The following is a 55682-nucleotide window of genomic DNA, read 5'->3' on the forward strand; positions in this document are numbered from 1 at the left end:
GTGCCGATCGACTGCGTGGGCTTCCAGTCGCACCTGGGCACCTCGCTGGCCGGTGACTACCAGGCCAACCTGCAGCGGTTCGCCGATCTCGGTGTGGATGTGCAGATCACCGAGCTGGACGTGATGACCGGCGGCAACCAGGCCAACATCTTCGGCGCCGTCACCCGCGCCTGCATGAACGTCTCGCGCTGCACCGGTATCACGGTGTGGGGAGTGCGGGACTGCGACTCGTGGCGTGGCTCGGACAACGCCCTGCTGTTCGACTGCAACGGCAACAAGAAGGCCGCGTACACGAACGTCCTGAACGCCCTCAACGCCGGCCCGGCCATCCCGACGGACCCGCCGACCGATCCGCCGACCGACCCTCCGACCGACCCGCCGACCGATCCGCCGACGGACCCACCGGCGGTTGGTTGTTCGGCGTCGGTGTCACTGAACTCGTGGACCGGTGGATTCGTGGCCTCCGTGAAGGTGACCGCCGGCTCCGCCGGCACGAGCGGGTGGAACGTCGGCTTCACGCTCCCGAGTGGTGCCAGCGTCACCAACACCTGGAGCGCGACGGCCAGTGGCTCCACCGGCACCGTGCGGTTCGCCAACGTGAACTACAACGGCCGGCTCGGCGCGGGCCAGGTCACCGAGTTCGGCTTCCAGGGCACCGGCAGCGCCTCCGGCGTCACGCCGACCTGCACCGCCTCGTGATCACCCGATGACCGACTGAACGACCGACGTCGGCCGGTGCGAAGGACCTCTCGTGGCCCTCCGCACCGGCCGACGTCATGTCGCGTCGTGCCTGTCGATCAGGAGTACGGGAGCCGCAGCACCGACTGGTTGCCGATGCCCACTGTGGTCGGGTTGTTGCCGATCGCCGACCAGACCTCCACCCGGACCCTGCCGTTGCTCAGCGCTCCCAGCGTGCCGGTGGCCGAGGACAATCCGGCGCTCTGGGTGTAGTGCTCGTAGCCGGTGACCGGGTCGGTGGCGAAGTAGCGCCCCGTCTCCACCCGGTCCCAACTGCCGTTGCCGGTGAGGTCGTAGGAGATCCGCACCTGCACGCCGTTGCCGACCGCCGTCCCGGCGTCCACGAACAGGTCGAACGCCGTCTGCCCGCCCGCGTAGGCGAGGTTGAGGCCGGTCGCCGTGAAGACCTGGGCGTTGGTGGGCGTGCCGTCGTGGTTGCCGTTCGCCGCAGCGACAGTCGTCGTGGCCGCGCTACCGGCGGCGCCCAACCCACCCCCGGGCAGCAGGTACCGCGTCGGGGTGCCCGGGGTCGTCGGCGGGTCGGTCGTCGGCGGGGGGTCCGTCGGCGTCGTCGGGGGGACTCCGCCGGCCGCGTTGCCACCACTCCAGGTGTACGCCCCGGTGGTGGCCGTCTTGCCGGCGCCCACGGCGAGCGTGGTGCCGTTGGAGAACGTCACAGTGATCGGCGTCGCCGTCGGGTTCGACGCCACGTAGGTGCGGGCCCCGTTGCGGGAGAAGACCGCGGACAGCGGATGGTTGCCGGTCACCGTCGTGTCGACGTTGCCGAGGGCGGCGAGGTTGCGGATCCAGTGGAACGTGTGCGCCCGACTCTCGCCCTCCTCCGGGGTGTAGCCCGGGTTCGCGCGAAGGTTCGCCAGCGCCGCGTCGGGGTCGCCGAGGGCCTGGAACTGCCAGAGGATGTCCTGCCACACCGTCGGTTGTCCGCCGTTGTTACGGACCAGTTCGGCGTAGTTGGTCCGCACGTACGCCGGGTTGTTGCCCAGGTAGAGGTGACCGCCGGTGACCGGCAGCAGGTTGATGCCCTGGATCATCTCCGGCTCGCCACTGAACCAGGTGGCGTACGCGCCGCCGTCGCCCCAGACCATGCCGACCGTGGAGTGCCCGAAGGCGGCGGGGAAGTTCTGGTCGCTGACGTCGAACCAGTACTCCTGGATGGCGGCGGCCTGGGTGGTGTAGAGGAAGACGCCCGCGTCACGGATGGCGGTGTTACCCGTCGTCTGCCCCCACTGGATGAGAGCGCTTGCGAAGTTCATCCCCTCCGACGAGGACTCCTGGTTGTTGCCAGAGCCGAACGAGCCGTGCCCGGACGCCCAGTCGTGCCCGGCGTAGATGTCGAAGTCCCGCAGATACGGGAACTGGGTGTCGCCGCGGCGGTAGTTGTTGGCGTCGCGGATCAGCAGGTCGACCATGCCGCCGTAGCGGCTGGTGGCCGCCCAGGCCGGGTCGAACTTCGCCAGCGTCGCCGCGGCGGCGATGTAGTAGCCGTAGTGGAAGTGGTGGTCGTTGAGCTCCTGGTCCGACCCGTACGACGCCGGGTAGCCGATGAGCGTGCCCCAGTTGTTGTCGTAGTAGAAGACCCGACTGGTCTTGCCGCTGGACGCGGTGAACCAGTCGGTGAGCGTGCTACGGATCGCGTTCAGCGCGCTGTCGCGCGTCGTGGTGTCGTTGACCTGGTCGGCGATCTCGGCGATCCGCGCGGCCCGGCCGAGCCCCTTGCCGGTCCAGTAGGTGTCGTTGCCGCGTTGGTCCATCGGGTTGGCGCGGGTGGCGGCCAGGTGCCCGGTGAGCGTCGACAGGTCACCACCGGTGCCGTCGCCGACTGCCGGCAGTTCCGGCAGGATGCCCTGGAACTTCATGGCGGTGCGGAACTGGTTGACTCCCGTGAGCACCCTCATCCGGCCACGCGCCGACGGGTAGGTCGGCGTGATCGCGGTGGACCCGCTCAGCGACTTCCACTGGTGCGGGTAGAGGCTGACCACCGTCTGCGTGGCGGTGCCCTCCCGGGCGGTAGTGGTGAACGCGTACGTGGTGGTCAGGCCGCTGGTCGCCGGGTTGTACGCGTACGAGAGCTGGGTGCCGGTCACGTGGGCGTGCGCGTACTGACCGTAGGTCGCTGCCAGCGCGGCGCGCTCGGTCGCGCTGGACGTCGGCGGCAGCAGGGCGACGGAGAAGTAGCCGCGACCAGCCAGGGTGGAGGAGATCCGGCCGGAGGCCACTGTCCAACTGGCGCCGCTGGGCGCGAACCCGACGTAGTCGTGGCCGTTCACCCGGAAGCCGATGGTGGCGCCGCTGTTGGACCAGACGTCGGGGGTGCCCGCGGTGCTGATCTGCGCGTTCCCGCCGGTGGTCTGGAAGTACGCGAAGGGCAGACCGTGGCCGATGGTCGCGCGCATGGTGCGCGTGCCGTCGCTCCAGTGCGGGCTGACCGTCCAGTCCGTCCAGCCGTCGACCTTCACCAGTGGTGCGGCGAGCCCGGCCACACCGACCCGGATGTCCTGCACGTACGGGTAGTGGAACTCGCCGACACCGGTGGCGGTGCCGCTGATGGCGGGCGTGGAGTTGGCGGAGAAGCCCAGCCCGTCGCCGAAGGTGTCGTACGAGATCGGGTGGGCGTGCAGCGGCTCACTGAACGAGCAGTCGGTGCGCTTCCACAGCAGTGAGGACCACCAGTCGTTGGTGGGGATCGGCCCGGCGGGCGCGTTGGCGGTGGCGAACTGCCGGGGGTTGCTGGACATCGCCCCGCAGCCGCTGGGGAGCGCGCCGACCGGGGTGGTGGTGTAGCTGCCGGCGCCGACGGGCGCGGCCTCGGCCGCGCGGGTGACCGGGATCGTGAGTCCGCCGACGACCAGGGCCAGCGCTGTGGCGGCGGCCAGGGCCCATCGGCGGTGGGGGACGGGAGGTTTCATCGTGCCTCCATCGCGCGCGCCGGGTGCGGCCCTTGCCGGGTCCAGCGCTATGCGTCTGAATTGGGGGGAAGGTCAGGTGAGAGAGCGCTCTCTCGGCCACGGTAGTGGAGTACCGAGATCCCCGTCAATGTGTCCAACCCGTTGCGTGCTGATGTCGCTATTTGCCGGCACCCGCACGGTCGCCCAGCGGTTCGCCTTCACTGTCGTTCGACAGCGCGTCCGGCACGCGCATCCGCCACGCGTCGGTCACCAGCTCGGTCAACCGGTCCAGGTCGACCGCCGCCAGACGCAGCAACACCAGAGGCAGGCCGTCGTAACCGGGCGCGGTGAAGAAGACCTCGGGTTCCCCGAGCAGGAGAGCCTGCTTCTCGGCCTCGTCGCCGACGAACAGCACCGCGATGTCGAGCCGGATCACACGAGGCTTGCCCGGTGTCCGCTCGGGATAGGACCAGACGAAGCCCTTGTCGGCCACCCGGAAGTCGAAGCCGTCACTGGCGATCTCCACAGTGTGCGGCAGGGCCAGCGCCACTCGGCGTACGTCGTCCGCGTCAGCCACCGAACCGCCTCGCACCCCGCACCATCCGCATGGGCTGAGATTACGCGGTGGACAGCTCGATGGCCGTGGCGCCGACGATCGCCCGTTCGCCGTTCTCCTGGACATAGCCGACCACGCTGGCGCTCCGCGGATCGAGACCAGGCGGTGTCGCCAGCTCCACCTGCCCGCGCTCGGCGTCCAGGCTCACCGACCTGAAGGCGCGTACGACGTTGTCCTGCCGCAGCGTCCGCCCGGCGTTCTCCCCCCGGGCGATGTCGCTGGTCAGCTCCCGTTCCACGACCGCCACGTGCAACACCGCGCGCTCCGGCGGCTGTTCGGTCCGGTAGTCCACCATCACCCGGTCATTGCCCAGGTTGGCGATGGAGAGCGCCAGTGGTGTGGCGGCGGTCGAGGCCACGGCGGACATGATCGCGGCGGCCGCGCGGCGGCGATCGGAACCGACGAACTCGACGGTGCCGTTGACGACCATCTGCGGCGTGTACAGACCACGGGTGCCGAGCGCGCGGGCGTAGGCCTCCTGCCGCGCGGTGTACGCCGCGTCCGCGAACTGGTCGGGCCAGCCCAGGTCGTCCCAGTAGTCGACGTGGAACCCGAGGGCGAAGACGTTCTGGCCCCGGTCCCGGGCGTCGCGCTCGATCTCGCTCAGCAACTCCTCAGCGGGAGGGCAACTGTTGCAGCCCTGGGACGTGAACATCTCGACGACGGCGAAGCCGCCGTCCGTCGATGGATTCGTCATGGTGGCGTGTCTCCTCCCACGGTCTGCCCGGCGGTGTCGCGTTCCCGGTGCCCGGCCGCGTTGCGTTTCCCGTTTCGGCCGAGACAATGCGCGTGGGGTCGCGAGCCCTGCCGGTCCGCAGCGAGCGCCGCCGGGTCGGGTGGTTGGATGGTCGGGTGCAGTTCACAGTGACAGACGCGCCGGCGCGGGAGCGTTTCGAGGCGCGCGACGAGGCGGGCGCGGTCGTCGGGTTCGTCACCTATCAGCTCACCGGCTCGATCATCGCCTACACCCACACCGAGGTCGATCCGGCGTACGAGGGCAAGGGCGTCGGGTCGACGCTGGCGCGGGCCGTGCTGGACGACGCCCGGGGCAAGGGCCGGACCGTCGTGCCGATCTGCCCGTTCATCGCCGACTGGCTGGTCAAGCACCCGGAGTACGAGAGCATCGTGGTCCGGTCCACCCGCAAGATCAAATAGCCGCGCTCCCGGCCGGCTGGTGTCAGGCGTCCGGTAGGAGCTTGGCGGCGAGGGTGCGGGCCGTGGCGGTCAGGGTGTCGATGTCCAGCCCCGTCCGCCCCATGAACACCAGGCCCTGCTGTGCGGCGAGCAGCGCGCGCGCCGTCTCGACCGGGTCGACGTCGCGCGGCAGGTCGCCCTCGTCCTGGGCCCGCCCGACGCTCTCGGTGACCAGGGCGGTCGTCGCCTCGTAGGTGCGCCGCGCCTCGGCGAGGACGTCGGGGTCGCTGGTGGCGAGTTCGTACGTGCTGTTGGCCATCAGGCAGCCGCGCCGGGCGGCAGCACCGCCCGGGTCGTTCACCGGCGCCATGACGAACGCGCGCAGCGCGTCCAGGGCGCGGGGAGCGGCGCTGAGCATCTCGCGCAGGTAGCCGCCGCTGGTGTCGGTGTATTCCCGCAGCGCCCGCAGGAACAGTCGGTGTTTGTCGCCGAAGGCGCCGTAGAGGCTGCCCTTGCCCAGCCCGCTGACGCGCACCAGGTCCTCCAGTGAGGTGGCCGCGTAGCCGGCGTCCCAGAACTGGTCTCGGACGGCGCGGATCACCTGCTCCTCGTCGAACTGCCGTGGCCTGGCCATCCGACCAGCGTAGCAATTATTGACCATGTGGTCCACCATGCGGGCGGTGGACCGATCCGCGTGCATCACCGGCGCCGTGCTTGACTCCAACGGCGGACACACCGCCCGAGCCCCGCCCTCCGCAGCCCTGTCGGGAGACCACAACGATGACAGCCTCCACCTTCCGTGCTCTGCACCACGACCGCGCCGCCGGCGACCCGCTCGTCCTGCCCGGCCCCTGGGACGCGGCCAGCGCCCGGGTGCTGGCCGACGCCGGTTACCCGGCGCTCGCGACCCCGAGCGCGGGTGTCGCCGCCTCGCTCGGCTACGAGGACGGCGCGACCCCGCCGGACGAGATGTTCGCGGCGATCGCGCGTATCGTCCGCGCCGTGTCCGTTCCGGTGTCGGCCGACGTCGAGGGCGGTTACGGCCTCGCCCCCCGCGAGCTGGTCGGACGGCTGTTGGAGGCCGGTGCCGTCGGCTGCAACCTGGAGGACTCGGAGCGGAACGCCACCCTCAAGGACCCCCGGCGGCACGCCGACTGGCTGGCCGAGGTGCGCGCGGAGGCGGGCGACGCGCTCGTCATCAACGCGCGCGTCGACACCTTCCTTGTCGGAACGGGTGACCCGGCCGACGCGGTGGAACGCGCCCGCCTCTACGTGGCCGCCGGCGCCGACTGCGTCTACCCGATCCTGGCGCCGCCGCAGGTGCTCCCGCAGCTGCGGGCGGGCATCTCCGGACCGATCAACATGGCCGCCGGACCGGACCGGGAGTCAGTGGCCGAGCTGGGCCGGCAGGGTGCCACACGCATCACCTTCGGTCCAGGAATGCAGCGGTACGCGATGGCGTCGATCGGCGACCTGGCGGCCGAGCTGCGCGCCTGAGGGCGGGGCCGCTCACCGGTGATCGACCCGGCTTCCTGAAAGTCGGGGTGTTCCAGTCGGGCGGTTGGCGCGGTTTCCTGAAAGCCGAGTGGATCTTCGTGGCGGACGTGGTCGCTCTGTGGCTGACCGAACGTGGCGCTAGACGACGGGAAGTTCGCCGCCGTCGACCGTCAGGCTTACTCCGGTGACCCACTGAGCCCGGTCCGACACGAGGTAGGCGACGGCTTCGGCGATGTCGCGCGGGTCCCCGGGACGACCCAGAGGGATGCCCGCTGTGGTGGCGGCGAGCGCGACGTTCATCGCGTCGGCGAAGTTCTGCGGATCGCGTCGGCACCCGGGGTGAGGACGTTGCCGGGAATGATCGTGGCGACCCGGATTCCGGCGGGCGCGAGCTCGGAAGCGAGCGCTTTGCCGTAGGTGTTGAGGGCGGCCTTGGCGGCCCTGTAATGAGCCAGTGGCGGCGCCGGCGTGAGGGCCGCTCCCGATGAGATGTTGACGATCGCGCCGCCCGCTCCGGCCTCGCGCAGCGCCGGCAGCAGCGCGTTGTTGACCCGCACGGCGGACAGATAGTTGAGGTCGAGGGCGTCGATCCATTCCTCATCGGGGATGGACGCCACACCCCCGAGGTGAGCGCGTGCCGCCGCCGCGTTGTTGACCACGATGTCGACGCCGCCGAGTTCGTCGAGCGCTGCCGCGGCGAATGCCTGCACACCTGCGAGCGTGCCGATGTCGCCCCGAATGAAGGTGGCGGCCTTCGGCGTCTCGTCGGAGGGGTTACGCGCCGTGGTGACCGAGGTGTTCGGCGGGCTGATCGTCACCATGCAGCGCGGACTCGAGTCGACCACCCGGGCGGTGGGCGTCGGAAATTTCGGCAGCTACGGCCGAGCCCCCGGCGAACCGTCGCGATGGACGGCTGCCGGGGGCTCGAATGCAGGCGGTCAGACCTGGTTGCCGCTCGGCAGCACCGCGGCCATCTCGTCGCCGGCGCCGGCGAGCACGCGTGCCTGCTGCGGCCAACTGGCCAGCCCAGGTGCGGCGCGCAGGCCGGCGGCCCGGATCAGGTCGCGCAGCGCCGGCTCGTCCAACTCGCCGAGCTGGCCGTACGTGCGCACGCCCGCGTCCTGCAACGCGGCCGCCATCTTCGGCCCGATCCCCTGGATCCGGCGGAAGTCGTCGGCCGGGCCCGTCGGGTCGGCGTCGACGCCGTTGATCGTCGTGTCGGCGGCCGAACGAACCGGAGGGGTCGCGGCGGCGGTCGGGCGGACCGGAGGCCCGGCCACCGCCGACCGCTCGTCGACCGCAGCGGCCACCGCAGGCTCGGAGTTCACCGAGTCGGCCTGCACCGGCTCGACGTTCACGGAATCGGCCTGCACCGGCGCGGCATCGGACGGTCCTGCGGTCGCCAACGCCTCTGCCGGCGTGGCGTCGACCGCCGTGGCCTTTGTCTCCACGTCGTCGGCCGAGCCGACGGAGGCCGGCACATCGTCGGCCGGCGTCGAGTCGATCGGCGTGGTGTCGACGGGCGCGGTCTCGACCGGCGCGTCGTCGGCAGGCGTGGTGTCGGCCGGGGTGGCCGCTACCGGCGCAGCGTCGATCGCCGCATCGTCGGTCGGCGTCGTGTCGAGCGGCGCCGCGTCGGTCGGCGGAAGGTCGTCCGCGGGCTGGCGGGGAGCGACCACGGCCGCCGGGGCGGGCTGGTCGTCGACAGTGATCGGCTCGGGGGCCGAGTCCACGCCCGACTCCTGCCGCAGCTCAGCGGCGTCGGAGTGCTCGGTGACCGGTACGGACGGCGGGTCCTCGGTCAGCGCCATGTCCGCCGGGTCGACGGTGCTCGGGGCGTCCGCCGGCACGGGCACCGGGGTGGGACCGTCCGGTTCGGTCAGCGCGGCTGGCGCGCTGACCGTGTCGACAGGTACCGGCTCGTCGGCGACCGCTGTGGGTGCCGGGTCGACGGCGGCCGCAGGCCGGGCCTCGTCGGCGGTGGCAGCCGGCGTGGGCGTGGTGATCACGGCCAGGCCGGCGACGGGGTCACCATCCACAATCGAATTGCCCTGTACGCCCCGTCGGCCGCGCAGCAGCCACCCGGCGGCCAGGCCCAGCAACAGTGCCAGTACCACTATCAGCGAGTGTCCGAAAGACCACGCCACGGCGAACCTCCCTCTCAGGTCGTTGGAAAAGTCACGAGAAAAACTCGCCGCAGCTTCGCACACGCGTATTGCCGACGACAGGCAGGATCGGCCGTCAGCGTTGCCGGCGGGACAGCCACCTCAGCCGGTGTTTGCCGGGTGACACAGCGTCGCCCGATCACACCAAAACCCGACCCGATGAGACCGGGTCGGGCATGGAGCGGGTCAGGCATGGATCGGTCGGGCAAAGCGTTCTGGACACGATGAGACCCGGGCCCGGCGTGGGTCGCCGAGCCCGGGTCGGGCGATGCGGGGTTCAGTCCCGGTCGCCCTCGTAGGTGTGGAAGTCGTCGACGAACCGGCGACGGAGCCGTGGTACCCGACTGGTCACTCCGAAGTAGCCGCGCGCGCCGAGCAACGCGAGCCGACCCACCACCGGTCGGTACATCCGGTCGTCGCCGCTGGTGCCGCTGCGATTCAGCGATTCGGCGACCCGGGCGAAGCCGTACGGCGCCATCACGGCCTCGTAGTCGGCGACCGCCTGGAGCAGCGTCTTCTCGCCGGCTGTGGCACGGCTGAGCTGTGCGCAGAGCAGGCGGGCGTCGCGCAGCGCGGTGTTCGCGCCCACGCCCCGACCCGGGGTCATGGTGTGGATGGCGTCGCCGAGCATGGTGACGGTGCTGCTCTTCCAGGGCGGCACCGGCTCGGACGTGGACACTTTGATCGGTAGGGCGCTGGCCGGGTCCGCGTGGGTGAGCAGTTCCCGAAGGTGCGGGTGCCAGTTCCTCGTGAGGTCCATCGCGACCTGCACCAGGGCCTCACCGCGGCGTTCCATGATGTCGGCGGGGAACCGGTTGGCAGCACTCCAGATGATCAGGTTGATGTTGTCGGTGGTGGTGTCGTGGGCCAGGCCGGGCCAGTTCCGGAGCAGGGTGGCGTCGGGCTCGCTGACGCCAGGCTTGATAGCGCGTTCGGCGTCCCACTTGAACTCCATGACGTGCAGCACCCCCATCATCCCGCCGACGCCGAAGATCAGCGAGATGCCCTGCTGGACCCGCTCCGGAATGAGACCGCTGGTGTGCGGGGTCAGCGGGATCCGGGTGGCGATGTTGATCGTCCCGGCGTCGCGGGTGACGGCGTGCGGAAGGTACTGGCGGCGTACGGCGGAATGGGTGCCGTCGGCCGCCACCAGCAGGTCGCCGGTGGCGCTGGTGCCGTCGGCGAAGTGCGCGGTGACAGTGCCGTCGTCGCGCTGCTCGTACCGGGTGAAGGTCTTGTCGAAGTGCACCACGTCCTCCAGGCCGGTCAGCAGCACCTGGCGCAGCACCATCCGGGCCACCGAGTGTTCGGTGCGTACCGGGTCGGCGCTCGGCCGCAGCGCGAACGACGCGGTCTGGCGGAGCCCCTGGGTGACGACGTTGAAGTAGTGCGGCGGCCGGGCGCAGGTGGCCAGGAAGGTGGCGAACAGCTCCGGAGGTAGACACTCCCGCAGTGCCCGGCTACCGGTGGGGCCGATGCCGACCCGGTAGCCGAGCAGCCCCTCGGCGCGGTCGCGGTGCCGTTCGTAGACGGCGACGCTGATCCCGGCGCGGCGCAGGCCGTGCGCCAGGCACAGCCCGCCCGTGCCCGCGCCGATGATCAGGACGTGCGGCGGCGCGGCGGACATGTCAGCCGGCCGGGTGCGCGGCGGGCGCCTCGGTAACTGCCGGGCGAGGAGCGGGCGCCTCGGTGCTGGCCGGCCGCGGGGCGGGCGCGTCGGTGCTGGTCGGGCGCGCTGCGGGCGCCTCGGCGGCGTCCCACCGGTAGAAGCAGCCAGCGATCGCGTCCCGGGGGGAACGCCAGGTCGGCAGGTACGGCGACGTGTGCGCGGAGAGCCGCTCGTTGACCTGTCGGAAGAGCGGGTGGTTGCGGGCCGCCGCGAGCGCGTCCGGGTCGAGGTCGTCCGAGGTCTCCAGCAGGTGTACGCACAGGTCGTGCAGGCAGTACAGGGATCGGTGCGTGACACCGGTCAGGCCGGGCAGGTCGGTGGCGTCGGACTCGGCGAAGATCTGCGCGACCCGCCCCTCCGCTCCCGGGATGATCCGGCTGACGATCAGTAGACGACTCATGGGACCCCTTCCGCCGGTGGCCTGCCCGACCCCTCGGGGATCGGTGCCACGTGCTCTGTGCCCCCACCGTGCCGCAGCGCCTGTCACATCACCGTCACGTGCGCCGACCGGGCGGTGACGGGCGCCGCCGTCACGTACGCCGAACGGCGGGTGACGGGCGGTCGGTGATGGCCTCGCGGCTGGCCTGGCGGATCGGGGCGAGGGTGTCGTCGAGCAGGGCGCTCATGGCGGGGCTCGGCTCCAGCCGCAGCTCCCGGCGCAACAGGTCCCGGTAGACGTAGAAGGCGTGCACGGCTTCGAAGGCGTTGCCCTCGGCCAGGTGGATGCGGACCACCAGTCGGTGTGGTGTCTCCCGTAACGGCTCGGCGGCCATCGCCTCCAACGCGGCTTCGAGGGCCTCGCCGTGCCGCCCCGCGGCCAGGTGGTGCCCGGCCACCTGTTCCAGCATGTGCAGGCGGAGTTGGCGCAGGCGTTCCCGGTCCAGCAGCACCCAGTCGTCGTACCAGCCGGGCAGGAGGTCGTGCCGCCCGGCGGCGAGGGCCCCGGCCGCGGTGCGCGGGTCGTCGCCGTCCCGGACCCGGGCCGCGGTGCCGACCAGCTCGTCCACGTCGAGCCGGACCGCCGGGCCGAGGCGTACGGTGTCGCTGGCCACTGTCATCGGGCAGCACGGGTCCTGTCGCAGCCGCCACAGCGCGGTACGCAGTGAGGACAGCGCCCGTTCCTCCGACGCGTCGGGCCAGAGCAGCCCGGCGAGCTGGCTGCGGGTGGCGCCGGGGCGCAGCCCGATCAGCGCGATCACCCGTTGCAGCCCGCGCGGCACCACGACCGGCACCGCCTCGCGGAGGAGTCGAAAACCTCCGAGCAGGTGCAGTGAGACACCCTTTTCGGGCGGGTCTCCGGCGGTCGGCACGGACGGATCAGCGGCCACGGCGGCACCCCCTGCGGAACGCTCGTCCCGACTGTCTGCTGTGTCCCGGATCGGTTGCCCTCGACGCCACTGTCGACCCCGCCGATCGCGGCGTGGCCGGGCGCGGCCCCGCCCGCCGAGGCCGCCGGGCTGACCACGCTGAAGATTATCAATAATGGTCACGTTGCGTCAACGCCAGCGTGGACCTTCTATTAGCGACAGTCAACCCGAGATCGGTTCTGAACTGCATAAACATTAGTGCGTGGAACGCGCCGGGCACATAGCTGATGCACAGGTTGCGTCAACGCAGCGTCACCACCGCCCGTCGCTGGCCGACCCGGCACGGTGACGCCGCCGTGACGAGGATCGGCGCATCGTGTCGGCAGTCGTCCAGCGCGTCCGGGGGCCACCCGTCGCCGGCCGGACGCTGTGGGGGGAGGCCCAGTATGGACCGATCACTGATCGTCGCGAAGGTCGATCCGACCGCCGAGGAGCGGGTCGCCGAGATCTTCGCCGAGTCGGACGCGACGGAGCTGCCGCGCCTGGTCGGTGTCCGGCATCGCTCGCTGTATCGACTGCACGACCTCTACGTGCACCTGCTCGAGACCGCGCAGCCGGCGGAGGGCGCGGTGGAGGCCGCTCGTGACCACCCCGAGTTCATCCGGGTCAGTGACCGCCTGCGGCCGTACGTGTCGCCGTACCTGTCGACCTGGCGCTCGCCGCGCGACGCCATGGCGCGCTGCTTCTACCGGTTCGACGCCCCGGACGTCGGGCGGCGGTCGTGACGGCCACCGCGCCGCGCGAAGAGCAGCTCTGGTCCCGCTGCGCGGGCTGCGCGAGCCTGCTCTACCGCAAACGGCTGCGCCGCAACCTCGACGTCTGCCCGGAGTGCGGCGAGCATGCCCGACTCGGCGCGCCGGAGCGCCTGCGCCAACTGGTCGACCCGGGTTCGCTGTGCCTGCTGCCCGACCGGTTGCCGGAGGCGGACCCGCTCGACTTCGTCGACATGCTGCCGTACCCGCACCGGCTCACCGGTGCGCGGGCCAGCACGGGTCTGGCCGAGGGGGTCGTCTGCGCCACGGCCACCATCGGTGGGCACCCGGTAGCCCTGGCGGTGATGGACTTCCGCTTCCTCGGTGGCAGCCTGGGCTGCGCGGTGGGCGAGCTGATCACCCGGGCGGCCGAACGGGCGCTGGACGACCGCACCCCGCTGGTCCTGATCACCGCCTCCGGCGGGGCGCGGATGCAGGAGGGCGCGCTGTCGTTGATGCAGATGGCGACCGTCAGTCAGGCCATCGCCGCGTTGCGCGAGGCGGGGCTGCTCACCGTGAGCGTCCTCACCGACCCGACCTACGGCGGGGTGGCCGCCTCGTTCGCCACCAACACCGATCTGGTACTCGCCGAGAGTGGCGCGCGGATGGGCTTCGCCGGCCCTCGGGTGATCCGCCAGATCACCGGGCGGGCCCTGCCGGAGGGCTTCCAGACCGCCGACTTCCTGCTCCGACACGGGCAGGTCGACATGGTGGTGCAGCGCCGGTCGCTGCGCGGACGGCTGATGGCGCTGCTCGCCGCGACCCGCGCCGGCCGTCCGGCGCGTCCGCCCGTACCCCGGCAGGAGCCGGCGTCGCACCGCGAGCGCCTCGCCGACGACGGCGCGGCCCTGGCGGGGCCGGCGGCCGAGGGAGACACCGGCACCCCGGCGGTACGCGACGCGTGGGACACCGTCCGGATGGCGCGGCACCCGGGGCGGCCCACCACACTGGACTATCTGGACTCGGTCTTCGACGGGTTCGTGGAGCTGCACGGCGATCGGCTCGGCGCGGACTGCCCGGCCATCGTGGGTGGGGTCGCCCGGTTGGCCGGCCGGCACGTGATGGTCATCGGTCACCAGAAGGGGCACACCACCGCCGAGTTGGTCGCCCGCAACTTCGGCATGGCCAGCCCGGCCGGGCACCGTAAGGCGCTGCGGCTCATGCGCCTCGCGGCCCGCCTCGGCCTGCCAGTGGTCACCCTGGTGGACACCCCCGGCGCCGACCCCGGGGTGAGCGCCGAGGAGCAGGGTCAGGCGGCGGCCATCGCCGAGAACATCCTCACCCTCACCGTGCTGCCCACCCCAGTGCTCGCGGTGATCACCGGCGAGGGCGGCAGCGGCGGCGCGTTGGCGCTGGCGGTGGCCGACCGGGTGCTGATGCTGGAGAACGCCGTCTACTCGGTGATCAGCCCCGAGGGGTGTGCGGCGATCCTCTGGCCAGACCGGTCCGCGGCCCCGCAGGCGGCTCGCGCGTTGCGACTGACAGCGCCCGACCTGCGCCGGCTCGGGGTGGTCGACGAGGTCGTGTCGGAGCCGTCGAGTGCCGCGCACGACGACCCGGCGGACACCGCCCACCGCCTACGTGCGGCCCTGCTGGCCAACCTCCTGCCGCTGCTGGACGTGCCACCGGCCATGCTGGTCCGCCTGCGCCGGCAACGCTTCCGACGGTTCGGCGCGAACCGCGTCGGCGCTCGGGCGGGCCTGCGATGACCGCCGGCGACGGGGCGCTGTCGACAGTCGACGCGTCCGACGACGTGGGGGTGGACGGCGAGGCGGCGCTGGCCGGACTGCGCCGCCAGGCGCAACACCTGATCGCCGAGCTGGCCGGGCCGGTGCGCCGGATCCGGCTGCGCAGCGGGGCGGCGGTGCTGGAGGTCGAGTGGCACCCCGAGGACGCGACCCGACCGGACGTACCAAAGCCCCGGGCCGAGGCGGCACCGGCGGCCGAGCCGGCGTCCGGCACACCACCTGCGGTCCGGCCGCCGGTGCCCGGGCGGGCCGCGGTGCGGGCACCGATCGTCGGCACCTTCTACCGGGCGCCGGAGCCCGGCGCGCGGCCGTTCGTCGCGGTGGGCGACCTGGTCCGCCCCGGCCAGCCGGTGGCCATCGTCGAGGCGATGAAGCTGATGAACGAGGTGACCGCCGACCGGGCCGGCCGGGTGGCCGCGATCCTCGTCGAGGACGGCCAGCCAGTCGAATACGACCAGCCGCTCGTCGAACTGGACCCGGCATGACGGCGCGGGGTGGTTGACCATGTTCGAGACCGTGCTGATCGCCAACCGGGGCGAGATCGCGCTGCGGGTGCTGCGTGCCTGCAAGGAGCTCGGCGTGCGAACGGCGGTGGTCTACTCCGCCGCCGACGCCGACTCGGCGGCGGTCCGCCTCGCCGACCAGGCCGTCCGGATCGGACCGGCGTCGAGTCGGCGCAGCTACCTCAACGCCGCCGCCATCGTGGAGGCGGCCCGGCAGGTGGGGGCGCAGGCCGTGCACCCCGGCTACGGCTTCCTCTCCGAGGACGCCGACTTCGCCGAGATCTGCGCCGACAACGGGCTGACGTTCATCGGCCCGCCACCGGCGGTGATGGCCGCACTGGCCGACAAGTCCTCGGCCCGGGCACTGATGAGCCGCGCCGGCCTGCCGCTGTCGCCGGGCAGTGTCGCGCCGGTGCCGACCGCCGCAGCGGCGGCCGAGGTGGCCGACACCGTCGGCTACCCGGTGATCGTGAAGGCCGCCGCCGGGGGCGGGGGCCGGGGGATGACAGTGGTGCACACACCGGGCGAGCTGCGCCGTGCGTACACCCGGACCCGGGCCGCCGCGCAGGCCGCCTTCGGCGACGACCGGGTGTACGTCGAGCGCTACCTCACCGAGGCGCGGCACGTCGAGGTGCAGGTGCTCTGCGACGCCCACGGCAACGGGGTGCACCTGGGCACCCGGGACTGCTCGGTGCAGCGCCGGCACCAGAAACTCGTCGAGGAAGCGCCCGCCCCGGCGCTGGCCGCCGCCGTTCTCGACACCATCGCCGAGACCGCCCTGCGGGGTGCGCTCCAGGTCGGCTTCGTCGGTGCCGGCACGCTGGAGTTCCTGGTCGACGCCGAGGAGAAGTTCCACTTCCTGGAGATCAACTGCCGGATCCAGGTCGAGCATCCGGTCACCGAGATGGTCACCGGCATCGACCTGGTGCACGAGCAACTCCACATCGCCGCCGGGGTACCGCTGCGGTGGCGGCAGGAGGAGATCCGCCTGCACGGCGTCGCTGTGGAGTGTCGGGTCAACACCGAGGACCCCGAGCGCGACTTCGCCCCCACCCCCGGCCGGTTGGTGCGATTCACCCCACCCGGCGGCCCGTTCACCAGGGTGGACACCCACGCCAGCGCCGGTTACCTGGTCGGCCCCTGGTACGACTCGCTGCTCGCCAAGGTGATCGTGTGGGCGCCCGACCGGGAGTTGGCCCTCAACCGGCTGGAACGTGCCCTGGACGAGTTCGACGTCGCCGGTCCTGGCGTGCACACCACCATCCCGTTCGTCCGGCGGGTCCTCGACGACGCCGCATTCCGCAAGGGCCGCTACACCACCGGCCTGGTCGACCGCCTGCTCGCCGCGCCCGCGCCGGGGCCGACGGTCACTCCCGCACCTCGCACCGCGCCCGCCGCAGATCCCGACGCAACCCACAGGAGGACCCGATGACCGTCACCCATGGTCGCCCGATGACCGCCGAGATCACCGACATCCTGGTGGCGCACTGCGGGCTGGACGCCGACGCCGCGGCCCGGGCGCCCGCCGCGTCGCTCGAGGAGCTGGGCATGGACTCGCTCGCCCTGCTGGAACTCTCGGCGGTCGTCGCCGACCGCTGGCAGGTGGCCATCCCCGAGCAGGCCGGACAGTTGAGCATCCCGGCGGTGGCCGACCTTGTCGCCCGCCGCGCCGACCCGCCCGGGCACACCGAGAACGGCGTGGTCATCGACGCGCCGCTGGGACTTGTCTGGGAGGTCACCAACGACGTGGCGAACTGGACCGAGCTGTTCACCGAGTACGCGGTGGTGGAGATCCTGCACCGCGAGGGGCACACGGTGCGGTTCCGCCTCACCATGTACCCCGACGAGAACGGGGTGTCCTGGAGCTGGGTCAGCGAGCGCACCGCCGACCCGGTGAGCAGGCAGGTCCGGGCGCACCGGGTGGAGACCGGGCCGTTCGAGTACATGCGCATCCACTGGCGCTACACCGAGGAGGCCGGTGGGACCCGGATGACCTGGACGCAGGACTTCGCCATGAAGCCGACCGCGCCGGTCGACAACGCCGCGATGACCGAGCGGATCAACACCAACAGCGTGATCCAACTCGCGGTGATCAAGGACCGGGTGGAGCGGATCGCCTGGCAGCGCGCCGACCAGGGCAGCCCGACCGCCAGCGACGCACCGACGGGAGCCGACGATGAGTGACCTGAGCACCCGCCCGATCGCCGCCCGGGACGTACCCGCCGACCGTCGGCGCGGCGGTGAGCTGCGGGTGCTGCTCGGCCCCCGCACCGTCGGCAGCACCTCAGGTTTTCTCGGGGTGGCCACGCTCGAACCGGGGGAGCGGATCGCCGAGCACTACCACCCGTACAGCGAGGAGTTCCTGTACCTGGTCCGGGGCGCGATCACCGTCGACCTGGACGACCAGCCGACGCTGCTGGCCGCCGGTGAGGGGCTGTTCGTACCGGTGAACGTGCGGCACCGGCTGCGCAACACCGGCGTCGAGCCGGCCGAGGTGGTCTTCCACCTGGGCCCGCTCGCCCCCCGGCCCGAACTGGGCCACGTCGACACCGAGCTTGTCGAACAGCGGGGCACGTCGTGAGCGCGAGGAGTGAGCCGGGTTTGCGAGCCCCGCAGTCGCGAACCGTCGGTGGCAGCGTGAGCGCGAGGAGTGAGCCGGGTTTGCGAGCCCCGCAGTCGCGAACAGAGGTGACGCGATGACCGGGCGCCGCACGGTGGTGACCGGGATCGGGGTGGTCGCCCCGGGCGGCGCCAGCCGGGACCGCTTCTGGAAGACCATCACCGAGGGGCGGACCGCCACCCGCCGGATCAGTTTCTTCGACCCGTCGGCGTTCCGGTCGCAGATCGCTGCGGAGTGCGACTTCGATCCGGTCGCGGCGGGGCTGAGCGAGGCCGAGCGACGCCGGGCCGACCGGTACGTGCAGTTCGCGCTGGCCTGTTCCGCCGAGGCGGTGGCCGACGCCCAGTTGGTGCTCACGGACGCGGAACGGGACCGGGCCGGGGTGGTGCTGGGCACGGCGGTGGGCGGCACGATGGCGTTGGAGCAGGAGTACGTCACGGTGAGCGAGCACGGTCGACGGTGGCTGGTGGACGGGACGCGCGGTGGCCCGTACCTCTATCAGGCGCTGGTGCCCAGCAGCCTCGCGGCGGACGTGGCCTGCCGGCACGGGCTGCACGGCCCGGCGCAGGTGGTCTCCACCGGCTGCACCTCCGGCATCGACGCGATCGGGTACGCCCATCAGATGATCGTGGACGGTGAGGCGGACGTGATGCTGGCCGGTGCGTCCGACTCGCCGATCTCGCCGGTCACTGTCGCCTCGTTCGACGCGATCAAGGCGACCAGCCCGGACAACGACGACCCGGCCCACGCCTCCCGCCCGTTCGACGCCGACCGGCACGGGTTCGTGCTGGCCGAGGGCGGGGCGGTGCTGGTGCTGGAGGAGGCCGGCCACGCCCGGCGACGGGGAGCGCACATCTACTGCGAGGTGGCCGGGTACGCCAGCCGCAGCAACGGCTTCCACATGACCGGGTTGCGGCCGGACGGACTGGAGATGGGCCTCGCCGTCACCGACGCGCTACGGCAGGGCAGGATCCTGCCCGAGCAGGTCTCCTACATCAGCGCGCACGGCTCGGGCACCCGGCAGAACGACCGGCACGAGACTGCCGCGTTCAAGCGGGCGCTGGGTCAGGCCGCGTACCGGATACCGATCAGCTCGATCAAGTCGATGGTCGGGCACTCGCTCGGCGCGATCGGGTCGATCGAGATGGCCGCGTGTGCCCTCGCCATCGAGTTCGGTGTGGTGCCGCCCACGGCGAACTGGAGCACCCGGGACCCGGAGTGCGACCTGGACTACGTACCCAATGAGGCACGGGAGGTCCCGGTGGACGTGGCCCTGTCGGTGGGCAGCGGGTTCGGCGGTTTCCAGTCGGCGATGGTCTTCCGTCGGATGCTCGGCGCGGTGGCGGCGTGAGCGCCGCCTCGCACGGTGGCGGCACGACGGCCCGGGCGGTGGTGACCGGCATCGGGGTGGTCGCACCCAGCGGCATCGGCGCGGACGCGCACTGGCGCACGGTCCTCGCCGGCACCCGCCGGACTGGGCCGATCACATTGTTCGACCCGGCCGGCTATCCGACCCGCTTCGGTGGGGAGGTGCCCGGCTTCACCGCCGACTCCTACGCCGACAGTCGGCAGTTGGTGCAGACCGACAGGTGGACACACCTCGGCTTCGCCGCCACCCGGCTGGCGCTGGCCGACGCCGGCCTGCCCGACCGGGCCCCCGACCCGTACGGCTACGCGGTGACCCTGGCCAGCTCGTCCGGGGGCAACCTGTTCGGTCAGCGGGAACTGCAACGGCTGTGGGGCGGCACGTCGCGGACGGTCGGGGCGTACCAGTCGATCGCCTGGTTCTACGCGGCCAGCGTCGGGCAGCTCTCCATCCACCACCAGTTCAAGGGCCCGAGCGGGGTGCTGGTCGCGGAGTCGGCCGGTGGGCTGGACAGCCTGGCGCACGCCGCCCGCGCCGTACGCCGGGGCACCCCGGTCGTGATCGCCGGGGCGACCGAATGCCCGTTGAGCCCGTACGCGCTCGCCTGCCAGCTCCGCTCGGGGCTGCTCAGTGACGTCGCCGACCCGGAGCGGGCGTACCGGCCGTTCGACGCCGCGGCCAGCGGCTACCTGCCGGCCGAGGGCGGCGCGGTGTTCGTGGTGGAGGAGCTGGGGCACGCCCTGGCCCGGGGCGCCCGGGTCTACGGCGAGGTGAGCGGCTGGGGCTCCACCCACGACGCCGCGCACACCACGGCGGAGAGCAGCGGCGACCCAGCCCAGTACGCGAGGGCGATGCGGCTGGCCCTGGACCGCGCGGGCGTCGCCGCCGCCGGCATCGACGTGGTGCTGCCCGACGCTCTCGGCGTGCCCCGCTACGACCGCAGCGAGGCCGAGGCGCTGCGGGCCGTGTTCGCCGACCGGCAGCCCCCGGTGACCACGCAGAAACCGCTGACCGGTCGGGCGTACCAGGGCGGCTCGGCGTTGGACGTGGCCACCGCGCTGCTCGCCTTCGCTCACGACACGTTGCCCGCGTCGGCGGGACCGGACGAGGTGGCTGAGGGCTGCGAGTTGGACTTCCTGCGGGAGCACCGCCGACCGCGCAGCCGACTCGCCCTGATCTGCGCGCGGGGTTTCGACGGGTTCAACAGCGCGCTGGTCCTGCGTGGGGCCGCGCCGATGAGGGGAGAGGCGTCATGAGCGACGAACGGGCCCGGGTGGTCTTTCTGGTACGGGTGCCGCTGCCACGCACCGAGCAGTTCCTCGCCGCGTACGAACAGGTGCGGCACCTGGTCGCCGGCGGTGTCCCGGGGCACCTGGTCGACCAGGTGTGCCGGTCGTCGACCGACCCGGAGCAGTGGTTGATCACCAGTGAGTGGGCGAGCCTGGCCGACTTCGAAGACTGGGAACGCAGCCCGGAGCACCGGGAGTTGGTGCGCCCGATGCGGGAGTGCTTCACCGACGCCCGTTCGCTGCGCTTCCACATCCACGCCCAAACCCCAGCCTCAGCCCCAGCCTGACGCCCCCGCCCCCCGCCCCGCGCCGCCCTGCCCCCGCCCCCCGCCCCCGCGCCCGCGCCCGCGCCCGTCGATCATGGAGTTGTGGTGGGGGACAATTGCCCCTTGCCGTGACCATCCAGGCGCCACAAGTCCAAGATCGGCGGCTCTCTTTCCGACGACCGCAACTACGAGATCGGCGCGGTGGGACGGGGCTGCGCCGCGCGGGGTCGACATCGTCTCCGGAGCGCGTAGGGTCCTGGAGTCATGAAGGTGCTGATCTCGGTGGACCTGGAAGGCATCTCGGGGATCGTGCACTCCACCGAGACGAACCCGGATCGGTACGACTACGAGCGGGGCCGGGCGTTGATGACGGCCGAGGCGAACGCGGTGATCGCCGGGGTCCTCGATGCCGAACCCGACGCGGTGGTGTGGGTCGCCGACGCACACGGAACGTTTCGGAACATCCTGCCGGAGGACCTCGACCGGCGTGCTCACCTCGTGCGAGGCAAACCCCGCCCGCTGGGCATGCTCGCGGGGCTGGACGAGCAGACGGATGCCGTTCTGCTCATCGGCTATCACGCTCGGGCCGGTGCCGGGCCCGCCGTGCTGGCCCACACGATAAGTGACGCCGTTCTCGACGTACGGGTGGCCGGCCGATCGTTGGGTGAGATCGGCCTCAACGTCGCCATGGCGGGGCACCTGGACGCGCCAGTCGTCCTGCTCAGCGGAGACGACACCGCCTGCACGGAATTCAGTGAGCTGGTGCCCTCGGCTGTCACCGTCGCCGTCAAGCAGACCCTGGGGCAGGCCGCCGCGGTGGCCCTGCATCCTCAGGAGGCCCGGGAGCGGCTGCGCCATGCTGCCGCCGACGCGATCGCCCGGCGCGCCTCGATTCCCCCGGCGAAGATGGCCGGGCCGTTGGACGTCGAGGTTGACCTGTACGGCCCGTACATGGTCGACCTCGCCACTCTGGTGCCGGGCGTGACCCGCGTCGGCGGCGGTCGGACGGTCGCCTTCCACGCCGTCGACGTCGCCGAGGCGTACCGGCTGGTCCAGCTGCTGGTCCAGCTCGCCAGCATCAAACCCGGCTAGCGCCCGAGCGTCGTCCGGCTCGACCGGCGACCGCGACGCCATCGGCCGTCCGGCTGGCAGCGCGCGACGGTTGTACTAGGGGTCATGCCTCGGTGACGCTCTGCCAAGTCGCCCGCCCGATCCTGCCCGCCGAACGGGCTGTCGGCAATCCGGCTGGCCGCTGCTTTTGATCCATCCATTCGCATCTAGCAATGCCGCCGTCGGTGGTCGTATGGTTCCCCGCAGCACCCCGACAAGCGTACGTGATGGGCGGATTCGCCCTCTTTCATGCTGGGCGGTGAACGGCAGTGACGGCAGAAGATCCTACGGCGACCGACCCCGGCTGGGTGGACGAAGTCCTCTTCGCCGGCCACCCGACCGACGTTTGTCTCCGTCTGCCCGATCCCGTCGACAGGGCCACCCTGCACCGGCTGGTCACCGCCGCGCAGGACCGGTTGACCACCGCCGGACTGCGCCCCGGTGGCGCTGCGGCGCTGCGGCTGCCACCGTCGCTGGCGTACGTGGTGAACCTGCTCGCCACCTGGCGCGCCGGGGGGCAGGCGATCCTGCTCGACCACCGGCTCACCGACCACGAGGTGGACCGGGCGCTGGCCCGGTTGAGCCCGCAGGTCGTGGTCGCTCCGGTACGAACCGGTGGCGGCGCGCTGAAGATCTTCGTCGACGTCACCGAGGGCGTCACCCGGTACGCCGACCGCCCGGCGGTCAGCGGCCACGCCGTGATCCAGCTCAGCTCCGGCTCCACCGGCCCGTCCAAGGTGATCGGCCGCACCGCCGCCGACCTGGTCGCCGAGGTGCACCGCTACACCCTGATCGACGGGGTGGCGCTGCCCGGCGAGCGGATCATCCTGCTGCCCTCGATGGTGCACGTGCTCGGCCTGGTCGGTGGCCTGCTCTACGGGCTGCACGCAGGGGTCGAGCTGGTGCCGCCGGAGCGGCTCAGCGGCGATGCCGTGCTGGCCGCGATCAGCGCCGGCACCACACCGGCCACGGTGCTCGGTGTGCCATTCCACATCGGACTGCTCGCCTCCACCCGACCGACCGGGCCACTGCCACAGCTGCGGCGGATGACCACCGGGGGCGAGCTGGTGCCGGCCGCCGTCGCCCGGGCGTTCACCGACCGGTACGGGGTGCCGCTGGGCAACATGTACGGGATGACCGAGGTCGGGGTGATCGGCACCGACCTGTACGGGTCACACCGACCGTCGATCGCCCCCGTACCCGGGATCGAGGTCCGCGAGTCCGGCGGTGAGCTGTGGGTGTCCTGCCCGGCGTCGCCGTACGTCGGCCTGAGCGACCCGACCCGCTGGTCCGACGGCTGGCTGCACACCCGCGACGCCGGCACCGTCGATGAGGACTCCGGCCTGGTCACTGTGCGCGGTCGGCTCGACTCGCAGGTCTCCGTCGGCGGGATGAAGGTCGACCTGACCGAGGTGGAGGCCACCGTCGCCGAGCTGACCGGGGTTGCCGCCGCCGTGGTGGTCTGGGACGACGGCATCACCGCGTACGTCCAGCCCGACGGACCGCTGTCCGAGGAGACGCTGGACGAGCTCCTCGCCGAACGGTTGGCCGGCTACAAACGGCCCCGGGCGTTGCACCTGCTCGATCAGTTGCCTCGTACCACCACCGGCAAGCTGGTTCGCTCGACCGACGCGCTGCGCTCGGCGGTCACCCCGTGACCGGGCCGCTGCACCACCTCGACGTCGACCTGCGCGCTCGCCCGCGCGGCGACCGCCAGGACGACGCCCCCGCCGAGCCGCGGGTGACCGACCCGCAGGGGCTCGGCGCCGGGCACCTGTCGCAACGGCAGCCCCGGCGGCGGCATCAACCGGCGCAGCCCGCCGCCGCGCAACCCCCGCCCGAGCGCCTTGCCGACCGCCTCCTTGGCGGTCCACAGCCGCAGGAAATCCGCCGTCCGGTCGGCCTCTGGCCGATCGCCCAACCAGGCCAGCTCGGCGGGCGGGAACCAGCGGCGGGCCAGCGCGAGCGCCGGCAGCGGGCGGATCCGCTCCACGTCCACCCCGACCGCGTCGGCCCGACGGGCGGCGACCACCACCAGCCCTGGGGTGCGGCTGACGCTGACCGCCAGCTCGACCGACCCGGTCACCTCGTCGACCCGGACGACCGGCCGTCCCTCGCGGTCGTGCGTCAGCACCAGCTCGGTCTCCGGGCGACCGAGCAGCAGGGCACCAGCCCGCCGCACCAGCACAGCGGCCGGATCCGGCTGACCGCCGGCGTCCCGGTCGACCCACACGTAGACGGTGTCCCGACCGGACACCGTCAGCTGAGCCACGCAGAGAGGGTATCCATGAGAGCCGAGGTCCGCGCCTTCGTCGTCGAGCAGCTCGCCGACATGAACTACGACGTCGAGGGGCTCGACGACGACACCACGCTCGGCCCGTCCGGCGTCGACCTGGAGTCTCTCGCCCTGGCCGATCTGTCCGTCCGGGTCGAGGACCGGTACGGCCTGACGTTCGCCGACGACGAGTCGGAGCAGCTCGCCCTCATGACGGTCGGCGAGTTCACCACGATGGTCGCCAACCGCGTCACCGAGGCGACGAGCGACAAAGGCTGATGAGCGGTCAGCCCGATCTGGGGCGAGCTGACCTGATGACCATGCTCGCCGAACTCACCGCGAAACCGGCTGCCGAGGTGTCCGACCGGATCGGCTCGATGGAGCTCGCCTGGCTGGTGCACCTCGTCGAGCAGCGCTACGAACGCCGGCTCGACCTCACCGACGACGAACTGGCCGGCATCCGCACCGTCGACGACGCCCTGGCGGTGTTCCGGGCGTCGCTGACCGCCTCCGCAGATGGTTGAGCCGCGCGTCGCCCAGCTCACCGGTGTGCACGCGGTCAGCGCCCTTGGGCGGGGCGCCGACGCGCAGCTCGCCGGTGTGCTGGCCGGGGTACCGGCGTTCGGACCGGTGAGCCGATTCGACACCGCCGCCCGCCGGGTCACAGTGGCGGCCACACTGCCCGAGATCGCTACCCTCACCGACGAGCTGGCCGCCGGGATCGACGCGGCCTGTCGGGCGGCCGGCCTGGACCGCGCGCAGCGCGCCGGATGCGCCCTGCTGCTCGCCGTGCACGGCGGCCCGGCCCTCGGTACGGGCCCGGCCGCCGGTGCAGGCCCGACCCTCGGTACGACGCCGGCCGTGCTCGCCGGTCAGCTTGCCGCCCGATGTGGACTCTCGGGTCACACCCGGGTCTATACCAGCGCCTGTGTGTCGGCCAGTACGGCGGTGGCCGACGCCGCAGCCCGGATCGGCCGCGGTGATGTCGAGCGGGTGGTGGTCGCGGCCGGCTACCTGGTGGAACCGGACCAGTTCGCGCTCTTCGACGCCGGCCGCGCCCTCGCTGTCGACGGGGCGGTCCGCCCGTTCAGCGCCGGCCGCCGGGGGTTGCTGCTGGGTGACGGTGTGGCCGCTGTGGTGCTGGAGTCGAGCACCGTCCGACGACGCGGTGTCGATCCGGTGGCCTCGGTGGTCGGCTGGGGGCGGGCCGGCGACGCGTTCCATCCCTGCCAGCCGGAACCGGGTGGCACCGGGCTGGCCCGCGCGATCGGCGGCGCGCTGCGCCGGGCCGGGCTGCCACCGCAGTCCGTCGGCTACGTCAACGCCAACGCCACCGGCACCGCGCAGAGCGACGCCGCCGAGGCGGCCGCCCTGCGCCGGGCCCTCGGCGGGCATGCCCCCCGGGTCCCGGTGAGCTCGACGAAGTCGGTTCACGGGCACGCGCTGGAGGCGTCCGGGCTGCTCGAACTGGTGGTCACCGCACTGGCGCTGCGTCACGGCGAACTGCCGGTCAACGTTGGCTGGCTGGGACCCGACGACTCCTGCCCCCTGAACGTGGTCAAGGACCGTCCCCACAGGACGGAAGCCACCCACGCCCTGACCCTCAACGCCGCCTTCGGCGGCGCCAACACCGCTCTCCTGGTCGGCGTCGGATGACCGCCCCCCACTCCCCGCGATCGTGCACTTTCTGCCCCGACGAATCCGACCAAGCACCCATACCGACGACCGAAACCGCAAGATCGGCGGGGGAGAGGGCTCGGGCCTTCTGGCCCGAGGGTGGGGATATCGGGGGCAGCGCGGCGGGGGTGCCGGGGTTCGTGCACTCGGACTTCGCGCCGGTGGTGGTGGCCGTCGCCGAGCGGTGTCTGCGGCGGGGGTACGGGTCGGCGGGAGTGCCCGCCGGGGTGCGGACGGGAATCGTGCTGGTCACCGCCAGCGGTGATCTCGCCAGCGCCCAGCACGTACGGGCCACCGTCGAGGCCGGCGGACGGATCGGCCCGCTGTTCTTCTTCCAGTCCGTGCCCAACAGCGTCGCCGGGCACCTCGCGGCCCGCTGGGACCTGCGTGGCCCGGTGGTCTGCCTCAGCCCGACCGGCGACCCGTACACCGACGGTGTCGCCGAGGCCGACCTGCTGCGCGACGACGGCGACGCCGACGAGGTGTTGCTGATCCTGATCGAACAGGCACCCGACGGGCCCACCGAGGCGGTCGCGGTGCTGCTGGGGGGAGGAGCACGACCATGAGGACACGGGGACTGCGCGGCGCACTGGCCGCCGACACCGAGCTGGGTGCGGGCAACGTCCTGGCCCGGGTGCTGGCGCACGGCGCCGACCCGGACGGGCTCGGCCTGACCTTCGACACCGCCGTCGACGGGCACCCCGCCGAGACGCCGCTGACGCTGGGGCGGCTCGACGAGCGGGTCGCCGCCCGCGCCGCCTGGCTGCACGAACAGGGGGTACGCCCCCGCGACCCGGTCGCCGTCTGGGCCACCGCCGCCGCCGACATGGTGCTCAGTTACCTGGCGCTGGCCCGGCTCGGGGCGATCCCGGCGCTGATGAACGGCAAACTCCGCCCGGAGATCGCCGCCGAGTACATCCGTCGGCTGCGGGGCGTCGGTGTGCTGGCCGACGACGAGCACACCGCGCTGCTGGCCGGGCACGACCTGGGCGTACCAGTGCTCGGCACCCCCGCGCAGGCAGGCACGGGCGACCCGGCCACGGCCCCTGCGCACTACCGGCACCACCCGGACGACCCGATCGTGATCACCCACACCTCCGGGACGACCGGGGTGCCGAAGGCGGTGCTGCACTCGCACGCCAGCCTCTTCGCGGCCACCCGGCACCTGCTCACCATGCCGCAGGCGCAGGGCACCACCCGGATCCTCAACGCGCTGCCCGCACCGCACACCGCCACTGTGCTGATGGTCAACCAGGCGCTGGGCAACCGCGCGCAGATGTTCCTGCTCTCCGAGCAGGGCGGCGAGCGGGTGCTGGACGCCATCCAACGCTGGCGCCCCGACGGGGTGTTCGGTTTCTCGGTCACCTGGGCGGAGCTGGCCCGCTTCGACCTGTCCGGGTACGACCTGGACTCGGTGCGGCTGTGGTTCAACACCGGCGACGCCTCGCACGAGCCGCACATCCGCCGCCTGGTCGCTGTCGGTTGGCGCGACACCATCACCCGCGACGGGGTGGCGAAGGTGCCCGGCTCGGTCTTCATCGACGGGCTGGGTTCCAGCGAGATGGGGCACTCGATGTTCCACATCACCCACCGCGCCGACACCGACCGGTACGGCCGCTGCATCGGCCGCCCGTACCGGTTCGCCACAGTCGCGGTGCTCGACGCCGACGGCGAGCCGGTGCCGGTCGGCGAAGTGGGTTTCCTGGGCATCGACTCACCGTCGCTGTTCCGGGGTTACTGGAACGACTCGGTCACCACCTACCGCTTCCGCCAGCGCGGCTGGTACCTCACCGGTGACCTGGTCCGCGCCGACGCCGACGGCCGCTACTACCACCTGGACCGGGCGGTGGACTCGGTCGACGCCGGTGACGGGCGGCGCTTCTACACAGCGCTGTCCGAGGAGCGCATTCTCGCCGCCTGCCCGGACGTCACCGACTGCACAGTGGTGATCGTCGCCGAGGCCGGCGCGGTCGTCACCGACGTGCTGCTCGAGTTGGCCGCCGGCGCCGACGAGGCCGAGGACCGCACCGAGCGGGTCCGCGCCGCCCTCGGACCGGACGTCGGCGCCACACTGCGCAGGGTCGTGCCGGTGCGCTCCGCCGACATCCCGGTCACCGTGACCGGCAAGGTCCGCAAGGTGGTCCTGCGCGAGCGCTACCTCACCGAGGCCACGTCATGAGCGAGCGAAGCGGAGCGGCGGCGTGACCGCGTTGATCACGGGGATGGGTCTGTTCACACCGGTCGGGCGGGGCGTCGAGGAAACCTTCGACGCGCTGACCACGGGCCGGTCCGGGCTGACCCGCCCGCCCGAGGGGCACCCGGCGAGCACGTCGCTGGACGTGGCCGGCCTGCTGCCCGACATCGACCCACGCACAGTCGCGTCCGGGCCGGAAACCCGGGTGCTGGACCGGATCGTCGTCCTCGCCCTGCTCGCCGCCGCCGACGCTCTCACCGACGCCGGCATCGAGGTGGGCCGCGACGTCGACCCCGACCGGATCGGTGTGATCGTCGGTGGGGTCGGCGGAATGGCCACCCTTGAGTCGCAGGTGCTGGCGCGGGCGGCCCGGGGTCGGGCGGCGGTCAGCCCGTACCTGCTCACCGGGATCCTGCCGAACATGCCGGCGGCGCGGATCGCCATCGCGCACGGCATCCGGGGCTACAGCTCGTCGGTCGGCACGGCCTGCGCCTCCGGCGCCCAGGCGGTCGCCGACGGGGTGCGGCTCATCGCGACCGGAGAGGCCGACGTGGTGCTCTGCGGGGCCAGCGAGGCACCGCTCTTCCCGACCTTCGCCGACACCTTCGGCAACGCGCGGGCGTTGGCGCGCGCCGGCACCGACCCGGGCCGGGCGAGTCGGCCGTTCGACACCTCCCGCAGCGGGTTCGTGCTGTCCGAGGGTGCCGCGCTGCTGGTGCTCGAACGCGCCGAGCACGCCGCGGCGCGCGGCGTCGCCGGGTACGCCGAGGTGGCCGGCCACGGCGCGACGACTGACGCGTACCACCCGACCGCCCCGCGCCCGGACGGCGCCGGCGCGGCGGCGTGCATCCGCCGGGCGCTGCGCAGCGCCGGTGTGCCGGCGGCGGCGGTCGGCTACGTCAACGCGCACGGCACCGGCACGAAGCTCGGTGACGTCGCGGAGACCACCGCCCTGGCCGACGTCTTCGGCGTCGGCGGTGTGCCGGTCAGCTCCACCAAGGCCCTCACCGGTCACCTGCTCGGCGCGTCCGGGGTGCTGGAGGCGGCGGCCACCGCGTTGGCGCTCGGTCGGGGGCTGCTGCCGCCGACGTACCACCTCGACGATCCGGATCCGGCCTGCCCGGCGGACCACATCCGTGGCACGCCCCGCAAGGCCGACCTGGAGTACGCGGTCACCAACTCGTTCGGGTTCGGCGGCCAGAACGTGAGCCTGCTGCTGGCGCGCGTCGCCGAGCCGAGGGGGTGATCGAGGCGGCATCCCGGGCGGGGTGTGCCCGGACGGCAACGCAGGGGGAATCGGGTGGGAAGGGTTTCAGGGGACATGGACATCCGTGGTATCGACCACATCGAACTCTACGTGGGGGACGCCCGACAGGCGGCCTTCTACTTCAGCACCGCCGTCGGCTTCGAGATCTGCGGCCAGGGTGGTCCGGAGACCGGGCTGGCGGGGCAGCGCTCGCTGCTGCTCTGCCACGGCGACATCCGGTTGCTGCTCACCTCCGGGCTGAGCGCCGAGCATCCGGCGTCGCGGTACGTGCAACGCCACGGTGACGGCATCGGGGTCGTCGCCGTCGAGGTCGACGACGTGTCGGCCGCGTACGCCGAGCTGGTGGGTCGGGGCGCGACCGGGGTGACGCCGCCGACCACCCGCACCGGCGCGGACGCCGAGGTGGTGATCGCCGAGGTGGACGGCTTCGCCGACGTGCGGCACCGGCTGGTGCAGCGCCGGGGCGAGGGAGGCGAGTTCCTGCCCGGCGCCATCACCGCGGCGGCGTCCACGACGGACGGCCACCCGCCGGTGCTCGCCGAGATCGACCACCTGGCGGTCTGCGTGCCGCCCGGCCAGCTCGACGAGACGGTCCGGCACTTCGAGGCGCTGTTCGACTTCGCGCAGATCTTCGAGGAGCACATCGAGGTCGACGGGCAGGGGATGAACTCCAAGGTGGTGCAGAGCCCGTCCGGGCGGGTCACCGTGGTGCTGCTCGAACCGGACCGCACCCGGCGGCCCGGGCAGATCGACGCGTTCCTCGACCAGCACGCCGGTGGGGGAGTGCAGCACCTGGGGCTGCGCACCGACGACATCGTCGGCGCGGTCGAGGCGCTGGGCCGGCGTGGGGTGCGCTTCGCGGGCACCCCCGCCAGCTACTACGACGCCCTGGAGGCGCGGGTCGGTCGGATCGACGCCCCACTGCACCGGCTGCGTGAGCTGGGTGTGCTCGTCGACTCCGACCACGACGGCCAGCTGTTGCAGATCTTCGCCGAGTCGATGCACGTGCGTCGCACGCTCTTCCTGGAGCTGATCGAGCGGCGCGGCGCGCGGGGCTTCGGCAGCGGCAACATCAAGGCGCTCTACGAGGCCAAGGAGCGGGAACTGGCCGCCGTGGCGGCCACGCCACAGGGGGTGGGGGCGTGAGCGCGAGGAGTGAGCCGGGTTTGCGAGCCCCGCAGTCGCGAACCAAGGAGGCACAGTGACCGCAACGGAGTACGAGCCGACGTTGACCGCCGAGGAGCGGGCGCTGCTGCCGTCCGACGACGACGTGCGGCACTACGCCGAGCACGGCTGGTACCTGTCGGGAAAGGTGTTCACCGACGAGGAGGTGGACGCCCTCGCCGCCGCCACGCAGCGCTACTACGACGGGGAGCGGGACCGGCGGCTGCCGGTACGCCCACCGAAGCTGGCCTACTGGGAGCAGTCTTCGGGCCCGGTGCAGCGGCACAACGACTATGTCCACCACGAGCACGACGGGCTCGGCGCGATCCTGCGCAAGCCGCTGCTCGGCGCTGTCGCCGCCCGGCTCGCCCAGGCCGACGAGATCCGGGTCTTCCAGTCCACGCTGATCTACAAGCCGCCGATCTCCGGTGAGCCGAGCAACATCGTGCCCTGGCACTTCGACAAGCACTACTGGGCGTCCTCGTCGTCGGAGAAGATGCTCACCGCGTTCGTCCCCTTCCACGACTGCGGGGAGGAGATGGGCACCATCACGATGGTCGACGGTTCGCACCGGTGGAAGGAGATCGGCGCCGACGACACGGTGGTGCGGCACTTCGCCGACCGGGACCGCAGCCAGCTGGAGGAGATGCTGGCCGAGAACGCCGCGTACAACGGCGCGGAGATCCGCAAGATCCCGATGGTGATCCCCAAGGGACACGTGAGCTTCCACCACTGCCGCACCTACCACGGCAGCGGCCCCAACGTCAGCGGCCGTCCCCGACAGGCGATCTCGCTGCACCTGCAGGACGGCGACAACGCCTGGCGGGAGTATCCGCTCTCCGACGGCACGCTCGCCGCGTACAACCACGACGTGCTGGTCCGCCGCACCCACGACGGGCGGCCGGACTACGCGGACCCCGACTACTGCCCGGTCATCTGGCGCCACCGCGCCCAGCAGGGAGGCTGACATGTCACGGTACGACTGGGGTAGGACCCACCCGGGCATCGAGCGGTTGGAGCAGGCGGTGACCGACCGGCGCGACGCCGTGGTCAAGCACCCGCTCTACGCCAACCTCGACACCCACGAGGCGCTGGTCACCTTCATGCAGCACCACGTCTTCGCGGTCTGGGACTTCATGTCCCTGCTGAAGTCGCTGCAACGGCAACTGACCTGCGTCACAGTGCCGTGGATCCCGACCGGTCCGACCGGCAGCCGCCGCCTCATCAACGACATCGTCATGGTCGAGGAGAGCGACGAGCTGGGCGGCGGCTACATCAGCCACTTCGAGCTGTACGTGCAGGGCATGGCCGAGGCCGGCGCGGACACCACGGCGGTGAACGCGCTGGTCGACCTGCTGCGCGCCGGCCGACCGGTCACCGAGGCGCTCGCCGAGGCCGGGGTGCCGGCCGCGTCGGCGCGGTTCGCCGCGACCACCTGGCAGATCATCGAGTCCACCCCGGTGCACTGCCAGGCGGCGGCCTTCGCGTTCGGCCGGGAGGACCTGATCCCGGACATGTTCACCCAGGTCGTGTCGGTCAACGAGCACAGCAACCGGCTGCACACCTTCGTCGACTACCTGCACCGGCACATCGAGGTCGACGGCGAACAGCACACCCCGATGGCCATGCAGATGCTCGCAGACCTGTGCGGCGACGACGACAGCAAGTGGCAGGAGTGCGCCGACACTGTCAACACCGCCCTCGCCGCCCGGGCCCGGCTCTGGGACGACATCCTGGCCGCCATCAAGGGGCCCGCGTGACCGACGCCGACCCGGTCCGGCTCTACCGCACGGTCCGGCTGATCCGCCGGTTCGAGGAACGGGCGGTGGAGCTGGTCCACGGCGGGCAGATCGTCGGCGGCATCCACCCGTACCTCGGTCAGGAGGGGATCGCCGCCGGCGTCTGCGCCGCGTTGGACGCCGACGACGTGCTCGCCGGCACCCACCGCGGGCACGGGCACGTCCTGGCCCGTGGGGCCGACCCGGCCCGGATGCTCGCCGAGTTGTGCGGCCGGGTCACCGGCCTCAACGCCGGCCGGGGCGGCTCGATGCACGCCGCCGACCTGAGCATCGGCGTGCTCGGCGCCAACGCGATAGTCGGCGCCTCCGGGGCGATCATCACGGGCGCGGTCTGGGCCCACCGTCGCCGGGGCCGCGACACCGTAGGGGTGAGTTTCTTCGGCGACGGCGCTGTCAACGAGGGGATGCTGCTGGAGGCGTTCAACCTGGCCGCGCTCTGGCGGGTGCCGGTGCTGTTCGTCTGCGAGAACAACGGTTACGCCACCACCATGCCGGTCGCCGGCGCGGTGGCCGGCAGCATCGCCGGCCGGGCCGCCGCGTTCGACATCCCGGCCGTCCAGGTCGACGGTCAGGACCCCGAGACGGTACGCGTCGCCGCGTGCGCCGCCGTCGACCGGATGCGGGCCGGCGGCGGCCCCGAGCTGATCGAGGCCCGGACCTACCGCTTCGACGTGCACCACACCTTCGAACACGCGGTACGCCTCGACTACCGGCCACCCGACGAGGTGACCCGTGGTCGGGCCCGGGACCCGGTGCGCATCCAGGGGGAACGCCTCACCGACACCGACCGCGCCGCAGTGGACGCCGATGTCGAGGCGACCCTTGACGCGGCGGTGCGGTTCGCCCTGAGCAGCCCGGAACCCGACCCGGCCGACGCGATGACCTACCTGTACGCCAGCGGCCTGACCGCCCGCACCGGAGGTGGTTGAGGTGCCCCGACTGTCGTACCGCCGGGCGCTGACCCGGGCGCTCGGCGACGAGATGGCCCGCGACGAGGCGGTGTTCCTGCTCGGCGAGGACGTCCAGGTCGGGGCGTCGCTGGTGACCACCGGGCTGGCCAAGCGGTTCGGCACTGAACGGGTCCGTGACACCCCCCTGTCGGAGCAGGCGTTCACCAGCTTTGCCACCGGGGCGGCGCTGGCCGGGCTGCGGCCGGTGATCGAGTTCCAGATCCCGTCGCTGCTGTTCCTGGTCTTCGAGCAGATCGTCAACCACGCGCACAAGTTCCCGCTGATGACCGGCGGCCAGTGCAGTGTCCCCGTCACCTACCTGGTGCCCGGCTCCGGCTCGCGTACCGGGTGGGCCGGGCAGCACTCCGACCACCCGTACAGCCTCTTCGCCCACGTCGGCGTGGTCACAGTCGTGCCGGCCACCCCGGCCGACGCGTACGGGCTGCTGGTCACCGCGATCCGCCACGACGACCCGGTGGTGGTGTTCGCGCCGGCCGGCGCGATGGACGTGCGTGACGACGTCGACGACCTGGCGCCGGTGCCGCTGGGCCGGGGCCGGATCCACCGCTTCGGCGACGACGTGACTGTGGTCGCGATCGGGCACCTGGTGCACGACGCGCTCGCCGTCGCCGAGGAGCTGGCCGATCAGGTCTCGGTGGAGGTCTTCGACCCGCGCACCCTGTACCCGCTGGACATCGACGGTCTCACCGAGTCGGTGGCCCGCACCGGACGCCTCGTGGTGCTCGACGACGGCAACCGTGCCTGCGGAATGGCCGCCGAGATCATCGCGAGCGTGGTGGAGCGGGTCCGGCTGCTCGCCCCACCGCGCCGGGTCACCCGCCCGGACGGGGCGGTGCTGCCGTTCGCCCCGGCCCTGGACCGGGCCGTCCAGCCCGGCCGGGACCAGCTCGCCACCGCCATCCACCTGACAATGAAGGACGGATCATGATCGACCCGAACTATCCGTGGCCAGCGGCCGACCGGGCCTGGACCGACCTTCCGGAGCCGGCACGTCGGGCCATGGTGGCCAGTGGGGCGGCGGCCTGGGAGCAGGTCTTCCACGGCCGGGCCACCTACAACAAGCAGTGGCGGTTGGCCCGACCCCCGGTGCTCACCGCCGACGCCTGGCGGGAACTCAACGAGGTCTGCGACCGGCTCGCGCAGCTCATCCTCGACGCCTGCCGGCGGCGCGCCGGCACCGCCGGTGAGCTGCGCCGGCTGCTCGGCGTACCGGCGGGGGAGACCCGGCTGCTGGACGAGGCCGAGCCGCTGACCGAGGCGCTGCTGGCCGCGTACCGCCCGGACGTGATCTTCTCCGCCGGGGTGCCGAAGTTCGTCGAGTACAACATCGACAGCAGCCTCGGCGGCGGGTTCGACGCCGACACCGTCATCCAGCGGTACGAGGGCCTCTATCGGGAGCACGGCATCCTCGACGGCCTGCCGGTGCGGGCCGCGCCGTCGCTGTTGGACCAGCGGTTCGTGGCGATCCGTGAGGAGCTGCGCCTGCCCGACGGCGCCCGGGTGGCGCTGCTGATGGACTTCGACGGCGACTATCCGGGCCTCGACGACCCGCAGACGTTCATCCGGATCCTCGACCCCCTCGCCGTACGGGCCCGCGACTTCGGCATCGATCTGGTCATCGCCCCGGTCGCCACCGCCGCAGTGGACGCCGACAACCGCCTGGTCGTCGACGGCGCGCCGGTCGACGCGCTGTTCCGGTTGTTCGTGCCCAACCGGGTCACCCCGACCGCCGGCCTGGACGCGGTGACCGTGGCCCTCGCCGCCGGCACCCTACCGATGTTCGTGTCGGCGGCGGCCTGGCTGCTGGGCAACAAGACCACGTTCGCCTGGCTGTGGGAGGACGTGGACGGGCTGCCCGCCGACGACCAGGCGCTGATCCGCCGGCACGTGCCGTACACGGTGCCGTTGACCGCGGCGGTGCTCGACCGGGCCATCGCCGAGCAGGCCACGCTGGTGGCGAAGCCGGCCGACGGTTCGGCCGGGCACGGTGTCCTGCTCGGCCCGGAGCTGAGCGCGGCCGACTGGGCCGACGGTGTGCGCGCCGCCGTCGACCAGGGCGGCGCCATCCTCCAGGAGTACCTGCCGACGGACCGGGTGTCGATGGACTTCGTCCAGATCGAGACCGGTGAGACGGTCACCGCCGACGTCCCGTACTCCCTGGCCCCGTACCTGTTCGGTCGGCACGCCTCCGGCGGCCTGGCGAGGGTCGGCTACCCCGGCTGCGATGGCATCCTCAACCTGGCCCACGGCGTCCTCCTCACCGGAATCCTCCTGACCGACTAGACCCCGGCCCCACGCGGTGATCAAGAGGTTTCGGTCAACGGAGGCCAGCTTCCTGACGCAAACCTCTTGATCACCGAGGCGAGGGGTGGTGAGGCGACGGGTGGTGGAGCCGGGGGGAGAGGGTGCGGAGGGTTTGGGCTGTCGCTATGGCGTCGCTGCGGGCGCTGCCGTGGCGGCCGTCGGTGCTGTAGAGGGTGGGGTCGGCCGTCAGGGGATGGTCGGTCAGGTGCACGTGGATCGTGTTCAGGCGCTCGGCGAGGGTGGCCGTGTGGGCGGACAGGCGGCGCATGCGCTCGCCCAGACCGGGCCGGAGGTGCTCGGGCACCGCTGGGCTGTGCGAGACGTCGAACATGCCCACTGTGATCACGTCGGCGCCCACGTCGCGCAGCGCGATGATCATCGCGGTCAGCTCGACGTCCACCGCCTCCGCGTCGTACGCCGGGTGAAAGGCGTCGTTGCCGCCGCAGACGACCAGCGCGAGGTCCGGTGCGAAGGCCAGCGCCGGGGCGAGCTGGGTGGCCCGCACCTGGTGCGCGCGCAGCCCGCGTCGACCCAGATTCTGGTACGCCAGCTCGGGGCACACGGCCGTCAGCTCGGCGGCGACCCGGTCGACCCACTGCACGTCCGGGTAGCCCGGTGTCGGCTCACACATGCCCTCCACGACGCTGTCGCCGAGCGCCACGAATCGCCGCCACTGGTGCCCGTGCAGCAGTTCGGTGGCCTCCCCGGGGCCCAGACAGTGGGGGTCCGTCGATTCGGTGAGCGTCGATGGCATTCCGGCACGCTAGCCGACCGCCGGGCTGCCGGGCCAGGCTCAGCCGGTCAGGCTGACCTCGGCCAGGTAGACACAGGTCTGCCCCTCGTGCGACGAGTAGTAGCTCACCCACAGCAGGTCGTCGTGCCAGACCAGGCCGGGGTAGCTGGTGTCACCACCGGACGGCAACGCGACCAGCTCGGTCAGCTCGCCCCGGCCCGGGTCGACGACGCAGATCGCGGTGCGGACCTCGCCGTCGTGCAGGCGCACCCCGGCCAGCAGCAGCCCGTCGGGCAGTCGGAGCAGCGTCGGCCCGCCCACCTGGACACCCAGATCCGTCCAGGCCCAGTCCCGGTACGGCGGCATGGCCCTGCCGAGCTGCGCGCTCGCGGTGCCCGCGTCCCGCCGTAGCAGGCAGAGGGCGGTGCCGTCCGGGGTGAAGACCAGACCGGACTCGTTGGGGTACCCGTCCTCGAACAGCGTCGGCACCCACTGCCGCAGGTCCACACCGTCGGTGCTGCGGTAGAGCCGGGCGAACCTCGGCTCCCGGGTGGCGTAGCCGACGCCGTACATCGCGTCGTCGTGCCAGGCCGCCCGCCACACCCAGACGCCCGGCTCACCCACCGGGGTCGGATCGCCCCAGGTGTGCCCGTCGGTGGAGAGCCAGGTCACCGTCTGGAACGCCTTGATGGCGGCACCGGTGGCGGCCGCTGCGAGCAGTTGCAGCCGCCCGTCGGGTCGCGTCACGAAGCGCGGATCACGCAGGTCGGTGCCGGCCTGCGCGATGACCGTCGCGGAGGTCCAGGACCGGCCGTCGGTCGACGTCAGTACCCGGATCACGCCGTCGTCACTGAGGTGGGTGCGGGCCTCCCGGAAGGCGCAGAACCAGCTTCCGGCGTACCGGACGAGGTCGGTGAACGCGCTGTGCGGCGCGCTGTCGCCGATCCGACGTACGGCGGTGACTTCGCCGGTGCGGCGGCGGGTGGGTGACGACGTCATACGCGGCGGCCTCCAGGTGTGATGACGACGGTCGACGCTAGCCAGCCCCCGCCGACGCCCGGGCGACCAGCAACCGAACGTCCGACGAACAACGCACGGGCACTGTCGGATTGGCGTCGTGGACGACGCGGCGTCGGCGAGCTGGGGTGGGCTGCTGGCACCCAGCGCCCACGATGGGTGGTGGGCCGACGGCAGAACCCATCGGCGAGGGGAGTGACGATGCTCGGTTCGTTCCTGCAGGCCCTCGCGACGAAACTGGTCGAGGAGATCCTCAAGCTACTCGTTCAGTGGCTGGCGCCGAAGGCACTGCGGTCGGTGCCGCACCGCGCCTCGCCGAACTGCCCACGCTGCGGCGGGTACGGTGTCCGCCGCTGGGCGCCCGGCGGCATGTGGATGTTCCTGCCGTCGATGCTGGCCTTCGCCTGGGGCTTCGGTTTCACACTGCTCGGTGTGCCGGTGGTCGTGCTCACTGTGGTCGCCGTGCTGGTGTCCGACGGCGTCGGTGGAGTGCCGACGGCGCTGCTCGCGCCGCTCGGCCTGCTCGTCCCCGCCGCGCTGATGATCGCTGGCGCGTTCGGCCTGGCGTACTACCACAGCTACCCACCGAAGTGGTGCGCCCGCTGCCACGGTCGGTGGCCACGCCGAGACCGGGACGAATACCTCCGGGCATCGGCCCCGGTGGTGACCTGCGGCTGCGGTCAGCGGCTCCGAGTGCCCCGAACGGCAGCCGGGACGCGACTCCGCTGCCCGCGCTGCCGTACCGAACACGCCACCCCGGCTGCCGCCGGGCGCTGACGGGCCGGGGCCTCCACAGGTTCAGCGCGCCACACTGTGCTCGGCGAGAAGTTCGCCGAGCACCCGCCCGGCCCACTCGGCCTTGGCCGGGTCCCCATTGTCCACTGTGATCAGGGCCTTCCACAGGGCCCAGCCTCGTCCTCGGGCCCAGGTGGCGTCGTCGAGACCGAGCGCGGCGCGGAAGGCGGCCCGGCTGGGGCCGTGTAGCAGGGTCCAGGCGATCACGGTGTCGCAGGCGGGGTCGCCCACGCCGGAGCAGCCGAAGTCGATGACCGCGGCGAGCCGGCCGCCGCGCACCAGCAGGTTGCCGTCCGCGACGTCGCCGTGGAACCAGACCGCAGGCCCGGTCCAGGTGGCGTCGAGGGCGGCCTGCCAGATGCCGGTGACGACGTCGACGGGCACCCGGTCGCGATGCGTCTCGATCGCCGCCCGGGTCTCGGCGTCGTAGGTGGACAGCGGACCGCCCCGCCAGGCGCTGTGCGGGCCGGCCGCCGGGCCGTCGGTGGCGTCCACGCCGCGCAGGGCGCGCAGGAAGGCGGCGAGGTCGGTGGCGAACCGGGACAGGTCGTCGATCCGCTCAGCGTGGGCGGTCCGCCCGTCGATCCACCGGTAGACCGACCACGGGTACGGGTATCCCGCCCCGGGCCGTCCGTGACCGAGTGGGGTCGGCACCTCGACCGGCAGCTGCGGCCCGAGCACCGGCAGCCAGCGCTGCTCCTTGGCGACCTGGAGGGCGTACCCGGCGCCGCTGGGCAGCCGCACGCTCATCTCCTCACCCAGGTGGAACGTGCGGTTGTCCCAACCGTCGACAGCGACGGGGCGGATCGGCAGATCCGCCCACCGGGGAAACTGCGCGGCCACCAGCCGGCGGACCACTGCCACGTCGATCCGGTCGGCCACGGGATCGTCGGTCACGGGGTCGCCCGGCGGCGGCTGCGCGTTCATCGGTCCGAGCCTGCGGCAGCCGCGCCGGGCCCGCAACGGGTTTACCGGGTGGCGAGCGGGCTGGGCCGCGCCGGTGCCTCCGGGCCGGACGTCCTGGTCAGCAGCGGGTACGCGGTGACCACCAGGCACGCCGCCGCCATGGTCAGCAGGGCCGGGGTGAGACCGAGGGCGTCCACCGACCAGCCGCCGAGCAGCGCGCCGACCGGCAACCCGACGAACGCCAGCGAACCGGCGATGCCGATCACCCGGGTCTGCAACTCCGGCGGCACCCGCTCGTAGAGCGCCACCCCGAGCAGCGGGTTGACCGCCGCGATGCCGATTCCGGACAGGAACGTCACCACGAGCACCACAGGCAGTTCGTCGCTGATCGCCAGTGCCACCAGCCGGGGTGTGCCGGCGATCAGCGCGCCGACCAGGAACGTCAGCCGCCGGGGCAGCCGAGGCCCGAGCGCTGTGAACACCAGGTTGCCCAGCAACGCGCCCGCCGAGAACGCGGCCAGCACGAGGCCGAGACCGCTCGGGCCGGGCAGCTCCCGGGCGACCCAGACCGGGATGTAGACGGCCACGCTGGCGTTGGCCACCATGTTCAGCGCCGAGATGACGGCGAGCATGCCGAGCAGCGGCCGGTCCCGGGCGAGGTAGCTGAAGCCACCCCGCAGGGCGCGCAGGTAACTTTCCGGCTGCGCGGGTTGCGCCGGAACGGCCGGCGGGCGGACCAGGACGCCGATGAGCAGCGCACAGACGCCGAAGCTGGCCGCGTCGATGAGGATCGCCTCGGTCACTCCGAAGACGGCGATCAGCAGGCCGCCCACTGCGGCGCCGAACAGTGTCACCACCCGGCTGAGCCCGTCGTACGCGGAGGTCAGCCGGATCAGCGGCACTCCGGCGGCCTCCGCGACCGGGCGGAACATCACGTGCTTCACCCGGTCGCCGATGCCCCGCAGCGCGCCGGCCACCGCGACGAGCGCCACCAGCGGGACGAACCCCAACCAGGGGGTCAGCGCCACGACGACCATCACCACCGCGCTGCCCGCGTCGCAGAGGATCGAGGTACGGCGCAGGCCGATCCGGTCCGCCCAGGGCGTGCCCAACGCGCTGGACAGCAGGTATGGCAGGGTCTCGGCGAACGCCACAAGGCCCATCTTGGTGGGGCTGCCGGTGGTGACCAGCACCAGCCACGGAATGGTCACCACCGAGATGCGGGTGCCCAGGTTGGAGATCAGGTCGGCGCTGACCAGGACGACCAGTTGTCGGCGGGGGGTCACGCCCCGACCGCCGCCGCCCGACGGGCCGCGTACCGTGCGCGCAGCGCCCGCTTGTCCACCTTCATGGACCGGTTCACCGGCAACCGGTCGACGAACTCCACAGCGGCCGGCGCCCACATCTCGTTCAGCTCGGCGGTCACCAGGTCGATCAGCTCCGCCCCGGCGACCGTCGCGCCCGGGGCGAGCACCACGTACGCGTACGGCACCTCGCCGGCCGTCTCGTCCGGTACGCCGATCACGGCGGCGGCCCGTACCCGCGGGTGCCCGGCCAGCACGTCCTCGATGGGGCGGCAGAAGATCGGCCAGCTCCGTCGTTGCGTGAGGATCGCGTCGTCTGCCCGGTCGACCAGGTAGAGGTAGCCGTCGTCGTCGAGGTGACCGATGTCGCGGGTCCGCACCCAGCCGTCCACGAGCGTCTGCGCTGTCAGCTCCGGCTGGCCGTGGTAGCCGGCGAAGCTCAGCCGGGTGTGCACCCACACCACGCCGTCGCGGCCGGTCGGCAGCACGGTGCCGTCGTCGCCGCGGATCTCGATGCGCACGTCACCGTAGGGCCGCCCGCAGGAGCCCAACCGCTCCGGGTGCTCCGGATCGTCGGTCAACCCGGGTAGCGCGGTGATCACGACGGCCTCGCTGAGGCCGTACACGATGCGCAGCACCGGGCCGAACCGCGCGATGGCCTGGCGCAGCCGGGCGGGCGCGGCGGGCCCGGCGCCCACGTTGAACATGAACATGGCGGAGAAGTCCGCGCCGACCAGCGCCGGGTGGTCCAGCACCTCGTAGAGCATCGGCGGGGTGACGAAGGTCGAGTTGATCCGCTCCCGTCGCACGGTGTCCACGAAGGCCACCGGGTCCCAGTCGTCGCGCAGGAACAGCACCCCGCCGGTGAACAGGTTGAAAAGTGAGGTGATCTGCCCGCTGGCCAGCCACATCGGCGAGTGCGACAGGTGCCGCAGCAACGGGAAACCGGCGGCGCGGAAGTCGGCGGCCAGGGTGAGGATCTGGGCGTAGAAGCTCTCCCGGTGGTGCACCAGCTTCGGGCTGCCGGTGGTGCCGCTGGTCTGCAGGAACGACTCGGGCGCCGGCACTGACGCCGGCAGCTCCGCCACGTCGGTGTCGGCGGTGAGGTCGGGGCCGGCGCCGCCCGCGCCCAGACAGCAGACCGGTGTGCCGGGCAGCGCGGCGGCCAGCTCCGGGCCCAGACTGGCCCGGTCCCGGGCGTCGTAGACCAGGGCGTCCGGGCGGGCCAACCGGATGAACTCGTCGACCTCCCGGCGCGCGGTCACCGGGGCGACCCACATCGTCCGGCAGCCGAGCAGATGCAGGGCGAGTTGCAGCAGGGGACCCTCCACCGCGTTCGCGACGGTCACCAGCACCGCCGACCCGGGACGTACGCCGTGCCGGGTCAACGTCGTTGCCATCGCCCGGACCCGCGCGGCGGCCTCGGTGTAGGTGAGTCGCCGATCGGCGCCGACCACCGCCTCCCGGTCGCCGAATTCGGCGAAGAGGTCCAACACCCTGTGCACGTAGGTAGTGGTGTGCCCGGGTCCGTCAGTCATCCGGCAGCCCCCATCCGAGAAAGCGGCGGTCCCCGGGCAGCTCCCGGTGACGACGCGACGGTGGCGCGCATGGGCGACCGCACCGCCGCCGCCTGGAAGCCTAGGCGGGAAACGGCTGGTCGGAACCGTGCCGACGGGCGGTCCGAGCGGCCCGCCGGACATTTGATCGCGTCGATCAGGTTGATTGACGCCCGTCAGCGGCGGCGGCTAGGTTTCTGGACCATCGTCCAGGCGGGCGCCGTCAGCGGACGGCCCTGGGCTGCCACACGATGGAGGTTCCATGGCAACGGCAACCCCGAAGAGATGGCCTGTCATCGCCGCCGCGGCCGCGCTGTTGGTCGCCGGCGCACCCGCCGTCGTCGCCAGCGCCGGTCCGTCCGGCACCGCCGCCAGCCGACCCGAGCGCGCCGAGTGGGCGGGCAGCTGGGCCACCGCTGTCACCCGGGGCAACTCGGTCGGGTTGACAAACACCGGCCTCAACGACCAGAGCGTCCGGATGATCGTGCACGTCTCCGTGGGCGGCCCGGCGCTGCGGGTCCGCCTGAGCAACCTCTACGGCGAGCAGGCCGTCACTGTCGGTCGCGCCACAGTGGCCCGGCCGAACACCGCGACCCCCGACGACCTCTCCGACATCGAACCCGCGTCGGTACGCCCGCTGAGCTTCACCGGTGCCGCCACGGCGACCATGAACCGGGGCGCGGAACTGCTCAGCGACCCGTTGGCCTTCCCGGTCCCGGACGACAGCGACCTGGTGGTCACTGTGCACTTCCCGACGCCGACCGGCCCGACCACGTTCCACGGGCAGTCCCAGCAGGCCAACTTCATCGGCGCCGGGGATCTGACCGGGGCGGCCGAGGGCACCGGGTTCACCACCCGTCCCACCTGCTGCTGGTTCTTCCTCTCCGGCGTCGACGTGCAGCGCAAGGGCAGTCCCGGCGCGCTGGTAGTGCTCAGCGACTCCATCGGCGACGGCAACGGCAGCACCGTCAACGCCAACCGGCGCTGGCCCGACCTGCTCTCCGACCGGCTGCTCGCCGACCGGCCGGACAAGCGCACCCCGGGTGTGCTCAACCTGAGCCTGGCCGGAAACCGCCTCAACCACGAGGGCACCGAGCCGGGCGACGGCAACTACCCGGGCTACTACCAGCTCGGCCCGAACGCGGCGGCCCGCCTCAACGAGGACGTGTTCGGCCAGACCGGGGTGCGTACCGTCGTCACCCACCTGGGCATCAACGACATCTGGATGTCGAACGACTCACCCGAGGCGATCATCGGCACGCTGCGGCAGATCAACCAGCAGCTCCAGCAGCGCGGGCTGACCAGCCTGGTGGCCACGCTGACGCCGTACGAGGGGCACGGCGCGCCGGGCGTGTGGACGCCGCAGAAGGAGGCCACCCGCCAGGCGGTGAACGCGTACCTGCGCGGCAGTCGGGAGTTCGACGGGCTGCTCGACTTCGACCGGGTGCTGCGCGACCCGGCACGGCCCAGCCAGCTCCTGCCCGCGTACGACTCGGGGGACCACATCCACCCGAACGACGCCGGCAACCAGGCACTGGCAAACGCCGTGCCGCTGCGGCTGCTCGACCTGTGACCTGGGCCGGGGGCGGCGGGTGATCCCCGCCGCCCCCGGTCACCGACATCGGCGGGGGAGGAGTTGGCAGTGGACGTGGACGGGATACTCACCGGCCTGTACAGCGAGGACGGCAGACAGGACCCGTACCCGTGGTACGCGGACCTGCACCGGCTCGGCCCGATCAGCGCGGTGCCGGCGCGCGCCGAGCATCGGACGGTCGCCGCCGTCGCTGTCGGCTACGACCTCGTCGACGGGTTGCTGCGCGATCCGGAGTGGACGAAACAGCCACCGCCGGGCTGGGAGGAGCAGGAGATCCTGCGGACCTTCCAGACCTCGATGATGTTCGTCAACCCACCCGATCACACCCGGATGCGGCACGTCTTCTCCCGCACCTTCACGCCGCGGCGGCTCGGCGCGCTGGAACCGGTGATCCTGCGGGTGGTCGACGAGTTGCTGGACCGGATTGCGGACGCCGGGGAGGGCGCCGTCGACTTCGTGGCCGACTTCGCGTACCCGCTTCCGGCGCTGGTGATGGCCGAGTTCATCGGCATCCCGGCCGCCGAGTTGCAGTGGTACCGCGAGCGGGTGGAGTGTATCGACGAGTTCCTGGACGTGGCGGGGAAGACCCCGCAGCGGCTGGCCGCGGCCAATACCGCCGCGCGGGAGTTGCGGGCCTTCTACCGGGAGCTGCTCGGGCACCGCCGCCGGGTGCCCGGGGACGACCTGCTCGGCGCGTTGGTCGAGGCGCTCGACTCCGGGGAGGTGGAGCTGACCGAGGAGGAGCTGGTCAGCAACCTGATCGTGCTGTTCAACGCCAGCTTCGTCACCACTGTCTACATGTTCAGCAATGGGCTGCCGTTGCTGCTGGCCCACCCGGAGACCGTCGCGGCGCTGCCCACCGACGCCACGCTGGCGCAGGGCTGCGTCGACGAGGTGCTGCGGATGGCGAGCCCCGTGCACTTCCTGGCCCGCGCCGCGCCGGCCGACACCGTGCTGCACGGCGTGCCGGTCGCCACTGACGACAACGTGCTGATCATGATCGGGGCGGCCAACCGGGACCCGGCCCGCTTCCCGGCCCCGGACACCTTCGACCCGACCCGTTCCGGCCCTCCGTCGCTGGCCTTCGGCGTGGGCCCGCACTTCTGCCTCGGCGCTGCGGTGTCGCGGTTGGAGGGCCGCCTCGCGCTGCCCCGGCTGTTCGCCCGATTCCCCGCGCTGACGGTCACCGAGACGCCGACGTACAGCGGCAGCCTGTTTCTGCGCGGCATCGACACGTTGCTGGTCAGCACCGGTGGATAGGAGCGACATGGCAGTGCACCCGGAGGTGGCGGCCTACCGGGCGGCCCGTGCCGCGGCCGGCACCCCGCCGCTGTACGCACAGACACTCTCCGAGGCGCGCGCCGCGGACCTGGCCGCGATCCGCGCCGGCAGCGGCGCGGTCGAGCCGGTGACCGAGGTACGCGACGAGCTGATCCCCGGGCCCGGCGGTGAGCTGCGGCTGCGGGTGTACCGGCCGACCGGTTCGGGTCCGCTGCCCACAGTGCTGTACTTCTTCGGCGGCGGCTGGACGCTCGGCAGCATCGACACCGCCGACGGCATCTGCCGGCGACTGGCCAACGCCGTGCCCTGTCAGGTGATCACCGTCAATTACCGCCTCGCCCCGGAGCACCCCTTCCCGGCGGCGGTGCACGACTGCCACGCCGCCACTTCGTGGATCGCCCGGCACGCCGACGAGTGGGGAGTGGACCCGACCCGGCTGGCGGTGGGCGGGGACAGCGCCGGCGGGAACCTGGCCGCCGCGGTCACAGTGCTCAGCCGTGGCGACGGGCCGCCGCTCGCCGCGCAGCTGCTGGTCTACCCCAACACCGACCAGAGCGGCGAACCGGCCGGGGACGACGACCCGATGTTGTTCAACCGCCGTTCGGTCGCCTGGTACCGGACGCACTACCTGGCCGACCCGGCGCACGCCAAGGATCCGCTGGCCTCGCCGCTGCTCGCCGACGACCTGTCCGGGTTGCCGCCGGCGCTGGTGATCACCGCCGAACTGGATCCCCTGTGCGCCGAGGGACAGCGGTACGCCGAGCGGCTGCGCGACGCCGGTGTGTCCACCCGGTTGGCGCACTACCCGGGCATGATCCACGGCTTCTTCGCCATGCCGGGCACCTTCACGGACGGGCGGCGCGCGCAGGAGAGTGCTGCGGCCTTCCTCCGCGAGCGCTTCGGGCTGCCGGCCCGGCCGGGCGGGGTGGATTGTCCGGCCGAGCCGGATGCCGCGACGGGCCCGGGGTCGGGCGATGGCTGAGCGGGCGTTGGCTGACCTGCCGGCCGTGGCGCTCGCCGACTACGCCGAGCGTGCCCGGGCCGTGCTGCCGCCGGACGTGTGGGACTACCTGGCCGGCGGCAGCGCGTCGGAGGTGACCCTCGCCGCGAACCGTCGCGCGTTGGACAGGGTCGCGGTGCTGCCCCGGGTGCTGCGCGGGGTGGACACCGTCGACCTCGGCACCCACCTGCTCGGTCGTCGGTACGCCATGCCGGTCGGTGTGGCGCCGATGGCGTACCAGCGGTTGGTGCACCCGGACGGAGAGCTGGGTCTGGCGGCGGCCGCCGGTGCGGCCGGGATCCCGTACCTGGCCAGCACGCTGGGCAGCACCCCCATCGAACAGATCACCGGGACGGGCGCGGACGTCTGGTTCCAGCTCTACTGGTTGCGCGACCGGGCGCTCGTCCGCGACCTGCTGGACCGGGTCGTCGCGGCCAAGTGCCGGGCGCTGGTGGTCACAGTGGACGTCCCGGTGCTCGGCAGACGTCCCCGGGACCTGCGCAACGCGTTCCGGCTGCCGGCCGAGGTGGTCGCCGCGAACCTCCCCGACGGTCGCGACGCGTTGGCGCACTCCGGTGCCCCAGGGGTGTCCGCGATCGCCGCGCACACCGCCGCGTCGTTCGCGCCGGCGCTGCGCTGGGCGGACCTGGCGTGGCTGCGCGAGCAGGTCGACCTGCCGCTGGTGGTCAAAGGGCTGCTGGACCCGCGCGACGCGACCGAGGCGGTACGGGTCGGCGCGGACGCGGTGGTCGTCTCCAACCACGGTGGGCGGCAACTGGACGGCTCACCGGCGAGCGTCACCATGCTGCCGGAGGTCGTCGACGCGGTCGGGGACGACTGCCAGGTGCTGCTGGACAGCGGCATCCGGTGCGGCACCGACGTGCTGCGGGCGCTGGCGTTGGGCGCGGCCGGGGTGCTGGTCGGCCGGCCGCTGCTCTGGGCCCTCGCAGCCGGCGGCGAAGCGGCCGCCCGGGACGCGTTGGCGCTGCTCGTCGCCGAGTTGACCGACGCGCTCACCCTGGCCGGCTGCGCCGACGTGGTGGCGGCCGGCGAGCTGCGCACCCTCGGGCTGGGCTGAGGGATGAGCGCGGACGAACCGGTCGACCTTACCGTCGCCGACCTGCACCCCGCGCTGGGTGATTCGGCGCTGACCTCGATGAACTTCCTCAACGAGGTGTCCGAGCGCTACCCGGCGGCGGTGTCCCTCGCGGCCGGCCGCCCGTACGAGGAGTTCTTCGACCTCGCGGCGGTGCACCGGCACCTGGACACCTTCCACAGGCACCTCGTCGACGACCTGGGGCACCGACCCGAGCAGGCCCGGCGGCTGCTGCTCCAGTACGGCCGTACCAAGGGCATCGTGCACCACCTGATCGCCCGCAACCTCGCGGTCGACGAGGGGATCACCGTCGACCCGGAGGACGTGGTGGTGACCGTCGGCTGCCAGGAGGCCATGTTCCTGGTGCTGCGGGCGTTGCGGGCCGGGCCGACCGATGTGCTGCTCGCGGTAGCCCCGACCTACGTCGGGCTGACCGGTGCGGCCCGACTGGTGGACCTGCCGGTGTGGCCGGTCGCCGGTGGGTCGGCCGGCGTCGACCTCGCCGACCTGGCCGCCCAGGTGCACCGGGCCCGGGCGGCGGGGCTGCGGCCGCGCGCCTGCTACCTGATGCCGGACTTCGCCAACCCCTCCGGGGTCAGCATCGACACCGCCCACCGGCAACGGTTGCTGGACCTGGCCGCGCGGGAGGACCTGCTGCTGCTGGAGGACAACCCGTACGGCCTGTTCCACAGCGACGACGGGCCGCGCCCGCCCACCCTCAAGGCGTTGGACACCGGCCGGCGGGTCGTCTACCTCGGCTCGTTCGCCAAGACCGTGCTCCCCGGCGCGCGGGTGGGGTATGTCGTCGCCGACCAGCGGGTTGCCGGCCCGGACGGGCGGGTCGGCCCGCTCGCCGACCAACTCGCCATGATCAAGAGCATGGTCACTGTGAACACGTCGCCGATCGCGCAGGCGGTGATCGGCGGCCGGCTGCTGGAGCACGGATGCAGCCTGGTGGCAGCGAACACCCGGGAGCGATCCGCGTACACCCGGAATCTGCGTCACCTGGTGGCCGGCCTCACCCGGCGCTTCCCCGATCAGCCGGACCAGCCGGACCGGCCCGCGGTGCGGTGGACGGTGCCGGCCGGCGGGTTCTTCGTGGTGGTGACAGTGCCGTTCCCGGTCGACGACGCGCTGCTGGACCGCTCGGGGCGCGACTACGGGGTGCTGTGGACGCCAATGGCGCACTTCTACGACGACACCGCGCCGGTCCACGCGTTGCGGTTGTCGGTCAGCGCTGTCACACCGGAGCAGATCGACGTCGGGCTGGATCGCCTCGCGGCGCTGATCACCGACGAGGTGACTCGCCGGGCGGGTTGACACACCGCGTTCATCGGATGGCAATGCGCGACGACCCGCGTGCCGTCGTCCTGGTTGGACGGTCATAATAAGCCGCATGGTTGCCTGGGAGTACGCCCTGCTCGTCCGTCGCTATCAGGGACAGGGCCGCAATTTTCACGTCTCGTTCGTCTGGTACGCGCCGGACGGGTCACGTAAGGACATCACCGCCTACGGCGACACCGCCATCGCGCACCTCAACCGCGCCGGCCGGGAGGGGTGGGAGTTGGTCTCCGCCGCCGAGGACGTCAACAACGTCCAGGGCAGCACCGAGGTCCACCGCTACCACCTGAAGCGCCCGATGGCCTGAAGGCCGCCGGCCTGCGGCGGCCCCGCCGCCCGCACCCGCCCGCTCTCGTCGATCATGGAGTTGTGGTGGTGGACGAAAGTCGTGCATCAGCCCGTATCGGGCACCACAACTCCATGATCGACGCGGTCGAGGGCTAGCTAGCTGAGGTCGATGCCGGGGTAGAGGGGGTACGTGGCCAGCAGGTCGGTGGCCTGGCGGGCGACCCTGTCGGCCAGGCCGGCGTCCAGCGTGTACTTCGCCTTCGACGGGGTGCCGTCGGCGTTGGCGCCAGCGGTGGTCTGGGTCAGCACGGTGTGGATCAGCTCGGCGGTCTGGTCCATCTCGGCGGTGCCCAGGCCCCGGGTGGTCAGCGCCGGGGTGCCGATCCGGATGCCGGACGTGTACCAGGCGCCGTTCGGGTCCTGCGGGACCGAGTTGCGGTTGGTGACGATGCCCGAGTCGAGGAGGGCCTGCTCGGCCTGCCGGCCGGTGAGCCCATAGCCGGACACGTCGATCAGCACCAGGTGGTTGTCGGTGCCGCCGGTGACCAGCGTCGCGCCCCGACGCAGCAGCCCCTCGGCGAGCGCCTGCGCGTTGTCGACGATCCGCTGGGCGTAGTCGGCGAAGTCGGGCCGGCGGGCCTCGGCGAGCGCGACCGCCTTGGCGGCCATCACGTGCGGCAGTGGACCGCCGAGCACCATCGGGCAGCCCCGGTCGACCTGATCGGCCAGCTCCGGCTGGCAGAGCACCATGCCGCCGCGCGGGCCGCGCAACGACTTGTGCGTGGTGGTCGTGACGATGTGCGCGTGCGGCACCGGGTCGAAGTCGCCGGTGAACACCTTGCCGGCCACCAGGCCGGCGAAGTGCGCCATGTCGACCATGAAGGTGGCGCCGACCGAGTCGGCGATCTCGCGCAGGATCCGGAAGTTCACCTTCCGGGGGTACGCCGAGTAGCCACCCACCAGGATCAGCGGCTTGAACTCGCGGGCGGCCTCGGCCACCCGGTCATAGTCGATCAGGCCGGTCGTCGGGTCGGTGCCGTAGCTGCGCTGGTCGAACATCTTGCCGGAGATGTTCGGCCGGAAACCGTGGGTGAGGTGCCCGCCGGCGTCCAGCGACATGCCGAGCATCCGCTGGTTGCCCAGTTCGCGGCGCAGCGCGAACCAGTCGGCCTCGGTGAGGTCGTTGACCTGCCGGACCTGGGCCTTCTTCAGGGCGGGGGACTCCACCCGGTCGGCCAGCACCGCCCAGAAGGCGACCAGGTTGGCGTCGATGCCCGAGTGCGGCTGCACGTACGCGTGCGCGGCGCCGAACAACTCCCGGGCGTGCTCGGCGGCGAGCGCCTCGACCGTGTCGACGTTCTGGCAGCCGGCGTAGAAGCGGCGGCCGACGGTGCCCTCGGCGTACTTGTCGCTGAACCAGTTGCCCATGGCCAGCAGCGTCGCCGGGGAGGCGTAATTCTCGCTGGCGATCAGCTTGAGCGACTCCCGCTGGTCGGTCAGCTCGGCGCCGATGGCGTCGGCGACCCGCGGCTCGACAGCCCGGATCACCTCAAGGGCACTCCGGAATGCGGTGGATTCGGCGTTGCGGGACATGCGACCTCCAACAGACGTGCGGGAAGGCCCAGGCGCTCGGCAAACGTCCACGTGACGAGGCCGCTCCCCGATGGTTCTCCATCCCCACGCGCCAGTAACGGCCCGGGAGGATCCTACCGGGCCGGAACCGGCCGTTCGGGCCGCCCTCCGGGAGGCGGCCCCGCCGATGTGATTGGGCGATGCGTCGCGGGGCACACGGTAGGTGACCACCGCACCGTCGCGGGTGCGGCCAGGGTTCGCACAGAAGGAGTCGAGAACATGACCACACCCACCTCCAACCGGCCGCTCGCCCTGGTGACCGGCGCCTCCAGCGGGATCGGGTACGAGCTGGCGGCGCAGTTCGTCGAGCACGGCTTCGACCTGGTGATCGCGGCCGAGGACGACGGCATCGAGGCGGCCGCGCAGAAGCTGCGCCGCGACGGTGGCCCGCAGATCTGGTCGGTCCGCGTCGACCTGGCCCGCGAGCAGGGCGTGACGGAGTTGGTGGCCGCGGTCACCGCGACCGGACGGCCGCTGGACGCGCTGGCGCTCAACGCCGGTCGGGGCGCCGGTGGCGCCTTCGTCGGCGGCACCGACCTGGCTGACGAGTTGGAGATCGTCGACCTCAACGTGCGCTCGACGGTGCACCTGGCGAAGCGGCTGCTGCCCGGGATGGTCGAGCGGGGCGCGGGCCGGGTCCTCTTCACCTCGTCGATCGCCTCCACCATGCCGGGGCCGTTCCAGGCGGTCTACAACGCGTCGAAGTCGTTCGTGCAGTCCTTCGCCGAAGCTGTCCGCAACGAGCTGAAGGACACCGGTGTCACTGTGACCTCGCTGATGCCCGGGCCGACCGAGACGGAGTTCTTCGACCGGGCCGACATGGAGGACACCCGGGTGGGCGCGGGCAGGAAGGACGACCCGGCGAAGGTCGCCGAGCAGGGCTTCGAGGCGATGATGAGGGGTGATCAGACGATCACCGCGGGCTCGCTGATGAACAAGGTACAGACCGCCGCCGGCAAGATCATTCCGGACAGGCTCAAGTCGGAGCAGCACCGCCGGATGGCCGAGCCGGGATCGGGCAGCTGACCCGTGGCGCACGACGAAGGGCCCGGCATCGTGCCGGGCCCTTCGGTGTGAGCGGGTGCCTCAGGCCGTCACCGCATCGAGCGCCTTCTTGATCGCCTTCGGCGCGGTGGGGGTACGCGGCGCGTCCGCGCGCAGCGCGATCATCTTCTCGCCGATCTCCTGAAGCTGCTTGCGGCCCAGCGCGTCGCGGACCTTGGGGAACCACTCCTGCTCTTCCTCCTCGACGTGGTGGGTGACGTTCTCGATCAGCACCGTCGTCTTGGCGTTGAACCGCTCGTCGTCGGCGCCCATGCTGGCCAGCTCGGCGCAGAGCACGTCGGCGACGTGGTGTTCCTCGTACGACTCCAGGATGTCGTCCTCCAGGTCGGGCAGCAGCCGGCGGACCTCCGGATACATCACCTCGTTCTCCAGGTAGGTGTGCACTGTCAGTGCCTCGAGGATCTGGTCCACCAGCTTCTGCCGCTGGCTCGCCGGCCCCTCCTCGGCGTCCTGGAAGGCCTTGAACAGGCGGCGCATTTCCTTGTGGTCCTCTTTGAGCAGGACGATGGCATCGGTCGACACCGGTATGACCTCCCGGTAAGAGTCTCGGCTGGTGACGTTCCGGTACCCCGACGCCGAATGCGGAAACAGGTGAAACCGCCTCAGACCATCGCCAGGGTGCGGGGGATCTCGTCGAGCAACTCCCGAGCCAGAAAGCCGATCCGGCCGTAGCGGGGGATCAGCCGCTGGCCGCTCACCGAGTGCGCGAACGAGCCCCAGCAGGCCGCCTGCGCCGGGTCGGCACCCCGGGACAGCAGCCCCGCCAGCAACCCGGCGAGCACGTCCCCGCTGCCGGAGGTGCCCAGCCCGGCGTCGCCGCTCTCCTCCCGCCAACGCCGCCCGTCCGGGGCGGCCACGTGCCCGTACAGCGACACGACCGCCTCGTACCGCGCGGCCAACTCGCCGGCCTCGGCGTCCAGGTCGTCGCCCGGCTCCCGCCCGAGCAGGTGCCCGGCCTCCGTGACGTTGGGGGTGAGCACCACGGGTCGACCCGAGCCGACCAGCAGGTCCGGTGCGTGGCTGAGCGCACCGAGGGCGTACGCGTCGAGCACCAGCGACGTGTCCGGACGGGCCGCCTCCAGGACCAGGCTCAGCAGGCGGTTGGTCTCGTCGATCGCCTTCAGGCCGGGGCCGATCGCCACCACGTCGGCCTGCGCGACCAGGTCGCCGAGCTGGCCGTCCCGGTCTGCGGCCACCGCGCCGTCGGCGGTCTCCGGCAGACCGACCACCAGCGCCTCGGGCACCTGGATGCTCAGCGCGGCCGCAGTGGACTCGGCGGCGGCGAGCTGGAGCACCCCGGCACCGGCGCGCAACGCGGCCACCCCGGCGAGCAGCACCGCGCCCGGCGTGAAGCGGGAACCGCCGACCACCAGCACGGTGCCCCGGCTCTCCTTTCCGCCGACCGGCACCGGCAGCGCCCAGTCCCGCAACAACGCCGGGGTGATCACCTTCACCTCAGACCGGCTCGGCATGGATCTCGTCCTCCCTGGTCGGCTGGGCGCCCTGCTGACGCAGGTGCGCGACATCGTTGAAGGCGGTGAGGGCCAGGCGGTCGTCGCCGTCCGCGGACCACTCGGTGATCGAACAGTTGGCGATCACGTCCTGCCGGGTGAGCGCCATCAACTCGTCCTCGGTCAACCCCTCCAGCAGATAGCGAAGCAGGAAGACCAGCGCGTCGTGGCCGAAGAGCAGCACCCGGCAACCCTCGTGGTCGCGGCGCAGGTCGCCCAGCAGCGTCCGCAGCCGCAACGCCACGTCCGTCCAGGACTCCCCGCCCGGCGGCCGGTAGTAGAACTTGCCCAACCGCTCCCGGCGCTCGGCCTCGTCCGGGTATCGCCGCCGCACCCCGTGGCCGGTCAGGCCGTCGAGGATTCCCAGCTCCCGGTCGCGCAGCCGCTCGTCGCGGTGCACGGGGATGTCGGTGCCGACCAGCGCCAGCCGCGAGGTCTGCACCGCGCGCAGGTACGGCGACACCACCGCCACATCCGGGCGCCTCGCGTCCGGCAGCTCGGCCAGCCAGCGGCCGGTCGCCCGAGCCTGCTCCTCGCCGGTCGGGGAGAGTGGCACGTCGGCGTCGCGGTGGGTGAGGTCGATCAGTTCCGCGCCCGACGCCTCGGCGTGCGTCGCCGCGACGTTCGCGGTGCTCTCGCCGTGCCGAACGATCCAGAGGGTTGCCAGTTCCGCCATGCGGCCCCCCTACCCGGGCGCCGCCGACGGTAACCGTGTCCGGTGATCCGCCATGCCGATGTCCGCTCGGTGGACGTCCGACGTGGGCGCAGGTCGTACCCTCGGGGCGTGGCCACGGCGGCGGAGGAGATCCAGGTGGGGGAGCGGCTGGTTCGCGTCTCCAGCCCCGACAAGCCGTACTTTCCCGAGCGCGGGCTGACCAAGCTGGACGTGATCCACTACTTCCTGGCGGTGGGTGACGGCATCCTGCGGGCGCTGCGGGATCGGCCGACCATGCTCGAACGCTGGCCGCGCGGTGTCTTCGAAGGCGCCACGATCGCCACCCGGCAGACCAACCGGGGCGACGCGTTCTACCAGAAGCGGCTGCCTGCCGGCGCGCCCGAGTGGGTGCGGACGGCGCACATCACCTTCCCCAGTGGCCGTACCGCCGACGAGGTCGCGCCGAGCGAGTTGGCAGTGGTCATCTGGGCGGCCAACCTGGGCACCCTGCGGTTCCACCCGTGGCCGGTCACCGCCGCCGAGGTGGAGCGCCCCGACCAGCTGCGCATCGACCTGGACCCGATGCCCGGCGTCGGCTTCGAGCAGGTGGTGCCGGTGGCGCACGAGGTGCGGGCGTTCCTCGCCGAGCTGGGCATGACCGGCTACCCGAAGACCACCGGCGGTCGAGGGCTGCACGTCTACCTGTCGATCGAGCCGCGGTGGAGCTTCGGTGACTGCCGTCGGGCGGTGCTCGCGCTGGGCCGGGAGATGCAGCGCCGGCTGCCGGACCTGGTCACCACCACCTGGTGGCGCGAGCAACGGGACCGTCCGGTCTTCGTCGACTACAACCAGATGGCCCGGGACCACACGGTGACCTCGGCGTACTCGATCCGGCCGACACCGGCCGCGCTGGTCTCCGCGCCGCTGGACTGGTCGGAGCTGGACCAGGTCCGTCCGGAGGACTTCGACGTGCTCAGCATGCCGGCCCGGTTCGCCGAGCGCGGCGACCCGCACGCCGGCCTGGACGGTGACCGGCACTCGCTGGAACCGCTGCTGGAGCTGGCCGACCGCGACGGGCTGGAGGCCCCGCCGGAGCGCTGAGCCCGGCGCTCACGCCCAGGGGCTGCCGGCCCCGTCGAACTCCTCGAAGACCAGCCAGGTGCGGGTGGACAGCACCCCGGGAATGCCCTGCACCCGGCCCAGCACCACGTCGCGCAGCGCGGCGTTGTCCGGGGCGCGCACCAGCGCGAGCACGTCGTGGTCACCGCCGAGCAGCGCGGCGTGCTCGATGTAGCGCACCCGGGCCAGCTCGGCCGACACCTCCCGCCAGGTGTTCTGCTCGATGGTCAGGGCGATGTACGCCGAGGTGCCCAGCCCGGCAGCCTCGGGCGCCACCTGGGCCCGGAACCCGGTGATCACCCCGTCGCGGAGCAAGCGCTCCACCCGCGCGTACGCGTTGGTGCGGGAGATGTGGATCCGTTCGGCGAGGGTGCGCACCGACGTCCGACCGTCGCGGACCAGCTCGTCGAGGATCCGCCGATCAACCTCGTCCAGGGCTCGGACCGATCGTCCCGATCCCGCGCCCCGGCTCGCTTCGTCGGCGGTCTCCTGGCTCACTGCTGGGCCCTCCGCATGCCAACCGTCCCGCCTTCCGTGTCGATCTTGAGTCAATCATCCACAAGCGGAAGCATAGGCTCACCACACGTCCCAGGAGGTTCCGCCGTGACGACCACTCCCCAGGCGGTCCGCAGGGCATCCCCGCGCGCCCGTCGAACGGTCACCCCGCCCGACCCGGCGCGCTCGTTGCTACCGGACGCCGAGCCGGTCCGCCTGCTCGCCGAGAACGGCACGCCGCTGCCCGCCCGCGCCGACTACCCCGAACCACCAGCCGAGGTGCTGCGCGAGCTGTACCGCCGGATGGTGCTCGGCCGCCGCTTCGACACCCAGGCGACCGCACTGACCAAGCAGGGCCGGCTCGCCGTCTACCCCTCCTCGCGGGGCCAGGAGGCGTGCCAGGTCGGCGCGGTCCTCGCGGTCCGCGACACCGACTGGGTCTTCCCCACGTACCGCGAGTCGATGGCGCTGGTTGCCCGAGGCATCGACCCGGTCGAGGTGCTCACCCTGCTGCGCGGCGACTGGCACTGCGGCTACGACCCGACCGAGGTGCACACAGCGCCCCAGTGCACCCCCCTCGCCACCCAGTGCGTGCACGCCGCCGGACTGGCCCACGGTGAGGCGTACCAGGGTCGCGACACCGTGGCGCTGGCCTTCATCGGTGACGGCGCCACCAGCGAGGGTGACTTCCACGAGGGGATCAACTTCGCCGCCGTGTTCAAGGCGCCGGTGGTCTTCTTCGTGCAGAACAACAAGTACGCCATCAGCGTCCCGCTGTCGCGGCAGACCGCCGCACCGTCGCTGGCCTACAAGGGCGTCGGCTACGGCGTACCCAGCGAGCAGGTCGACGGCAACGACCCGGTCGCGGTGCTCGCCGTGCTCACCCGTGCGGTCGCC

At 72.3% G+C, this 55682-nt stretch carries 55 protein-coding genes, 2 pseudogenes and 1 riboswitch (1 of these 58 running past the window's edge); of the genes and pseudogenes, 36 read left to right on the forward strand and 21 right to left on the reverse strand.

Translation table 11 applies throughout. The annotated features are described in order from the left end of the window. Positions 1–699: endo-1,4-beta-xylanase (locus AB0C20_RS08885; protein ID WP_357567668.1), on the forward strand; the 699-nt coding region annotated here is incomplete at its 5' end. A gap of 98 nt (positions 700–797) precedes the next feature. Here AB0C20_RS08885 and AB0C20_RS08890 read toward each other — a convergent pair. The 3 genes from AB0C20_RS08890 to AB0C20_RS08900 all read right to left on the reverse strand — a co-directional run bounded on the left by AB0C20_RS08890 (position 798) and on the right by AB0C20_RS08900 (position 4957). Further along, on the reverse strand, positions 798–3665 hold the full coding sequence (locus AB0C20_RS08890) for a glycosyl hydrolase (protein ID WP_357567669.1): 2868 nt from the start codon (positions 3663–3665) through the stop codon (positions 798–800). A gap of 157 nt (positions 3666–3822) precedes the next feature. Continuing rightward, positions 3823–4221: a hypothetical protein gene (locus AB0C20_RS08895; RefSeq protein WP_357188530.1), complete on the reverse strand. Its 399-nt coding sequence runs from the start codon at positions 4219–4221 to the stop codon at positions 3823–3825. A 40-nt stretch (positions 4222–4261) separates the two neighbouring features. Beyond that, positions 4262–4957, reverse strand: a complete 696-nt coding sequence (locus AB0C20_RS08900; RefSeq protein WP_357188532.1) for a DUF1223 domain-containing protein — start codon at positions 4955–4957, stop codon at positions 4262–4264. Between the two features lie 92 nt (positions 4958–5049). Between AB0C20_RS08900 and AB0C20_RS08905 the strand changes: the two genes are divergently transcribed. Next, positions 5050–5415 (forward strand): GNAT family N-acetyltransferase, encoded by a 366-nt coding sequence (locus AB0C20_RS08905; protein WP_357188534.1) that lies wholly within the window; start codon positions 5050–5052, stop codon positions 5413–5415. Positions 5416–5437: 22 nt separating this feature from the next. On the opposite strand, the gene AB0C20_RS08910 is transcribed toward AB0C20_RS08905, so the two are convergent. Continuing rightward, entirely contained in the window at positions 5438–6028 is a 591-nt protein-coding gene (locus AB0C20_RS08910) for a TetR/AcrR family transcriptional regulator (RefSeq protein ID WP_357188536.1), read from the reverse strand. Positions 6029–6174: 146 nt separating this feature from the next. Here AB0C20_RS08910 and AB0C20_RS08915 point away from each other — a divergent pair, with 146 nt between their 5' ends. After that, positions 6175–6891, forward strand: coding sequence for an isocitrate lyase/phosphoenolpyruvate mutase family protein (locus AB0C20_RS08915; RefSeq protein WP_357188538.1), 717 nt, complete (start codon positions 6175–6177; stop codon positions 6889–6891). A 138-nt stretch (positions 6892–7029) separates the two neighbouring features. Here the strand turns inward: AB0C20_RS08915 and AB0C20_RS08920 are convergent, their stop codons facing one another. The 6 genes and pseudogenes from AB0C20_RS08920 to AB0C20_RS08945 all read right to left on the reverse strand — a co-directional run bounded on the left by AB0C20_RS08920 (position 7030) and on the right by AB0C20_RS08945 (position 12053). Beyond that, positions 7030–7191 (reverse strand): SDR family oxidoreductase, encoded by a 162-nt coding sequence (locus AB0C20_RS08920; protein ID WP_357188540.1) that lies wholly within the window; start codon positions 7189–7191, stop codon positions 7030–7032. Then, positions 7188–7712: an SDR family NAD(P)-dependent oxidoreductase gene (locus AB0C20_RS08925; RefSeq protein WP_357188542.1), complete on the reverse strand. Its 525-nt coding sequence runs from the start codon at positions 7710–7712 to the stop codon at positions 7188–7190. Before AB0C20_RS08925 ends, AB0C20_RS08920 begins: the two co-directional genes overlap by 4 nt. Before the next feature lie 117 nt (positions 7713–7829). Then, a pseudogene (locus AB0C20_RS08930) lies at positions 7830–8210 on the reverse strand (hypothetical protein); the annotation flags it as partial. Positions 8211–9333: 1123 nt separating this feature from the next. Next, entirely contained in the window at positions 9334–10683 is a 1350-nt protein-coding gene (locus tag AB0C20_RS08935; RefSeq protein ID WP_357567670.1) for an NAD(P)/FAD-dependent oxidoreductase, read from the reverse strand. Between the two features lie 121 nt (positions 10684–10804). Continuing rightward, positions 10805–11125, reverse strand: a pseudogene (locus AB0C20_RS08940) (TcmI family type II polyketide cyclase); the annotation flags it as partial. 130 nt (positions 11126–11255) lie between these two features. Beyond that, the gene (locus AB0C20_RS08945; RefSeq protein ID WP_357567671.1) at positions 11256–12053 is read right to left on the reverse strand and encodes a BTAD domain-containing putative transcriptional regulator; all 798 of its coding nucleotides are present in this window, start codon (positions 12051–12053) and stop codon (positions 11256–11258) included. 425 nt (positions 12054–12478) lie between these two features. On the opposite strand from AB0C20_RS08945, the gene AB0C20_RS08950 reads away from it, so the two are divergent. The 11 genes from AB0C20_RS08950 to AB0C20_RS09000 all read left to right on the forward strand — a co-directional run bounded on the left by AB0C20_RS08950 (position 12479) and on the right by AB0C20_RS09000 (position 23404). Further along, on the forward strand, positions 12479–12817 hold the full coding sequence (locus AB0C20_RS08950; protein WP_203120710.1) for a TcmI family type II polyketide cyclase: 339 nt from the start codon (positions 12479–12481) through the stop codon (positions 12815–12817). Beyond that, the gene (locus tag AB0C20_RS08955; RefSeq protein WP_357567672.1) at positions 12814–14553 is read left to right on the forward strand and encodes an acetyl-CoA carboxylase carboxyltransferase subunit alpha; all 1740 of its coding nucleotides are present in this window, start codon (positions 12814–12816) and stop codon (positions 14551–14553) included. The genes AB0C20_RS08950 and AB0C20_RS08955 overlap by 4 nt, the downstream gene beginning before the upstream one ends. Then, entirely contained in the window at positions 14550–15077 is a 528-nt protein-coding gene (accB, locus tag AB0C20_RS08960) for an acetyl-CoA carboxylase biotin carboxyl carrier protein (RefSeq protein WP_357567673.1), read from the forward strand. The genes AB0C20_RS08955 and accB overlap by 4 nt, the downstream gene beginning before the upstream one ends. Positions 15078–15096: 19 nt before the next feature. Beyond that, positions 15097–16527, forward strand: coding sequence for an acetyl-CoA carboxylase biotin carboxylase subunit (locus tag AB0C20_RS08965; RefSeq protein ID WP_357188550.1), 1431 nt, complete (start codon positions 15097–15099; stop codon positions 16525–16527). Continuing rightward, complete coding sequence (locus AB0C20_RS08970) at positions 16524–17279, forward strand: SRPBCC family protein (RefSeq protein WP_357188552.1); 756 nt, start codon at positions 16524–16526, stop codon at positions 17277–17279. Before AB0C20_RS08965 ends, AB0C20_RS08970 begins: the two co-directional genes overlap by 4 nt. After that, on the forward strand, positions 17272–17676 hold the full coding sequence (locus tag AB0C20_RS08975; RefSeq protein ID WP_196922953.1) for a cupin domain-containing protein: 405 nt from the start codon (positions 17272–17274) through the stop codon (positions 17674–17676). The genes AB0C20_RS08970 and AB0C20_RS08975 overlap by 8 nt, the downstream gene beginning before the upstream one ends. Positions 17677–17791: 115 nt before the next feature. Continuing rightward, entirely contained in the window at positions 17792–19066 is a 1275-nt protein-coding gene (locus AB0C20_RS08980) for a beta-ketoacyl-[acyl-carrier-protein] synthase family protein (protein WP_357188554.1), read from the forward strand. Further along, a complete protein-coding gene (locus AB0C20_RS08985) occupies positions 19063–20337 on the forward strand; it encodes a beta-ketoacyl synthase N-terminal-like domain-containing protein (RefSeq protein WP_357188556.1) in 1275 nt (424 codons plus the stop codon). Before AB0C20_RS08980 ends, AB0C20_RS08985 begins: the two co-directional genes overlap by 4 nt. Further along, positions 20334–20657, forward strand: coding sequence for an antibiotic biosynthesis monooxygenase family protein (locus AB0C20_RS08990; RefSeq protein WP_357188558.1), 324 nt, complete (start codon positions 20334–20336; stop codon positions 20655–20657). Before AB0C20_RS08985 ends, AB0C20_RS08990 begins: the two co-directional genes overlap by 4 nt. 243 nt (positions 20658–20900) lie before the next feature. Beyond that, positions 20901–21728: a M55 family metallopeptidase gene (locus tag AB0C20_RS08995; protein WP_357188560.1), complete on the forward strand. Its 828-nt coding sequence runs from the start codon at positions 20901–20903 to the stop codon at positions 21726–21728. A gap of 287 nt (positions 21729–22015) precedes the next feature. Next, entirely contained in the window at positions 22016–23404 is a 1389-nt protein-coding gene (locus AB0C20_RS09000; protein ID WP_357567674.1) for a class I adenylate-forming enzyme family protein, read from the forward strand. Here AB0C20_RS09000 and AB0C20_RS09005 read toward each other — a convergent pair. After that, entirely contained in the window at positions 23332–24018 is a 687-nt protein-coding gene (locus tag AB0C20_RS09005) for a 4'-phosphopantetheinyl transferase superfamily protein (RefSeq protein WP_357567675.1), read from the reverse strand. The two genes, AB0C20_RS09000 and AB0C20_RS09005, sit on opposite strands and share 73 nt — an antisense overlap. Positions 24019–24033: 15 nt before the next feature. On the opposite strand from AB0C20_RS09005, the gene AB0C20_RS09010 reads away from it, so the two are divergent. From AB0C20_RS09010 to AB0C20_RS09065, 12 genes are all read left to right on the forward strand, one after another. Next, positions 24034–24300 (forward strand): acyl carrier protein, encoded by a 267-nt coding sequence (locus AB0C20_RS09010; protein ID WP_203119726.1) that lies wholly within the window; start codon positions 24034–24036, stop codon positions 24298–24300. Then, on the forward strand, positions 24300–24545 hold the full coding sequence (locus AB0C20_RS09015) for an acyl carrier protein (RefSeq protein ID WP_357188567.1): 246 nt from the start codon (positions 24300–24302) through the stop codon (positions 24543–24545). Before AB0C20_RS09010 ends, AB0C20_RS09015 begins: the two co-directional genes overlap by 1 nt. After that, entirely contained in the window at positions 24538–25677 is a 1140-nt protein-coding gene (locus tag AB0C20_RS09020) for a beta-ketoacyl synthase N-terminal-like domain-containing protein (protein ID WP_357567676.1), read from the forward strand. Before AB0C20_RS09015 ends, AB0C20_RS09020 begins: the two co-directional genes overlap by 8 nt. A gap of 59 nt (positions 25678–25736) precedes the next feature. After that, positions 25737–26264 carry a beta-ketoacyl synthase chain length factor gene (locus AB0C20_RS09025; RefSeq protein ID WP_357567685.1) on the forward strand — a complete coding sequence of 176 codons (528 nt, stop codon included), beginning with the start codon at positions 25737–25739 and terminating at the stop codon, positions 26262–26264. After that, positions 26261–27877: a class I adenylate-forming enzyme family protein gene (locus AB0C20_RS09030; protein WP_357188571.1), complete on the forward strand. Its 1617-nt coding sequence runs from the start codon at positions 26261–26263 to the stop codon at positions 27875–27877. Before AB0C20_RS09025 ends, AB0C20_RS09030 begins: the two co-directional genes overlap by 4 nt. A 22-nt stretch (positions 27878–27899) precedes the next feature. Then, the gene (locus AB0C20_RS09035) at positions 27900–29138 is read left to right on the forward strand and encodes a beta-ketoacyl-[acyl-carrier-protein] synthase family protein (RefSeq protein ID WP_357188573.1); all 1239 of its coding nucleotides are present in this window, start codon (positions 27900–27902) and stop codon (positions 29136–29138) included. A gap of 75 nt (positions 29139–29213) precedes the next feature. Beyond that, on the forward strand, positions 29214–30305 hold the full coding sequence (hppD, locus tag AB0C20_RS09040) for a 4-hydroxyphenylpyruvate dioxygenase (RefSeq protein WP_357188575.1): 1092 nt from the start codon (positions 29214–29216) through the stop codon (positions 30303–30305). 55 nt (positions 30306–30360) lie between these two features. After that, on the forward strand, positions 30361–31290 hold the full coding sequence (locus AB0C20_RS09045) for a phytanoyl-CoA dioxygenase family protein (protein WP_357188577.1): 930 nt from the start codon (positions 30361–30363) through the stop codon (positions 31288–31290). A gap of 1 nt (position 31291) precedes the next feature. Further along, positions 31292–32083 (forward strand): DUF3050 domain-containing protein, encoded by a 792-nt coding sequence (locus AB0C20_RS09050; protein ID WP_357188579.1) that lies wholly within the window; start codon positions 31292–31294, stop codon positions 32081–32083. Next, the gene (locus AB0C20_RS09055) at positions 32080–33051 is read left to right on the forward strand and encodes a thiamine pyrophosphate-dependent dehydrogenase E1 component subunit alpha (RefSeq protein ID WP_357567677.1); all 972 of its coding nucleotides are present in this window, start codon (positions 32080–32082) and stop codon (positions 33049–33051) included. The genes AB0C20_RS09050 and AB0C20_RS09055 overlap by 4 nt, the downstream gene beginning before the upstream one ends. 1 nt (position 33052) lies before the next feature. Continuing rightward, entirely contained in the window at positions 33053–34021 is a 969-nt protein-coding gene (locus tag AB0C20_RS09060) for a transketolase C-terminal domain-containing protein (protein ID WP_357188584.1), read from the forward strand. Next, positions 34018–35376, forward strand: coding sequence for a hypothetical protein (locus tag AB0C20_RS09065; protein ID WP_357567678.1), 1359 nt, complete (start codon positions 34018–34020; stop codon positions 35374–35376). Before AB0C20_RS09060 ends, AB0C20_RS09065 begins: the two co-directional genes overlap by 4 nt. Positions 35377–35446: 70 nt before the next feature. On the opposite strand, the gene AB0C20_RS09070 is transcribed toward AB0C20_RS09065, so the two are convergent. Beyond that, the gene (locus AB0C20_RS09070) at positions 35447–36151 is read right to left on the reverse strand and encodes an SGNH/GDSL hydrolase family protein (RefSeq protein ID WP_357188588.1); all 705 of its coding nucleotides are present in this window, start codon (positions 36149–36151) and stop codon (positions 35447–35449) included. 39 nt (positions 36152–36190) lie between these two features. Continuing rightward, positions 36191–37129, reverse strand: a complete 939-nt coding sequence (locus tag AB0C20_RS09075; protein WP_357567679.1) for a sialidase family protein — start codon at positions 37127–37129, stop codon at positions 36191–36193. 219 nt (positions 37130–37348) lie between these two features. Between AB0C20_RS09075 and AB0C20_RS09080 the strand changes: the two genes are divergently transcribed. Beyond that, positions 37349–37924 (forward strand): hypothetical protein, encoded by a 576-nt coding sequence (locus AB0C20_RS09080; RefSeq protein WP_357188593.1) that lies wholly within the window; start codon positions 37349–37351, stop codon positions 37922–37924. 21 nt (positions 37925–37945) lie between these two features. On the opposite strand, the gene AB0C20_RS09085 is transcribed toward AB0C20_RS09080, so the two are convergent. The 3 genes from AB0C20_RS09085 to AB0C20_RS09095 are packed head-to-tail and all read right to left on the reverse strand — an operon-like array spanning position 37946 to position 41690. Next, complete coding sequence (locus AB0C20_RS09085; protein WP_357188595.1) at positions 37946–38869, reverse strand: aminoglycoside phosphotransferase family protein; 924 nt, start codon at positions 38867–38869, stop codon at positions 37946–37948. A gap of 41 nt (positions 38870–38910) precedes the next feature. Continuing rightward, positions 38911–40134 (reverse strand): MFS transporter, encoded by a 1224-nt coding sequence (locus AB0C20_RS09090; protein WP_357188597.1) that lies wholly within the window; start codon positions 40132–40134, stop codon positions 38911–38913. After that, positions 40131–41690 carry an AMP-binding protein gene (locus AB0C20_RS09095; protein WP_357188599.1) on the reverse strand — a complete coding sequence of 520 codons (1560 nt, stop codon included), beginning with the start codon at positions 41688–41690 and terminating at the stop codon, positions 40131–40133. The genes AB0C20_RS09090 and AB0C20_RS09095 overlap by 4 nt, the downstream gene beginning before the upstream one ends. A 313-nt stretch (positions 41691–42003) precedes the next feature. Between AB0C20_RS09095 and AB0C20_RS09100 the strand changes: the two genes are divergently transcribed. The 6 genes from AB0C20_RS09100 (at position 42004) to AB0C20_RS09125 (ending at position 48327) form a co-directional block, all read left to right on the forward strand. Continuing rightward, on the forward strand, positions 42004–43281 hold the full coding sequence (locus tag AB0C20_RS09100; protein ID WP_357188738.1) for an SGNH/GDSL hydrolase family protein: 1278 nt from the start codon (positions 42004–42006) through the stop codon (positions 43279–43281). Positions 43282–43350: 69 nt separating this feature from the next. Further along, complete coding sequence (locus AB0C20_RS09105; protein ID WP_357188601.1) at positions 43351–44562, forward strand: cytochrome P450; 1212 nt, start codon at positions 43351–43353, stop codon at positions 44560–44562. A 7-nt stretch (positions 44563–44569) separates the two neighbouring features. Beyond that, positions 44570–45565, forward strand: coding sequence for an alpha/beta hydrolase (locus AB0C20_RS09110; protein ID WP_357188603.1), 996 nt, complete (start codon positions 44570–44572; stop codon positions 45563–45565). Beyond that, positions 45558–46661 (forward strand): alpha-hydroxy acid oxidase, encoded by a 1104-nt coding sequence (locus AB0C20_RS09115; RefSeq protein ID WP_357188605.1) that lies wholly within the window; start codon positions 45558–45560, stop codon positions 46659–46661. The genes AB0C20_RS09110 and AB0C20_RS09115 overlap by 8 nt, the downstream gene beginning before the upstream one ends. 3 nt (positions 46662–46664) lie before the next feature. After that, positions 46665–47999, forward strand: a complete 1335-nt coding sequence (locus tag AB0C20_RS09120) for a PLP-dependent aminotransferase family protein (RefSeq protein WP_357188608.1) — start codon at positions 46665–46667, stop codon at positions 47997–47999. Between the two features lie 67 nt (positions 48000–48066). Continuing rightward, on the forward strand, positions 48067–48327 hold the full coding sequence (locus AB0C20_RS09125; RefSeq protein ID WP_091397680.1) for a hypothetical protein: 261 nt from the start codon (positions 48067–48069) through the stop codon (positions 48325–48327). A 137-nt stretch (positions 48328–48464) separates the two neighbouring features. On the opposite strand, the gene AB0C20_RS09130 is transcribed toward AB0C20_RS09125, so the two are convergent. Continuing rightward, complete coding sequence (locus AB0C20_RS09130; RefSeq protein ID WP_357567680.1) at positions 48465–49901, reverse strand: glycine hydroxymethyltransferase; 1437 nt, start codon at positions 49899–49901, stop codon at positions 48465–48467. A gap of 19 nt (positions 49902–49920) precedes the next feature. After that, positions 49921–50010: riboswitch (ZMP/ZTP riboswitch) on the reverse strand. Between the two features lie 149 nt (positions 50011–50159). Here AB0C20_RS09130 and AB0C20_RS09135 point away from each other — a divergent pair. After that, complete coding sequence (locus AB0C20_RS09135; protein ID WP_357567681.1) at positions 50160–50966, forward strand: SDR family NAD(P)-dependent oxidoreductase; 807 nt, start codon at positions 50160–50162, stop codon at positions 50964–50966. 60 nt (positions 50967–51026) lie between these two features. On the opposite strand, the gene AB0C20_RS09140 is transcribed toward AB0C20_RS09135, so the two are convergent. The 3 genes from AB0C20_RS09140 to AB0C20_RS09150 form a co-directional block, all read right to left on the reverse strand. Next, positions 51027–51527: a hemerythrin domain-containing protein gene (locus tag AB0C20_RS09140; protein WP_357188614.1), complete on the reverse strand. Its 501-nt coding sequence runs from the start codon at positions 51525–51527 to the stop codon at positions 51027–51029. An 80-nt stretch (positions 51528–51607) separates the two neighbouring features. Then, on the reverse strand, positions 51608–52477 hold the full coding sequence (locus AB0C20_RS09145; protein WP_357188616.1) for an NAD(P)H-hydrate dehydratase: 870 nt from the start codon (positions 52475–52477) through the stop codon (positions 51608–51610). Beyond that, the gene (locus AB0C20_RS09150; protein ID WP_357567682.1) at positions 52461–53192 is read right to left on the reverse strand and encodes a histidine phosphatase family protein; all 732 of its coding nucleotides are present in this window, start codon (positions 53190–53192) and stop codon (positions 52461–52463) included. The genes AB0C20_RS09145 and AB0C20_RS09150 overlap by 17 nt, the downstream gene beginning before the upstream one ends. A gap of 108 nt (positions 53193–53300) precedes the next feature. Here AB0C20_RS09150 and AB0C20_RS09155 point away from each other — a divergent pair, with 108 nt between their 5' ends. After that, the gene (locus AB0C20_RS09155; RefSeq protein ID WP_357567683.1) at positions 53301–54272 is read left to right on the forward strand and encodes a DNA primase small subunit domain-containing protein; all 972 of its coding nucleotides are present in this window, start codon (positions 53301–53303) and stop codon (positions 54270–54272) included. A gap of 9 nt (positions 54273–54281) precedes the next feature. Here AB0C20_RS09155 and AB0C20_RS09160 read toward each other — a convergent pair whose 3' ends face one another. Then, positions 54282–54788 carry an Lrp/AsnC family transcriptional regulator gene (locus AB0C20_RS09160; protein ID WP_357567684.1) on the reverse strand — a complete coding sequence of 169 codons (507 nt, stop codon included), beginning with the start codon at positions 54786–54788 and terminating at the stop codon, positions 54282–54284. 72 nt (positions 54789–54860) lie between these two features. On the opposite strand from AB0C20_RS09160, the gene pdhA reads away from it, so the two are divergent. Continuing rightward, on the forward strand, positions 54861–55682 hold the 5' portion of the coding sequence (gene pdhA, locus AB0C20_RS09165; protein WP_357567686.1) for a pyruvate dehydrogenase (acetyl-transferring) E1 component subunit alpha. It continues 378 nt past the right edge of the window; only the first 822 of its 1200 coding nucleotides appear in the window; it begins with the start codon at positions 54861–54863; its stop codon lies beyond the right edge, outside the window.

This window comes from Micromonospora sp. NPDC048843, assembly GCF_040649965.1.
GTDB classification, from domain to species: Bacteria; Actinomycetota; Actinomycetes; order Mycobacteriales; family Micromonosporaceae; genus Micromonospora; species Micromonospora hortensis.

Excerpts from the sequence above, each read along its gene's own strand:
- AB0C20_RS08890 (WP_357567669.1), bottom strand. The coding sequence starts at position 3,665 with ATGAAACCTCCCGTCCCCCACCGCCGATGGGCCCTGGCCGCCGCCACA.
- AB0C20_RS08900 (WP_357188532.1), bottom strand. The coding sequence starts at position 4,957 with ATGACGAATCCATCGACGGACGGCGGCTTCGCCGTCGTCGAGATGTTC.
- AB0C20_RS08910 (WP_357188536.1), bottom strand. The coding sequence starts at position 6,028 with ATGGCCAGGCCACGGCAGTTCGACGAGGAGCAGGTGATCCGCGCCGTC.
- AB0C20_RS08915 (WP_357188538.1), top strand. The coding sequence starts at position 6,175 with ATGACAGCCTCCACCTTCCGTGCTCTGCACCACGACCGCGCCGCCGGC.
- AB0C20_RS08920 (WP_357188540.1), bottom strand. The coding sequence starts at position 7,191 with ATGAACGTCGCGCTCGCCGCCACCACAGCGGGCATCCCTCTGGGTCGT.
- AB0C20_RS08925 (WP_357188542.1), bottom strand. The coding sequence starts at position 7,712 with ATGGTGACGATCAGCCCGCCGAACACCTCGGTCACCACGGCGCGTAAC.
- AB0C20_RS08935 (WP_357567670.1), bottom strand. The coding sequence starts at position 10,683 with ATGTCCGCCGCGCCGCCGCACGTCCTGATCATCGGCGCGGGCACGGGC.
- AB0C20_RS08950 (WP_203120710.1), top strand. The coding sequence starts at position 12,479 with ATGGACCGATCACTGATCGTCGCGAAGGTCGATCCGACCGCCGAGGAG.
- accB (WP_357567673.1), top strand. The coding sequence starts at position 14,550 with ATGACCGCCGGCGACGGGGCGCTGTCGACAGTCGACGCGTCCGACGAC.
- AB0C20_RS08965 (WP_357188550.1), top strand. The coding sequence starts at position 15,097 with ATGTTCGAGACCGTGCTGATCGCCAACCGGGGCGAGATCGCGCTGCGG.
- AB0C20_RS08970 (WP_357188552.1), top strand. The coding sequence starts at position 16,524 with ATGACCGTCACCCATGGTCGCCCGATGACCGCCGAGATCACCGACATC.
- AB0C20_RS08975 (WP_196922953.1), top strand. The coding sequence starts at position 17,272 with ATGAGTGACCTGAGCACCCGCCCGATCGCCGCCCGGGACGTACCCGCC.
- AB0C20_RS08980 (WP_357188554.1), top strand. The coding sequence starts at position 17,792 with ATGACCGGGCGCCGCACGGTGGTGACCGGGATCGGGGTGGTCGCCCCG.
- AB0C20_RS08990 (WP_357188558.1), top strand. The coding sequence starts at position 20,334 with ATGAGCGACGAACGGGCCCGGGTGGTCTTTCTGGTACGGGTGCCGCTG.
- AB0C20_RS08995 (WP_357188560.1), top strand. The coding sequence starts at position 20,901 with ATGAAGGTGCTGATCTCGGTGGACCTGGAAGGCATCTCGGGGATCGTG.
- AB0C20_RS09010 (WP_203119726.1), top strand. The coding sequence starts at position 24,034 with ATGAGAGCCGAGGTCCGCGCCTTCGTCGTCGAGCAGCTCGCCGACATG.
- AB0C20_RS09015 (WP_357188567.1), top strand. The coding sequence starts at position 24,300 with ATGAGCGGTCAGCCCGATCTGGGGCGAGCTGACCTGATGACCATGCTC.
- AB0C20_RS09020 (WP_357567676.1), top strand. The coding sequence starts at position 24,538 with ATGGTTGAGCCGCGCGTCGCCCAGCTCACCGGTGTGCACGCGGTCAGC.
- AB0C20_RS09030 (WP_357188571.1), top strand. The coding sequence starts at position 26,261 with ATGAGGACACGGGGACTGCGCGGCGCACTGGCCGCCGACACCGAGCTG.
- hppD (WP_357188575.1), top strand. The coding sequence starts at position 29,214 with ATGGACATCCGTGGTATCGACCACATCGAACTCTACGTGGGGGACGCC.
- AB0C20_RS09050 (WP_357188579.1), top strand. The coding sequence starts at position 31,292 with ATGTCACGGTACGACTGGGGTAGGACCCACCCGGGCATCGAGCGGTTG.
- AB0C20_RS09065 (WP_357567678.1), top strand. The coding sequence starts at position 34,018 with ATGATCGACCCGAACTATCCGTGGCCAGCGGCCGACCGGGCCTGGACC.
- AB0C20_RS09070 (WP_357188588.1), bottom strand. The coding sequence starts at position 36,151 with ATGCCATCGACGCTCACCGAATCGACGGACCCCCACTGTCTGGGCCCC.
- AB0C20_RS09075 (WP_357567679.1), bottom strand. The coding sequence starts at position 37,129 with ATGACGTCGTCACCCACCCGCCGCCGCACCGGCGAAGTCACCGCCGTA.
- AB0C20_RS09080 (WP_357188593.1), top strand. The coding sequence starts at position 37,349 with ATGCTCGGTTCGTTCCTGCAGGCCCTCGCGACGAAACTGGTCGAGGAG.
- AB0C20_RS09085 (WP_357188595.1), bottom strand. The coding sequence starts at position 38,869 with ATGAACGCGCAGCCGCCGCCGGGCGACCCCGTGACCGACGATCCCGTG.
- AB0C20_RS09095 (WP_357188599.1), bottom strand. The coding sequence starts at position 41,690 with ATGACTGACGGACCCGGGCACACCACTACCTACGTGCACAGGGTGTTG.
- AB0C20_RS09110 (WP_357188603.1), top strand. The coding sequence starts at position 44,570 with ATGGCAGTGCACCCGGAGGTGGCGGCCTACCGGGCGGCCCGTGCCGCG.
- AB0C20_RS09115 (WP_357188605.1), top strand. The coding sequence starts at position 45,558 with ATGGCTGAGCGGGCGTTGGCTGACCTGCCGGCCGTGGCGCTCGCCGAC.
- AB0C20_RS09120 (WP_357188608.1), top strand. The coding sequence starts at position 46,665 with ATGAGCGCGGACGAACCGGTCGACCTTACCGTCGCCGACCTGCACCCC.
- AB0C20_RS09130 (WP_357567680.1), bottom strand. The coding sequence starts at position 49,901 with ATGTCCCGCAACGCCGAATCCACCGCATTCCGGAGTGCCCTTGAGGTG.
- AB0C20_RS09135 (WP_357567681.1), top strand. The coding sequence starts at position 50,160 with ATGACCACACCCACCTCCAACCGGCCGCTCGCCCTGGTGACCGGCGCC.
- AB0C20_RS09145 (WP_357188616.1), bottom strand. The coding sequence starts at position 52,477 with ATGCCGAGCCGGTCTGAGGTGAAGGTGATCACCCCGGCGTTGTTGCGG.
- AB0C20_RS09150 (WP_357567682.1), bottom strand. The coding sequence starts at position 53,192 with ATGGCGGAACTGGCAACCCTCTGGATCGTTCGGCACGGCGAGAGCACC.